51 protein-coding genes (2 of these 51 cut by a window edge) are annotated in these 57,107 nt (G+C 74.7%); 25 read left to right on the top strand and 26 right to left on the bottom strand.

The genetic code is table 11. The features are described 5' to 3' along the window. Positions 1-1,218, bottom strand: the 5' portion of a protein-coding gene (locus ABRQ22_RS03995) for a PAS domain-containing sensor histidine kinase (protein WP_253053699.1). The gene continues 264 nt to the left of window position 1, outside the view; only the first 1,218 of its 1,482 coding nucleotides appear in the window; its start codon is at positions 1,216-1,218; its stop codon lies off the left edge, out of view. A gap of 155 nt (positions 1,219-1,373) precedes the next feature. Between ABRQ22_RS03995 and ABRQ22_RS03990 the strand changes: the two genes are divergently transcribed. From ABRQ22_RS03990 to ABRQ22_RS03960, 7 genes are all read left to right on the top strand, one after another. Then, the gene (locus ABRQ22_RS03990; RefSeq protein WP_253053101.1) at positions 1,374-1,874 is read left to right on the top strand and encodes a DUF2505 domain-containing protein; all 501 of its coding nucleotides are present in this window, start codon (positions 1,374-1,376) and stop codon (positions 1,872-1,874) included. A gap of 262 nt (positions 1,875-2,136) precedes the next feature. Further along, entirely contained in the window at positions 2,137-3,471 is a 1,335-nt protein-coding gene (locus ABRQ22_RS03985; protein WP_353708663.1) for an ABC transporter substrate-binding protein, read from the top strand. A gap of 123 nt (positions 3,472-3,594) precedes the next feature. Continuing rightward, positions 3,595-4,719, top strand: a complete 1,125-nt coding sequence (locus ABRQ22_RS03980; protein ID WP_253053097.1) for a sugar ABC transporter permease — start codon at positions 3,595-3,597, stop codon at positions 4,717-4,719. Further along, positions 4,716-5,636: a carbohydrate ABC transporter permease gene (locus ABRQ22_RS03975; RefSeq protein WP_253053095.1), complete on the top strand. Its 921-nt coding sequence runs from the start codon at positions 4,716-4,718 to the stop codon at positions 5,634-5,636. The genes ABRQ22_RS03980 and ABRQ22_RS03975 overlap by 4 nt, the downstream gene beginning before the upstream one ends. Before the next feature lie 139 nt (positions 5,637-5,775). Beyond that, positions 5,776-7,311 (top strand): family 1 glycosylhydrolase, encoded by a 1,536-nt coding sequence (locus ABRQ22_RS03970; RefSeq protein ID WP_353708662.1) that lies wholly within the window; start codon positions 5,776-5,778, stop codon positions 7,309-7,311. Between the two features lie 55 nt (positions 7,312-7,366). Then, on the top strand, positions 7,367-8,383 hold the full coding sequence (locus ABRQ22_RS03965) for a LacI family DNA-binding transcriptional regulator (protein ID WP_353708661.1): 1,017 nt from the start codon (positions 7,367-7,369) through the stop codon (positions 8,381-8,383). 79 nt (positions 8,384-8,462) lie between these two features. Further along, positions 8,463-9,659, top strand: a complete 1,197-nt coding sequence (locus ABRQ22_RS03960) for a crosslink repair DNA glycosylase YcaQ family protein (RefSeq protein WP_353708660.1) — start codon at positions 8,463-8,465, stop codon at positions 9,657-9,659. Between the two features lie 23 nt (positions 9,660-9,682). Here ABRQ22_RS03960 and ABRQ22_RS03955 read toward each other — a convergent pair whose 3' ends face one another. Then, on the bottom strand, positions 9,683-13,318 hold the full coding sequence (locus tag ABRQ22_RS03955; RefSeq protein ID WP_353708659.1) for a bifunctional proline dehydrogenase/L-glutamate gamma-semialdehyde dehydrogenase: 3,636 nt from the start codon (positions 13,316-13,318) through the stop codon (positions 9,683-9,685). Positions 13,319-13,371: 53 nt separating this feature from the next. On the opposite strand from ABRQ22_RS03955, the gene ABRQ22_RS03950 reads away from it, so the two are divergent. The 3 genes from ABRQ22_RS03950 to ABRQ22_RS03940 all read left to right on the top strand — a co-directional run bounded on the left by ABRQ22_RS03950 (position 13,372) and on the right by ABRQ22_RS03940 (position 16,476). After that, positions 13,372-14,121, top strand: coding sequence for a helix-turn-helix domain-containing protein (locus ABRQ22_RS03950; protein ID WP_353708658.1), 750 nt, complete (start codon positions 13,372-13,374; stop codon positions 14,119-14,121). A 136-nt stretch (positions 14,122-14,257) separates the two neighbouring features. Continuing rightward, positions 14,258-15,061 carry an aldo/keto reductase gene (locus tag ABRQ22_RS03945; protein ID WP_353708657.1) on the top strand — a complete coding sequence of 268 codons (804 nt, stop codon included), beginning with the start codon at positions 14,258-14,260 and terminating at the stop codon, positions 15,059-15,061. 86 nt (positions 15,062-15,147) lie between these two features. After that, positions 15,148-16,476, top strand: coding sequence for a Glu/Leu/Phe/Val dehydrogenase (locus ABRQ22_RS03940; protein WP_353708656.1), 1,329 nt, complete (start codon positions 15,148-15,150; stop codon positions 16,474-16,476). A gap of 84 nt (positions 16,477-16,560) precedes the next feature. On the opposite strand, the gene ABRQ22_RS03935 is transcribed toward ABRQ22_RS03940, so the two are convergent. Next, a complete protein-coding gene (locus ABRQ22_RS03935) occupies positions 16,561-17,391 on the bottom strand; it encodes a tryptophan-rich sensory protein (protein ID WP_353708655.1) in 831 nt (276 codons plus the stop codon). Positions 17,392-17,529: 138 nt separating this feature from the next. Here ABRQ22_RS03935 and ABRQ22_RS03930 point away from each other — a divergent pair, with 138 nt between their 5' ends. Next, a complete protein-coding gene (locus ABRQ22_RS03930) occupies positions 17,530-19,407 on the top strand; it encodes a M48 family metalloprotease (RefSeq protein ID WP_353708654.1) in 1,878 nt (625 codons plus the stop codon). A 121-nt stretch (positions 19,408-19,528) separates the two neighbouring features. Here the strand turns inward: ABRQ22_RS03930 and hemQ are convergent, their stop codons facing one another. After that, positions 19,529-20,263, bottom strand: a complete 735-nt coding sequence (gene hemQ / locus ABRQ22_RS03925) for a hydrogen peroxide-dependent heme synthase (RefSeq protein WP_353708653.1) — start codon at positions 20,261-20,263, stop codon at positions 19,529-19,531. Between the two features lie 43 nt (positions 20,264-20,306). After that, the gene (locus ABRQ22_RS03920) at positions 20,307-21,536 is read right to left on the bottom strand and encodes a ferrochelatase (protein WP_353708652.1); all 1,230 of its coding nucleotides are present in this window, start codon (positions 21,534-21,536) and stop codon (positions 20,307-20,309) included. Positions 21,537-21,740: 204 nt separating this feature from the next. On the opposite strand from ABRQ22_RS03920, the gene ABRQ22_RS03915 reads away from it, so the two are divergent. After that, positions 21,741-22,898, top strand: coding sequence for a DUF2804 domain-containing protein (locus ABRQ22_RS03915; RefSeq protein WP_353708651.1), 1,158 nt, complete (start codon positions 21,741-21,743; stop codon positions 22,896-22,898). On the opposite strand, the gene ABRQ22_RS03910 is transcribed toward ABRQ22_RS03915, so the two are convergent. From ABRQ22_RS03910 to ABRQ22_RS03890, 5 genes are all read right to left on the bottom strand, one after another. Then, entirely contained in the window at positions 22,888-23,961 is a 1,074-nt protein-coding gene (locus ABRQ22_RS03910; protein ID WP_353708650.1) for a carbohydrate ABC transporter permease, read from the bottom strand. The genes ABRQ22_RS03915 and ABRQ22_RS03910 overlap by 11 nt on opposite strands. After that, positions 23,958-24,842: a sugar ABC transporter permease gene (locus ABRQ22_RS03905; protein WP_253053695.1), complete on the bottom strand. Its 885-nt coding sequence runs from the start codon at positions 24,840-24,842 to the stop codon at positions 23,958-23,960. The genes ABRQ22_RS03910 and ABRQ22_RS03905 overlap by 4 nt, the downstream gene beginning before the upstream one ends. 240 nt (positions 24,843-25,082) lie before the next feature. Then, the gene (locus tag ABRQ22_RS03900; RefSeq protein WP_253053072.1) at positions 25,083-26,483 is read right to left on the bottom strand and encodes an extracellular solute-binding protein; all 1,401 of its coding nucleotides are present in this window, start codon (positions 26,481-26,483) and stop codon (positions 25,083-25,085) included. Between the two features lie 123 nt (positions 26,484-26,606). After that, a complete protein-coding gene (locus ABRQ22_RS03895; protein WP_253053693.1) occupies positions 26,607-28,301 on the bottom strand; it encodes a glycoside hydrolase family 13 protein in 1,695 nt (564 codons plus the stop codon). Positions 28,302-28,792: 491 nt separating this feature from the next. Continuing rightward, positions 28,793-29,824: a LacI family DNA-binding transcriptional regulator gene (locus ABRQ22_RS03890; RefSeq protein WP_253053070.1), complete on the bottom strand. Its 1,032-nt coding sequence runs from the start codon at positions 29,822-29,824 to the stop codon at positions 28,793-28,795. A 268-nt stretch (positions 29,825-30,092) separates the two neighbouring features. Between ABRQ22_RS03890 and ABRQ22_RS03885 the strand changes: the two genes are divergently transcribed. Genes ABRQ22_RS03885 through ABRQ22_RS03870 form a run of 4 tightly spaced genes read left to right on the top strand, consistent with a single transcriptional unit; the run spans position 30,093 to position 35,525 of the window. Next, positions 30,093-31,925 (top strand): beta-N-acetylhexosaminidase, encoded by a 1,833-nt coding sequence (locus ABRQ22_RS03885; RefSeq protein WP_353708649.1) that lies wholly within the window; start codon positions 30,093-30,095, stop codon positions 31,923-31,925. Further along, the gene (locus ABRQ22_RS03880; RefSeq protein WP_353708648.1) at positions 31,922-33,634 is read left to right on the top strand and encodes an amidohydrolase family protein; all 1,713 of its coding nucleotides are present in this window, start codon (positions 31,922-31,924) and stop codon (positions 33,632-33,634) included. Before ABRQ22_RS03885 ends, ABRQ22_RS03880 begins: the two co-directional genes overlap by 4 nt. A gap of 53 nt (positions 33,635-33,687) precedes the next feature. Then, positions 33,688-35,061: an alanine racemase gene (locus ABRQ22_RS03875; RefSeq protein ID WP_353708647.1), complete on the top strand. Its 1,374-nt coding sequence runs from the start codon at positions 33,688-33,690 to the stop codon at positions 35,059-35,061. A gap of 56 nt (positions 35,062-35,117) precedes the next feature. Further along, on the top strand, positions 35,118-35,525 hold the full coding sequence (locus ABRQ22_RS03870) for a RidA family protein (protein ID WP_087469635.1): 408 nt from the start codon (positions 35,118-35,120) through the stop codon (positions 35,523-35,525). A 24-nt stretch (positions 35,526-35,549) separates the two neighbouring features. On the opposite strand, the gene ABRQ22_RS03865 is transcribed toward ABRQ22_RS03870, so the two are convergent. Beyond that, the gene (locus ABRQ22_RS03865) at positions 35,550-36,206 is read right to left on the bottom strand and encodes a manganese efflux pump MntP family protein (protein WP_353708646.1); all 657 of its coding nucleotides are present in this window, start codon (positions 36,204-36,206) and stop codon (positions 35,550-35,552) included. A gap of 211 nt (positions 36,207-36,417) precedes the next feature. Between ABRQ22_RS03865 and ABRQ22_RS03860 the strand changes: the two genes are divergently transcribed. Next, a complete protein-coding gene (locus tag ABRQ22_RS03860; RefSeq protein ID WP_353708645.1) occupies positions 36,418-37,629 on the top strand; it encodes an AAA family ATPase in 1,212 nt (403 codons plus the stop codon). A gap of 47 nt (positions 37,630-37,676) precedes the next feature. Here the strand turns inward: ABRQ22_RS03860 and ABRQ22_RS03855 are convergent, their stop codons facing one another. The 3 genes from ABRQ22_RS03855 to ABRQ22_RS03845 form a co-directional block, all read right to left on the bottom strand. Next, the gene (locus tag ABRQ22_RS03855) at positions 37,677-38,876 is read right to left on the bottom strand and encodes a glycerate kinase (RefSeq protein WP_353708644.1); all 1,200 of its coding nucleotides are present in this window, start codon (positions 38,874-38,876) and stop codon (positions 37,677-37,679) included. Between the two features lie 78 nt (positions 38,877-38,954). Next, the gene (locus tag ABRQ22_RS03850) at positions 38,955-39,500 is read right to left on the bottom strand and encodes a MarR family winged helix-turn-helix transcriptional regulator (protein WP_353708643.1); all 546 of its coding nucleotides are present in this window, start codon (positions 39,498-39,500) and stop codon (positions 38,955-38,957) included. Positions 39,501-39,560: 60 nt separating this feature from the next. Beyond that, a complete protein-coding gene (locus tag ABRQ22_RS03845) occupies positions 39,561-40,322 on the bottom strand; it encodes an isoprenyl transferase (protein ID WP_253053055.1) in 762 nt (253 codons plus the stop codon). 382 nt (positions 40,323-40,704) lie between these two features. Between ABRQ22_RS03845 and ABRQ22_RS03840 the strand changes: the two genes are divergently transcribed. Next, the gene (locus tag ABRQ22_RS03840) at positions 40,705-41,394 is read left to right on the top strand and encodes a hemolysin III family protein (protein ID WP_353709497.1); all 690 of its coding nucleotides are present in this window, start codon (positions 40,705-40,707) and stop codon (positions 41,392-41,394) included. Between the two features lie 13 nt (positions 41,395-41,407). Here the strand turns inward: ABRQ22_RS03840 and ABRQ22_RS03835 are convergent, their stop codons facing one another. The 3 genes from ABRQ22_RS03835 to mca are packed head-to-tail and all read right to left on the bottom strand — an operon-like array spanning position 41,408 to position 43,547. Continuing rightward, positions 41,408-42,214 (bottom strand): carbon-nitrogen hydrolase family protein, encoded by an 807-nt coding sequence (locus tag ABRQ22_RS03835; protein WP_253053053.1) that lies wholly within the window; start codon positions 42,212-42,214, stop codon positions 41,408-41,410. 2 nt (positions 42,215-42,216) lie between these two features. Then, entirely contained in the window at positions 42,217-42,609 is a 393-nt protein-coding gene (locus ABRQ22_RS03830; RefSeq protein ID WP_353708642.1) for a hypothetical protein, read from the bottom strand. Next, complete coding sequence (mca, locus tag ABRQ22_RS03825; protein WP_353708641.1) at positions 42,606-43,547, bottom strand: mycothiol conjugate amidase Mca; 942 nt, start codon at positions 43,545-43,547, stop codon at positions 42,606-42,608. Before mca ends, ABRQ22_RS03830 begins: the two co-directional genes overlap by 4 nt. A gap of 196 nt (positions 43,548-43,743) precedes the next feature. Here mca and ABRQ22_RS03820 point away from each other — a divergent pair, with 196 nt between their 5' ends. After that, the gene (locus ABRQ22_RS03820; protein ID WP_253053047.1) at positions 43,744-44,178 is read left to right on the top strand and encodes a DUF4307 domain-containing protein; all 435 of its coding nucleotides are present in this window, start codon (positions 43,744-43,746) and stop codon (positions 44,176-44,178) included. A gap of 299 nt (positions 44,179-44,477) precedes the next feature. Next, positions 44,478-44,960: a transcription elongation factor GreA gene (gene greA / locus ABRQ22_RS03815; protein ID WP_047232065.1), complete on the top strand. Its 483-nt coding sequence runs from the start codon at positions 44,478-44,480 to the stop codon at positions 44,958-44,960. 84 nt (positions 44,961-45,044) lie between these two features. Here greA and ilvA read toward each other — a convergent pair whose 3' ends face one another. The 3 genes from ilvA to ABRQ22_RS03800 form a co-directional block, all read right to left on the bottom strand. Then, complete coding sequence (gene ilvA, locus ABRQ22_RS03810) at positions 45,045-46,310, bottom strand: threonine ammonia-lyase (protein ID WP_353708640.1); 1,266 nt, start codon at positions 46,308-46,310, stop codon at positions 45,045-45,047. Continuing rightward, positions 46,307-47,602, bottom strand: coding sequence for an AI-2E family transporter (locus tag ABRQ22_RS03805; RefSeq protein ID WP_253053043.1), 1,296 nt, complete (start codon positions 47,600-47,602; stop codon positions 46,307-46,309). The genes ilvA and ABRQ22_RS03805 overlap by 4 nt, the downstream gene beginning before the upstream one ends. Before the next feature lie 124 nt (positions 47,603-47,726). Then, a complete protein-coding gene (locus tag ABRQ22_RS03800) occupies positions 47,727-48,968 on the bottom strand; it encodes a cystathionine gamma-synthase (RefSeq protein ID WP_353708639.1) in 1,242 nt (413 codons plus the stop codon). A gap of 197 nt (positions 48,969-49,165) precedes the next feature. On the opposite strand from ABRQ22_RS03800, the gene ABRQ22_RS03795 reads away from it, so the two are divergent. The 4 genes from ABRQ22_RS03795 (at position 49,166) to ABRQ22_RS03780 (ending at position 52,659) form a co-directional block, all read left to right on the top strand. Then, positions 49,166-49,960: an SDR family oxidoreductase gene (locus tag ABRQ22_RS03795; RefSeq protein ID WP_353708638.1), complete on the top strand. Its 795-nt coding sequence runs from the start codon at positions 49,166-49,168 to the stop codon at positions 49,958-49,960. 145 nt (positions 49,961-50,105) lie between these two features. Next, positions 50,106-50,786 carry a peptide-methionine (S)-S-oxide reductase MsrA gene (gene msrA, locus ABRQ22_RS03790; RefSeq protein ID WP_253053037.1) on the top strand — a complete coding sequence of 227 codons (681 nt, stop codon included), beginning with the start codon at positions 50,106-50,108 and terminating at the stop codon, positions 50,784-50,786. A 132-nt stretch (positions 50,787-50,918) separates the two neighbouring features. Then, a complete protein-coding gene (locus tag ABRQ22_RS03785; protein ID WP_353708637.1) occupies positions 50,919-51,755 on the top strand; it encodes an aldo/keto reductase in 837 nt (278 codons plus the stop codon). A gap of 76 nt (positions 51,756-51,831) precedes the next feature. Continuing rightward, positions 51,832-52,659, top strand: a complete 828-nt coding sequence (locus ABRQ22_RS03780) for a CPBP family intramembrane glutamic endopeptidase (RefSeq protein ID WP_253053689.1) — start codon at positions 51,832-51,834, stop codon at positions 52,657-52,659. 19 nt (positions 52,660-52,678) lie between these two features. On the opposite strand, the gene ABRQ22_RS03775 is transcribed toward ABRQ22_RS03780, so the two are convergent. From ABRQ22_RS03775 to ABRQ22_RS03760, 4 genes are all read right to left on the bottom strand, one after another. Beyond that, on the bottom strand, positions 52,679-53,530 hold the full coding sequence (locus ABRQ22_RS03775; RefSeq protein ID WP_353708636.1) for a phosphatase PAP2 family protein: 852 nt from the start codon (positions 53,528-53,530) through the stop codon (positions 52,679-52,681). A 164-nt stretch (positions 53,531-53,694) separates the two neighbouring features. Continuing rightward, positions 53,695-54,351, bottom strand: a complete 657-nt coding sequence (locus ABRQ22_RS03770; RefSeq protein WP_353708635.1) for an SRPBCC family protein — start codon at positions 54,349-54,351, stop codon at positions 53,695-53,697. After that, a complete protein-coding gene (locus ABRQ22_RS03765; RefSeq protein ID WP_253053027.1) occupies positions 54,348-54,734 on the bottom strand; it encodes a metalloregulator ArsR/SmtB family transcription factor in 387 nt (128 codons plus the stop codon). Before ABRQ22_RS03765 ends, ABRQ22_RS03770 begins: the two co-directional genes overlap by 4 nt. A gap of 103 nt (positions 54,735-54,837) precedes the next feature. Beyond that, a complete protein-coding gene (locus ABRQ22_RS03760) occupies positions 54,838-55,722 on the bottom strand; it encodes a LysR substrate-binding domain-containing protein (RefSeq protein ID WP_353708634.1) in 885 nt (294 codons plus the stop codon). Between the two features lie 54 nt (positions 55,723-55,776). On the opposite strand from ABRQ22_RS03760, the gene ABRQ22_RS03755 reads away from it, so the two are divergent. Continuing rightward, positions 55,777-56,157 (top strand): DUF5997 family protein, encoded by a 381-nt coding sequence (locus ABRQ22_RS03755; RefSeq protein WP_047232055.1) that lies wholly within the window; start codon positions 55,777-55,779, stop codon positions 56,155-56,157. Positions 56,158-56,161: 4 nt separating this feature from the next. On the opposite strand, the gene ABRQ22_RS03750 is transcribed toward ABRQ22_RS03755, so the two are convergent. Both ABRQ22_RS03750 and ABRQ22_RS03745 read right to left on the bottom strand, forming a co-directional pair. Then, on the bottom strand, positions 56,162-56,533 hold the full coding sequence (locus tag ABRQ22_RS03750) for a SelT/SelW/SelH family protein (RefSeq protein ID WP_253053025.1): 372 nt from the start codon (positions 56,531-56,533) through the stop codon (positions 56,162-56,164). A gap of 30 nt (positions 56,534-56,563) precedes the next feature. Then, on the bottom strand, positions 56,564-57,107 hold the final stretch of the coding sequence (locus ABRQ22_RS03745; RefSeq protein ID WP_253053023.1) for a DUF2252 domain-containing protein. The gene runs 851 nt beyond the window's last position; the window shows 544 of its 1,395 coding nt (coding positions 852-1,395); its start codon lies beyond the right edge, outside the window; it ends in the stop codon at positions 56,564-56,566.

Here is a 57,107-nt window from a genome sequence, read left to right as displayed (position 1 = left end):
CGCGAGCCCGTGCTCGACGGCGTTGGTGACGAGCTCGGTGAGGATGAGCGCGAGCGGCGTCGCGTCCTCCGCGGGCACGAGGCCGAAGCTCCCGGTCCGGACCGTGCGCACGCTCGTGTCCGCGGACGCGACGTCGGCGGCGAGGCGCAGGGCCCGGCCCACCATGTCGTCGAACTCGACCTCCTCGTCGAGCGTCTGCGACAGGCTCTCGTGCACGAGCGCGATCGTCGCGACGCGGCGCATGGCCTCCTCGAGCGCGGCACGGGCCTCGGGCACGTCCATGCGCCGGGCCTGCAGCCGCAGGAGCGCGGCGACCGTCTGGAGGTTGTTCTTCACGCGGTGGTGGATCTCGCGGATCGTCGCGTCCTTGGTGATGAGCTCGCGTTCCCGGCGGCGCAGCTCCGACACGTCGCGGCACAGCAGGACGGCGCCGATGCGCTGGCCCGACTCGGTGAGCGGCAGCGCGCGCAGCGACAGGGCGACGCGCTGCGCCTCGATCTCCGTGCGCCACGGCGCCCGGCCCATGACCACGAGCGGCAGCGACTCGTCGACGGGGGTCTGGTGCTCGATGAGGTCGGCCGTCACCTCGGCGAGCGACCGCCCGACGAGCGGGCCGATGACGCCCAGGCGGTGGAAGCAGCTCAGCGCGTTGGGGCTGGCGTAGAGGACCTCGCCCTCGGAGTTCAGCCGGATGAGGCCGTCGCCGACGCGGGGCGCGCCCCGGCGCGGGCCGGTCGCGGCGTTCGGGAAGGGGAACTCGCCGCGCGAGATCATCGCGACGAGATCGTCCGCGGCCTCGACGTAGTTGAGCTCGAGGCGGCTGGGCGTGCGCCCGCTGCCGAGGTTGGTCTGCCGCGCGACGACGGCGATCGCGCGACCGTCGTGCACGACCGGGATGGCCTCCTCGCGCACGGCGTACGCGCCGAACCAGCGCGGCTCGCGCGAGCGCTGCGAGCGCACCTCGGTGAGCGCGCGCTCGAGCTGCGGTCGCTGACCCTCCGGCGCGAACGAGCCGACGATGTCGTCGTAGTGGACGGTCGCGCCGGTCGACGGGCGGCACTGCGAGACCGCGACGAAGTTGCCGTCGGTCGTGGGCAGCCAGAGCACGAGGTCGGCGAACGCGAGGTCGGAGATCACCTGCCAGTCGCCCACGAGCAGGTGCAACCACTCGTTGTCCGCCGGGCTGAGGTCGGCGTGGCGGGAGATGAGGTCACTCATGGCAGACACGGACCCCAGCGTAGAGGGGTCGGACAGGTAGAGTCCCCTCAGCGCCCGCGCGCGCGGTCGCCCGAACCCGTCGACCGACCTGCGACCGACCCGTGGCCGACCCGCCCGGGCCGGCGGCAGGTCGACCCAGGGCCCGAGGAGGTCCCGTGCACCTGAGCGTCGAGCTCCGCTACCCCGCCGCCGTCCCCGTGGTCGGCGCGATGCTCGCCGACGAGGAGTTCGTGCGCTGGCGCGCCGCGCGCTCCGGCGGCGACGGGGCCCACGTCGAGCAGGTCGACGTCACCGGCAGCGCCGCCGAGGGCTTCACCGTGACGGTCCGTCGCACCCTGCCCACCGACCAGATCCCGGCCCACGTCCGGTCCTTCGTCGGCGGCCAGCTCGAGATCCGGCAGGCCGAGGCGTGGGAGCCGGAGCGCGACGGCGAGCGGTCGGGGACCGTGTCGCTCGAGATCACCGGCGCCCCGGTGCGGCTCACCGGCACGGTGAGCCTCGCCCCGGACGGCGAGGGAACCGTCGAGCGCTACGCGGGCGAGGTGAAGGCGTCGGTGCCGCTGTTCGGGGGCGCGATCGAGCAGGCCGCCGCGCAGGCCGTCCGGGCCGCCCTGGCGGCGGAGGAGGCCGCGGGCCGGGAGTGGCTCGCCCGCTGAGGGCGCTCGCGGACTCGCACGCGCCCGCGGAGCCGGTCTCGAACCGGTAACGATTTCCCCCGAACCCGACCGATCGGTAGGTCACGAGAACGCCCTGACCTGCGACGATGCGTGAGTGGGAGCGCGACCACACTGCGCCACGACCTTCCGGCGCTTGACACGGGTTCCGCGGGGAAAGCACGATCAGGCCGTTGTGTGGAAGCGCTACCACTTGGAGGTGGGAGCGCTGCCACGACCCCGCCCCACCGACAAGGGAGTCACCGTGCTGAGCAGCACCCGTACGACCCGCCGGCCCCGCAAGGCGATCACCGCCGTCGCAGGCCTCGCGGCCATCACCCTCGCCCTGACCGCGTGCTCGAGCGGCTCCGGCTCGAACGACGACGAGACGGGTTCCGGCGACGGCGAGAAGATCACCCTCACCGTGGCCACGTTCAACGACTTCGGCTACAGCGACGAGCTCCTCGCGGCGTACACGGAGGCGCACCCGAACGTCACCGTGAAGCAGACCAAGGCCGCCAAGTCCGAGGACGCGCGCACCAACCTCACCACCAAGCTCGCCGCCGGCGGCGAGGGCCTGGCGGACATCGAGGCCATCGAGGTCGACTGGCTCCCCGAGCTCATGCAGTACCCCGACCTCTTCACCGACCTCACCGACTCGTCACTCGACGGCCGCTGGGTGGACTGGAAGGTCCAGCAGGCGACGACGCCGGACGGCAAGCTCATCGGCTACGGGACCGACATCGGCCCGAGCGCGATCTGCTACCGCCAGGACCTCTTCGAGGCCGCCGGCCTGCCGACCGACCCCGCCGAGGTGGCGGAGCTCCTCGGTGGCGAGGACGCGACGTGGGACGACTACTTCGCCGCGGGCAAGACCTTCGTCGCGGCGAGCGACTCGGCCTGGTACGACTCCGCGATGTCCATCTCGCAGGCGATGGTCAACCAGATCGACAACGCGTACGAGGAGTCCGACGGCACGCCCAAGGACCTCGCCACGAACCAGCCGATCATCGACATCTACGACACGGTCCTCGAGCAGTCGACGACGAACGAGCTCTCCGCAGGCCTCGAGCAGTGGTCGGGCGACTGGGACGCCGCGTTCCAGAACGACGGCTTCGCGACGATGATCTGCCCCGCGTGGATGACCGGCCCGGTCGAGGAGCGCTCGGGTGGCGTCACCGGCTGGAACGTCGCCGACGTCTTCCCCGGAGGCGGCCTCAACTGGGGCGGCTCGTTCCTCACGGTCCCGGCCTCCGGCCCGAACGCCGAGGCTGCGAAGGAGCTCGCTGCCTGGCTGACCGACCCGGCGCAGCAGACGACGGCCTTCGAGAACGCGGGCACGTTCCCGTCGCAGATCGAGGCACAGGAGTCCGACGCCGTGCAGTCGTTCACGAACGACTTCTTCAACGACGCCCCGGTCGGCACGATCTTCGTGAACCGTGCGCTCGCGATCGACAGCGCGCCGTTCAAGGGCGCCAACTACTTCTCGATCCACACGACCGTCCAGGACGGCATCAAGCGCGTGGACGTCGAGAAGACCGACGACGCCGCGTCCTCGTGGCAGAAGACGCTCCAGTCCTTCCAGGACCTGGGCCTGTGACCTGACGGGGCCGGGGCGGCACCACGGTGCCGCCCCGGCCCCGCTCGCGTCCACCGCCGGGCGCCGCCGCCCCGGCGGCCGCCCGACCGCCACCCGCAGTCACCAGCAGCCCAGGAACCTCACATGGCCGTCCTCTCGCCCACCCAGCCCTCCCCGGGGCTCAGCGGGCCGACGCCGCGCACGCCGCGCCGCGTCGGCTTCTCCCAGCGCCTGAGCCGCTGGGACGTCAAGGTCTCGCCCTACCTCTACATCTCGCCCTTCTTCATCCTGTTCGCGATCACGGGTCTCTTCCCGCTCGTGTACACGGCCGTGGTGTCGGTCTACGACTGGAACCTGCTCGGCGGCCAGGGCGACTTCGTCGGCCTCCAGAACTACACGGACGTGCTCGCGCAGCCGACGTTCTGGAAGTCGCTGCGCAACACCGTCTCGATCTTCGTCCTGTCGTCCGTGCCGCAGGTGGTCGCCGCCATCGCGATCGCCGCGCTGCTCGACCAGAACCTCCGCGCCGCGACGTTCTGGCGCATGGGGGTCCTGCTCCCGTACGTCGTCGCCCCCGTCGCGGTCTCGATGATCTTCGGCCGCCTCTTCGCCGACCAGTACGGCCTCATCAACGAGCTCCTCGGGGTCGTCGGCATCGAGCCGATCCGCTGGCACGCGGACGCGCTCGCGAGCCATGTCGCCATCGCGTCGATGGTGAACTTCCGCTGGACCGGCTACAACGCGCTGATCTTCCTCGCCGCGATGCAGGCCGTGCCGCGCGAGCTCTACGAGGCCGCGATCATCGACGGCGCCGGTCGCGTGCGCCAGTTCTTCTCCGTGACCGTCCCGCAGATCCGCGCCACGATCATCTTCGTCGTCATCACGTCGACGATCGGCGGCCTGCAGATCTTCGACGAGCCGCGCATGTTCGACGCGCAGGGCCTCGGCGGCGCCGACCGCCAGTGGATGACGACCGTGCTCTACCTCTACGACGTCGCCTGGGGCAACCAGAAGAACTTCGGCCGCGCGGCCGCCGTCGCCTGGCTGCTGTTCCTCCTCATCATCCTCGTCGGGATCGTCAACTTCCTCGTCACCCGACGGATCGCGACGTCGAACGCCCAACCACGACCGCCGCGGTGGGTCCGTCGTCGCCGCGAGACCCAGAAGCGCCTGCGCGCCGAGCGCGCCATGTCGGCGCAGCGCTCGAGCACGGGTGACACGGATGCCGACACGACCGCCGCCAGCACGACCGACCGGAGGAAGCGATGAGCTCCGTCCCCGTCATCGCCCAGACCGCCGGGCCGGGTGCGGCCCGCGCGGCCGCCCGACGCCGCCGCGCCGGGAAGAACGTCGGCGGCACCCAGCGCCGCCCCCGGTGGGTCACGTACACGATCCTCGGGGTCGTCCTGCTCGTCTCGATCTTCCCGCTGTACTTCACGCTGATCCTGGGCTCCTCCACGCCGGAGGAGATCTCGCGCAGCGCGCTGCCCCAGCTCCTCCCGGACGCGAGCCTGTTCGACCGGTTCGCCGAGGTCATGAACTCGGACGCGATCAACTTCTGGAAGGCCGCCTGGAACTCGGTGGTCGTCGCGGTGCTCACGTCGCTGTCCGTCGTGCTCTTCTCGACGCTCGCTGGCTTCTCCTTCGCCAAGCTCCGGTTCCGCGGGCGGGGGCCGCTGCTCGTGTTCGTCATCGCGACGATGGCGGTCCCGACGCAGCTCGGCGTCATCCCGATGTACATCCTCATGTCGGACCTCGGCTGGATCGGCAAGCTCCAGGCCGTCATCGTGCCGGCGCTCGTCACCGCGTTCGGCGTCTTCTGGATGACGCAGTACCTGGGCGAGGCGCTGCCGTACGAGCTCATCGAGGCGGCCCGCGTCGACGGCGCGTCGATGTTCCGCACGTTCTGGTCGATCGCGCTCCCCGCGGCGCGACCCGCCGCCGCGATGCTCGGCCTGTTCACGTTCGTGCAGCAGTGGACGAACTTCTTCTGGCCCTCGATCGTGCTCAACCAGAACAACCCGACGCTGCCGCTGGTGGTGCGGTCCCTCCAGGCGAACTTCTTCGTCGACTACTCGCTCGTGATGGCGGGGATCTTCCTCGTGACCCTGCCACTGATCGTCATCTTCATCTTCACCGGCCGCCAGCTCGTGGCGGGCATCATGCAGGGCGCCGTCAAGGGCTGACGCCCGGCGCCACCGCGCGGCACCCGGTCGCGCGCCACCTCGGCGTGGCGCGCGACCGGCCGTGCGGCCGACCGTCGCGCGGGCAGCCCACCGGCCCTCCCGCGTGCCACTCCTCGACCTCTCGAAGGACAATCGACCCATGACCAGCTTCGTCCCGTCCGCGCCCCTCCTCCCGAACCCGGCGACCGCGACCGGGCGCGTCGAGATGCCCCCGGGCTTCCTCTGGGGCGCCGCGACCGCCGCGTTCCAGATCGAGGGCGCCGGGCACACGGACGGTCGGACGGACTCCGTGTGGGACGCGTTCGCCCGCGTCCCGGGCGCCGTCGTGAACGGCGACGACGGCATGGTCGCGTGCGACCACTACCACCGGTACCGCGAGGACGTCGCGCTCATGCGCGACCTCAACCTCGGCACCTACCGGTTCTCGACCTCGTGGGCCCGCGTGCGTCCCGACGGGGGCGCCGTCAACCCGGCCGGGCTGGCGTTCTACGACCACCTCGTGGACGAGCTGCTCGGCGCGGACATCCTGCCGTGGCTCACGCTCTACCACTGGGACCTGCCGCAGGCGCTCGAGGAGAAGGGCGGCTGGACGTCGCGCGACACGGCGTACCTCTTCGCCGAGTACGCGGTGACGATGCACGAGGCGCTGGGCGACCGCGTGGGCGTGTGGACGACGCTCAACGAGCCGTGGTGCTCGGCGTTCCTCGGGTACACCGCGGGCGTGCACGCGCCCGGTCGTCAGTCGCGCGAGGACGGCCTCGCCGCGGCGCACCACCTGCTGCTCGGCCACGGTCTCGCCGTCCAGGCGCTGCGCGAGCGCGCGCCCGAGGCGAACCTCGGCCTGACCCTGAACTTCACGGTCTCCGACCCGGTCGACCCGCAGGACCCGGCCGACGTCGACGCCGCGCGCCGCATCGACGGGCAGTTCAACCGGATCTTCCTCGACCCCGTCTTCCACGGCGAGTACCCCGCGGACGTCCTGGAGGACGTCGCGCCCTACGGGCTGCTCGACCACGTCAAGGACGGCGACCTCGAGATCATCTCGACCCCGATCGACACGCTCGGGGTCAACTACTACAACGGCGGCGCGGTCTCGGGGCACCCGCTGCCCGCGGCCGAGTCCGGCGGCGGGACGCGCCCCGAGGGCGTGCGCGACGAGCCCGCGGACGACGCGCCGGTCCGCGCGACGTCGTCCCCGTTCCCCGCCGCCGACGACGCGCACGACCGCTCGCGCGGGCTGCCCCGCACGGACATGGGCTGGGAGGTGCAGCCCGAGGGGCTGACGCGCCTGCTCACGCGCCTGCAGCGGGACTTCACCGGCCCGCGCGGCGTGGCGATGTACATCACGGAGAACGGCGCGGCCTACCCCGACCAGGTCGGAGAGGACGGCTCCGTGGACGACCAGGACCGGCTCGAGTTCATCGACGCGCACCTGCGCGCCACGCGCGACGCGATCGACGCCGGCGCGGACGTGCGCGGGTACTTCGCGTGGTCGCTCCTCGACAACTTCGAGTGGGCGCTCGGCTACACCAAGCGGTTCGGCATCGTCCGCGTCGACTACGAGACGCAGGAGCGCACGGTGAAGGCGAGCGGCGCGTGGTACGCGCAGGTCGCGCGCGACAACGCGGTGCCCGCGCGCGGCGCGTCCGCCGCGGACGCCACCGTCGGGGAGTGACGACACGGTGAGCGGGGCGGTGCGGTCGGCCGGGCGCGCGCGGGATACTGTCCTGATGAACAGCCTGCGCTCCGCGCCGACCCTGGACGAGGTGGCCCAGACGGCGGGCGTCTCGCGCTCGACCGCGTCGCGCGCGATCAACGGCGGCCTGCGCGTGTCGCCCGAGGCCCAGGCGGCGGTCGACGCCGCCGTCGCCCAGCTCGGCTACACGCCCAACCGCGCCGCCCGCTCCCTCGTGACGCGCCGCACCGACTCGATCGCCCTCGTGGTCCCCGAGCCGGACGAGCGCATCCTCACCGACCCGTTCCTCGCGGGCACGATGCGCGGCGTGAGCGCGGCGCTCGGCGGCACGGACCTGCAGCTCGTCCTGCTCTTCGCGCGGCCCGACGAGCAGCCGGGCCGCATCGTGCGGTACCTGAGCAGCGGGCACGTGGACGGCGCGATCGTCGCGTCGCACCACCGCGACGACGAGCTCGAGGAGGCGTTGCTCGCGGCCCGGCTGCCCGCCGTGTTCGTCGGGCGGCCGTTCCGCCCGACGCCCGACCTCCTCTACGTCGACGTCGACAACGTCGAGGGCGGCCGCCTCGCGGCGCGCCGGCTCGTCGAGGCGGGGCGCCGCCGCATCGCGACGATCGCGGGACCGCAGGACATGACCGCCGGCGTCGACCGGCTCACGGGCTGGCGCGAGGTGCTGCAGGGCGCCGGCCTGCCCGACGACGCGGTCGAGATCGGCGACTTCGCCGTCGCGGGCGGGGCCGCCGCGATGGAGCGCATCCTCGCCGCGCACCCCGACGTCGACGGGCTGTTCGTCGCCTCGGACCTCATGGCGGAGGGTGCGCTGCGCGTCCTCGCGGCGCACGGGCGCGACGTGCCGCGCGACGTGTCGGTCGTGGGGTTCGACAACCTCGCGACCGCGGCCTCGACGGTCCCGCCCCTCACCACGGTCCAGAACCCCATGGTCGAGATGGTGCGCGGTGCGACCGACCTCCTGCTCGACCTCGTCGGCGGGCGTGGGGGCGAGATCGCGTCGCAGGTCCTCGCTCCCGAGCTCGTCGAGCGCGACTCGGTCTGACGCGGTCGGGCGGCGGCGCGTGCGTCGGGTGCCGCGGCGGCCCGGCCGCCGGGTGGGTGGTCGCTCGTAGCCTGGGCCCGTGACCTCACGACCTGTCATGACGCTCCCCCGCGCCGACGTCCTCGCGGCACGCTGGCACGCCCAGCAGCTCGACCGGGCACCGGGCACGGCCGCCGCGCCCGACGAGGTCGCGGTGCTCGACCTGGGGGTGCAGGACACCGGGCCCGACGGCGCGGCCTGGGCCCTCGCGGTGCGCGGCGCCCCGGGCGTGCGGCCGGGCAGCCTGCCGCCGACCCTCGCTCTCGCCTGGACCCTGCGCGGCGCCCCGCACGTCTACCGTGGCGCCGACCTCGCCGACGTCGCGGTCGCCACCGCCCCGCTCTCGGAGGCCGACGCCGCCAAGCGGGTCTTCGACGCGAGCGCGCCGCTGCGCGCGGCGGGCGTCGCCGTGCTCGACGCGCTGCGCACCGAGGCGCGGTGGGAGCGCGAGCTGGTCGTCGAGCCCACCGTCAAGGGCGACCTGTCGACGCGGCTGACGCAGCACCTCCCGGAGCCGTACCTGCGCTGGTGCCGGTCGTGCGGCGCGACCCACAGCTACGAGCAGACGTTCCGGCTCGCCGCGCTCCAGGCCGGGCTCGAGCTCGAGCCCGGCACGTCGCCGCCGGTCCTGCGACGGGTCCCCGACCTCGAGCCGTCGCTGTACGGACGGCTCGGGGCCGAGGCGGTGCCGCGCCTCGACGTCGTGCGCGGGTACCTGCGCTTCTTCCCCGCCGCGAGCGTCCAGGACGTCGCCGGGTTCCTCGAGGCGCCGGTCAAGGACGTCCGGGCCCACTGGCCCGACGACGCGGTGCGCGTCGAGGTCGCCGACGCGGACCCGGGCGCGCGCCCGGTCGAGCGCTGGGTCCTGGCCGACGACGTCGAGCACCTCGCGGGCGCCACGGCGCGCGTCCGCGACGCCCAGCCCGGGGACGGCGCTCCCGTCGTCCGGCTCGTGGGGCCGTACGACCTGTACCTCCAGCTCCGCGACCGCCCGACGCTCGTCCCGGACGCGGCCCGCGCCAAGGACCTGTGGCGTGTCCTGGGCCGGCCGGGAGCCGTGCTCGCCGGCGGCGAGGTCGTCGGGACCTGGCGGCCCCGCGCGTCAGGGCGACGGCTCTCGGTCCTCACCGACCCCTGGGTCCCGTGGGACGCCGGGCTCACCGACGCCGTGGCCGAGCAGGCGGAGCGCCTGCGCGCGTTCCGCGACGCGGCCTCCGTCACCGTCTCGTCGGCGTAGACGGCACCCACGAGGTCGCGGGATCAGCGCTTCACGTGGCCGTAGCGGTGCGTGGTGCGGCTGACGGCCTGCTCGTGCAGGACCGTGAGCAGCTCGCGACGACCGCTCGCGACGACGGGGTGGTCCAGGACCGTGACCTCGCCGACGCGCTCGGCGGCGGCCTCGTGCAGCCCGGGTGCCGACCCGACGACGCGGACGCGACCCCGGACCGCGCCCGACGCGACGCGGCGCGCGAACTCCTCGTCGCTCACCGCGGCGTCGCCCGTGCTCGGCACGACGACCGCCGGCACGCCCGCCGTGCGGGCGGCGTGCAGGACCCGCTCGACCTCGACGGGGAGCGCGTCCGCTCCGGGGCGCACGGTGAGGACGTCGACCGGCCGGTAGCGGAAGACGTTCGACTCGGCGCGCAGGCCCGAGGCGTCGTGCGCCACGGAGAACTCCTGCTCCCACCACCGCGTGTCGTCGGCCTGCGCCCAGGTGAGCCACGCCTCGGGCGCGGCGTCGCGGGCGGGCGGTGCGGCGTCGGCGGGCGCGGCCCGCCCGGGCGCCGTGGTGCCCGACGACGTGCCCGCGCCCTCGTCCGCGGCCCCGCCCGTCGCGTCGGCCCAGCGGCCGAGCTGCGCGACGTAGTTCGGGCCGCCCGCCTTGGCGCCCGGTCCGACAGCCGACTGCTTCCAGCCGCCGAACGACTGCCGCTGCACGATCGCGCCGGTGATGTGCCGGTTGACGTAGGCGTTGCCCACCTGGACGGCGTCGAGCCAGCGCTCGACCTCGGCGTCGTCGAGGCTGTGGATGCCGCCCGTGAGACCGAACGGGACCGCGTTCTGCAGCGCGATCGCCTCGTCGAGGGTCGCGGCCGTCATGATCCCGAGGACCGGCCCGAAGTACTCGGTGAGGTGGAACGGCGAGCCGGGCGCGACACCCTCCTTGAGACCCGGCGTCCAGAGGCGGCCCTCCAGGTCGGGGCCGCCGTCCAGCAGCCGCGGCCGCACGAGCCAGGACTCCCCCGGCTCCAGCGTCGTCAGCGCGTGCAAGAGCTTGCCCGACGCGGGCTCGGTGAGCGGGCCCACGGTCGTCGCGACGTCGGTCGCCGGACCGACGGCGAGCGAGCGCACCGCGTCCACGAGCTGGCGCCGCACGCGGCGCCCCGTCTCGGTCCGCGGGTCGCCCGCCGAGCCGACGAGGATCGCGAGCGACGCGGCCGAGCACTTCTGCCCCGCGTGCCCGAACGCCGACCGCACGAGGTCCGCGACCGCGAGGTCGAGGTCCGCCGACGGCGTGACGACGAGCGCGTTCTTGCCCGACGTCTCGGCGAGGACCGGGCGCGACGGCTTCCACCGCGCGAAGAGCTGCGCGGTCTCGATCGAGCCCGTGAGCACGACGCGTGCGACGTCGTCGTGCGTGACGAGGCGCGTGCCGAGCTCGTCGTCGGGAACGCGGACGTACTGCACGACCTCGGTGACCGAGCCTGCGTCCAGCCCGGCGAAGTCCCCCGGCGCGGCTGCGACGGCGTCGCGCAGGCCCGCGTGGATTGCCTCGACGGCGACCTCGAGGCAGCGCGGCGTGGGCGGAGCGGGCTTGGCGAGCACCGCCGACCCGGCCGCGAGCGCCGCGAGCACCCCGCCGACGGGGATCGCGACGGGGAAGTTCCAGGGCGGGGTGACGAGCGTGACGCCGTCGGGCGTGAAGCGGGCGCCGGGCACGTGGTCCAGGTCCTCGGCGGACCGCGCGTAGTAGTTCGCGAAGTCGACGGCCTCGCTCACCTCGGGGTCGGCCTCGGCGACGGTCTTGCCGGGCTCGTGCACCATCGCGGCGACGAGGTCGGTGCGCGCCTCCTCCAGGCGCCGGGCGACGGCGCGCAGGGCGGCGGCGCGGGCCGCCGGGGCGACCTGCGACCACGCGGCGGTCGCGCGCACGGCGGTCGCGACGGCGTCGTCCACCTGGGCGGTCGTGGTGAGCTCGGGCGTGCGGACGGGGACGTACCCGGAGCCGGTCCCGGTGACGTGGCGGGCCCAGTCGCGCGAGGCGGCGACGGCGGGGTCGGTGTCGGGGGCGTTCGCGAAGCCGCCCCCGCCGAACCCGGGGTTGCGGGTGGGTTCGGCGCCGTCGTGGCCGGTAGTCCCGGGTTCGACGGGCTGGTGCGGACCGACGGCGGTCGGGGCGTCCGCACGCGGGCGGCGGCGCGGCGTCACGTCGGCCTCCGCGTAGTGGACCCCGTGGCGCACGGACGCGCGGAACGCGGCCTCCTGGCGCTCCATGGGGCTGCCCGCAGGCGACCCGTCGGGCGCGAACATGGCGTGGAGGAAGTTCTGCTCGGCGGCGTTCTCCTCGAGGCGGCGCACGAGGTAGGAGATCGCGACGTCGAAGTCCTCGTCGCGCACGACGGGCGTGTACAGCACGACGCGCCCACCATGCCCCGCGTGCGGGCCGGACTCGACGCGGTCGGCCGCGACCTCGTCGCGCACGGCGCGCGCCTCGCCGGGGGCCATGCCCTGGAGCATCTCGACGTCGAGCGCGTGGCTCACGCCGCGGGCGCGGCCGAGGAGCACGGCGAGCGCGACGTGGAACAGGTTGTGGCTCGCGACGCCGATCCGGACCGCGTCCGTGCGGGGCTCGCGCAGCGCGTGGTCGAGCAGGCGGACGTAGTTCGCGTCGACGTCGGGCTTGGTCGGGTACGGCGCCTGCGGCCAGCCGTGGAGCTCGGCCTCGACGGCCTCCATCGCGAGGTTCGCGCCCTTGACGAGGCGGACCTTGATCGGCGCGCCGCTGGCGGCGACGCGCTCGGTCGCGAACCGGGTGAGCCCGTCGAGCGCGCCGAGCGCGTCGGGCAGGTACGCCTGGAGCACGATCCCGGCCTCGAGGTCATGCAGGTCGTCGTGCGCGAGGATCTCGCGGAAGACCGCGGTCGTGAGCGCGAGGTCCTTGTACTCCTCCATGTCGAGGTTGAGGAAGACGCCGTGGTCGCGCGCCGCCCGGTACAGCGGCAGCAGCCGCTCGACGACACGCGCGCACGACCCGTCGAGGTCCCACGTGACGAGCTGCGACGCGACGGACGACACCTTGACCGACACGTAGTCGACGTCGGGGCGCCGCACGAGCGCGAGCGTGCGCTCGAGGCGCGCGTCCGCCTCGGCCTCGCCGAGCACGGCCTCGCCGAGGAGGTTGACGTTGAGCGCGTAGCCCTCCGCGCGGGTCCGGGCGAGGTGCGGGCCGAGGCCGCGGCCGGCGTCGGCCACGAGGTGGCCCACGAGCTGGCGCAGGCGCACCCGCGCGGCCGGGACGACGACGCGCGGCAGCACCGGCGCGACGCCCGCCCCGACGCGCAGGAGGGACCGGTCGACCGGCCCGAGGAACGACCCCGCGCTGCCCGCGAGCTCGCCGAGGCGGGCCAGCGCCCGCGCGGCGACGTGCACGTCCTGGGGGCGCGCGACGTCGTCGACGAACCGGACCGCGAGCTCGAGGCCCGCGGGGTCGGAGACGAGCGCACCGAGCCGCTCGGCGGTCCGGCGGGCGCGCGCGTCGCCCGCTCCCTCGCTCGCGGCGAGCCAGCGGCGGGCCAGCGCGACGGCCTCCTCGACGAGGTCGTCCGGGGAGGTGAGGGTCGTGTCGCCGACGGCTCCGGGGGTGGGGAGCGGCCGGGCAGGCGCGTCGTTGCTCATCCCTCCAGGGTGCCTCGGGTCGCGGTGACTCGTCTTGTACGATCCGGGGCGACATGGCACCCGTCCGCGACAAACCGTGGCCCGAGGGCGCGGCGCTGCTCCGAGCGCTCAGCCCCGCCATGGTCGCGCTCATGGACGAGCTGCCGGACACGATGTTCTGCGCCAAGGACGTCACGGGCCGGTACGTCGCGGTCAACCCGGTGTTCGTCGCGCGGACGAACGAGCGCTCGCGCCGCGCGGTGCTGGGCCGACGCGCGCGCGACCTGTTCGTCGCGCAGCTCGCCGAGCGCTACGAGCAGCAGGACGCCGAGGTGCTGCGCGGGCGCGCGCTGCGCGGCGAGCTCGAGCGCATCCGGCGGCTCGGCGGCACGTCGGGCTGGTTCCTCACGTCCAAGCTCCCCGTGCACGACGACGCCGGTCACCTCGTGGGGATCGTCTCGGTCTCGCACGACCTGCGCGCGGGCGCGGCGGACGACGCGACGATGGGCTCCCTCGCCGCGCTCGTCGCCGCGGTCGAGGCGGACCTCGGGGCGCGCTGGACGACGGCGCGGCTCGCCGAGGCGGCCGGGTGCACGCCCGCGGTGCTCGACCGGCGGGTGCGACGCGTCTACGGCGTGACGCCGCGCCAGCTCGTGCTGCGCACCCGGGTCGACCACGCGACGCGCCTGCTCGCGGGGACCACGGTCTCGATCGGTGAGGTCGCGGCCGAGAGCGGCTTCTACGACCAGCCGTCGTTCACCCGCACGTTCGCGCGCCTGGCAGGCGAGACCCCGGCCCAGTACCGCCGCCGCTCGCGTCGCTGACCGCCCGCGCCCTGCCGCCGAACCCTGGTTCTCTCCTCACCGTCTGCCAGTCCTGGGGAGAGATCCAGGGCTCGGCGAGGACCGGGTGGGGGTCGCGCGGTGGCGCGCGGCGGCGTCGGGCACGGAGACTGGCGGCATGACCTCCGCAGACTCCTCGCACGCCGTCCCGACCGTCGACCTGCCCGGCGGGGCGATGCCGCTGCTCGGGCTCGGGACGTGGCAGTCCGAGGGCGACGACGCGTACCGCGCCGTGCGCCACGCGCTCGACGTGGGCTACCGGCACGTCGACACCGCGACGGGCTACGGCAACGAGGCACAGGTCGGGCGCGCGCTCGCCGACTCGGCCGTGGACCGCGACGACGTGTTCGTCACGACCAAGCTCCCGCCGGACGCCGCGGGGCGCGAGCGCGAGACGCTCGAGGCGTCGCTGCGCGACCTCGGCACGGACCACGTGGACCTGTGGCTCATCCACTGGCCGCCGGCGGGCGAGGCGTCGCCATGGGTGTGGGAGCGGTTCGTCGAGCTGCGGAACGAGGGCAAGGCCCGATCGATCGGGGTGAGCAACTACTCGGTCGAGCAGGTCGACGTCGTCTCGGAGCAGGTCGGTGAGGCACCCGCCGTCGACCAGATCCCCTGGAGCCCCGCCGACTACGACCACCGCCTCGCGCACGAGCTCGCGCAGCGCGGCGTCGTGCTCGAGGGGTACAGCCCGTTCAAGCGCACCGACCTCGACGCGCCGGTCCTCGCGGAGGTGGCCGCGGCGCACGGCGTCACGCCCACGCAGGTCGTGCTGCGCTGGCACCTCGACCACGGGTTCGTCGTCATCCCCAAGTCGGTGACGCCGGAGCGCATCGAGGCGAACTTCCAGGTGACCGGGTTCAGGCTCACGGCGGACGAGCTCGCGGCGATCGACGCGCTGGGCCACCACCGGGGCGCGTGAGCGGCGAGCGCCCGCGCCGGGGGTAGCGTGACCCTCGGTGCCGCACACCCCCGCGGCACCGAGGAGAACCTCGAACCGGAGGAACCGTGACGACGACGTCCGTGCCGCCCACCCTCACGAGCGGCGAACCCACCCCGCACGACCCCACCCCCCGCACGACCCCGCAGCACGCCCTCGCGTCCGCCCTCGACACCGCGCACGCGCAGCTCGCCGGCGCGGTCGGGTTCCTCGGCTACGACGAGGGTCTGCACGAGATGCTCGCGACGCCGCGGCGCGAGGTGAACGTCGCCGTCCCGCTGCGGCGCGACGACGGCCGTACCGTCCTCTTCCACGGCTACCGCGTGCAGCACAACGTCTCGCGCGGCCCCGGCAAGGGCGGGCTGCGCTACTCCCCGAGCGTCGACATCGACGAGGTGCGCGCGCTCGCCATGTGGATGACGTGGAAGTGCGCCCTCGTCGACCTGCCGTACGGCGGGGCGAAGGGCGGCGTCGCGATCGACCCGCGCTGCTACTCCGAGGCCGAGCTCGAGCGCGTCACGCGCCGCTACACGTCGGAGATCATGCCGGTCATCGGCCCGGAGCGGGACATCATGGCGCCCGACATGGGCACGAGCGAGCAGACCATGGCCTGGGTCATGGACACCTACTCGGTGAACCAGGGCTACACGATCCCGGCCGTCGTGACCGGCAAGCCGATCACCGTGGGCGGGTCGCTCGGCCGCACGACGGCGACCAGCGCGGGCGTCGTGCACGTCACCGCCGCGGCGCTCGACGAGGCGGGCGTGCCGCTGTCCGACGTGACCGTCGCGATCCAGGGCTTCGGCAAGGTCGGGTCGCACGCCGCCGCGATCTTCGCGGCCCGCGGGGCGCGCGTCGTCGCGGTGTCCGACCAGTACGGGGGCGTGCACGACCCGGACGGGCTGGACGTGCGCGGGCTGCTCGAGCACGTCGCCGCGACCGGCAGCGTGGTGGGGTTCGACCGCGCCGACCCGGTCGACAACGACGCGCTGCTCGCGCTCGACGTCGACGTGCTCGTCCCGGCCGCGGTCGAGGGCGTGCTCGACGGTGACACCGCGCGCACCGTGCGCGCCCGGTGGGTCGTCGAGGGCGCGAACGGTCCGACGACCGCGGAGGGCGACCGCGTCCTCACCAAGAACGGCGTGACGGTCGTGCCGGACGTGCTCGCGAACGCGGGCGGCGTCGTCGTGTCCTACTTCGAGTGGGTGCAGGCCAACCAGGCGTACTGGTGGACCGCGGAGGAGATCGGCGAGAAGCTCGAGCACCGCATGCTCCACGCGTACGAGGAGGTCGCGACCCTCGCACGCCGCGAGGAGCTGAGCCTGCGGGACGCCGCGCTCGTCATCGGCGTCCAGCGTGTGGCGGAGGCGCACCAGATCCGCGGCCTCTACCCCTGACCCGCGACGCTCGGCCCCGCCGAGCACGGGCTCCGCGACCGTCCTGGGCTCGATCCGGTCGCGGATCCCGTGCTCGGCGGGTGATCAGGCGCGCGCCGGGCGGGTCGCCGCGACGACCGCGGCGACGAGCGCGACCGCGGACGCGCCGACGGCCGCCCAGGCCACGGCGGTGTCCACGAGCTCGCCCTGGAAGCGCCCGACGGCGATCCACGCGAGACCCCACGACATCGCGAGGCCGATGCCGAGGGCGACCGCGCGGCGCCCGGCGGCGAACGCCGCCCACGCGACCGACAGCGCCGCGGCGAGGACGACGAGCACGACGGACCAGCCCGTCGCGCCGAGGCCGAGCTCGCCGACGCCCGCGTCCGCGAGCGCCGCGGCGACGTTCGCGAGCGTCGCGACGCTCACCCAGCCGGTGTACAGGCCCGTCGTCCCGTCGAGCACGACGGCCTGCGCGGTCGACTCGGGCCGCCGGCGCACGAGCCGCACGACGACCACCGCGTCGACCGCGAGCAGCGCCGCGATGACGACGACGCTGAACGGGATCCACCCGGCCTGCACGACGCCGATCCACGCGGCGTTGAGGACCATGGAGACGAGGACCCACCACGCCGTCGCGCGCAGCCGCGGGCTGGTCGCGTGCCGCGGCAGCGCCTGGTAGACCGCGAACGCGAAGAGCCCGAGGTAGATCACGGACCAGATGCGGAACGCCGGGTTGTCGGGCGCCACGGGCGTCGCGGTCGAGGACAGCGCGCCTCCGGCGGTCTGCTCGACGGCCGTGCCGCCGAACGCGCCCGCGCCGTAGGCCGCGGCACCGGCGGCGACGAGCGAGCCGACGAGGACGACGACCTGACGGACGCGGTCGGAGGGCGCGGGCGCGGGGACGGCGCCCGCCGGGACGGCTGCGGTGGTCATGCTCCACCGTCGCATCGATCAGCATGCTGAGCATCCGGGGAGGGGCCGGCGGACGGAACTGGTGCCCCGGGCACACGGGCCACTATGCTCCGGCGCCAGACCGCCGCGCGGGTGCGGCGCATCGTGAGAGGCACGCCCATGACCACGACCCTGCGCGCCGCGCTGTCGGTCCTCCTCCTCGTCGGGTTCTACGTCCTCGCGCTCGGCGCCGTCGTCGGCCTCGGCGCGGCGACCGTGTGGGCGTTCTCGGAGCACGCGAGCGGTGGTGCCGCGAAGCTCGGGTTCTTCACGATCGTCGTCGCGGCAGGCCTCGTCGTCGCGCTCGTGCGCGTCGCCAGGGCGGAGAAGCAGGGGCCGGGCGGGGTGCCGCTCGCCGAGCGCGATGCGCCCGAGCTCTGGGCCGCCGTCCGCGAGCTCGCGCAGGTCGCGGACACGCGCACCCCCGACGAGATCCGGCTCGTCGCCGACGTCAACGCCGCCGTCAGCGAGGACACGCGCCTGCTCGGTCTCGTCGGCGGGACGCGCCGCCTGTACCTGGGCGTCCCGCTGCTGCAGGGCCTGACCGCCGCGCAGCTCCGCTCGGTCCTCGCGCACGAGCTCGGCCACTACTCCCGCTCGCACACGCGCCTCGGCCCGCTCGCCTACCGGGGCCGTGAGGCGATCATGGCGACGGTCGGGCAGCTCCAGGGGAACGTCGTCGGCTGGCTGCTCAAGCAGTACGCGAAGCTCTACGTCCTCGTGTCGGCAGCGGTCAGCCGCCGCCAGGAGCTCGAGGCCGACGAGCTGTCCGTGCGCGTCGCGGGCCGCGCGACCGCCCAGGCGGCGCTGCGCGAGGTCCCGGTGATCGACGCCGCGTGGGGCTTCTACACCAGCCAGTACGTCGGGCTCGGCTGGGAGCACGGCCTCGCCCCGACACCGGCGGGCGTCTTCGGCGGTTTCGACGAGCTCCTGCGCGGCCGGGCCGGCGACCTCGCCGAGCTCCGGTCCGACGACGCGCCCGCCGAGCAGTCCGCGTGGGACACGCACCCGTCGATCGCGCGGCGCGTCGCCGCGATGGACACCATGCCCGACGGCGGCACGGTCGCCACGGACGAGCGGCGCGCCACCGCCCTCGTCCCGGGCTTCCCGACGTGGGCCGAGCGCGTCGCGGTCGAGGAGGTCGCGTTCGGGACGCGCGCGCAGCTCCCGTGGGACGCCCTCGTCGCGGCGGCCATGCCGATCCACGACCAGCGCACCGCGGACACGCTCTACCGCGCGGTGGGTCGCGCGGCCGGTCGCCCGCAGGGTGACCTGGCGACCCTGCTCGACCTGCTGGGCACCGGCCGCCTCGACGCGATCGCGCGCGACCTCGTCCCCGGCGCCCCCGCCGAGGAGGCCCGGGACGCGATCACGGGGGCGATCTCCTCGGCCCTCGCGGCGGCGGCCGTCCGGTCCGGCGCGGCCCGGTGGCGCGCGTCGTGGACGGGACCGGCGACGCTCGAGACACCCGACGGCACCGTCCTGGACCTGGCGGAGGTCGCGCGCCTCGCGGCCGACCCCGCGACCACCGCGGAGGCCCGCGCCCGGCTCGACGCCCTCGGCATCGACGTCGCGGGCGCGGTCCAGCAGACCGCGCAGGCGACCGCGCACGGCGGCGACGTCGTCGGCGGACTCGCGAACGTCAAGGTGGACGGGACGTACCACGACGTCCTGGTGCTGGACGTAGGTCTGATCCTGGCGCCCTGCCCCAAGAAGACGGAGGGCGGCAAGGCACGCCTCGTGGAGCTCCTGCGCTCGGCGCCCGTCGCCGACCTCGCCGCGCGGTACCGGTACGTGCCGTACGAGCAGATCGCCGCGGCCGCGATCCGCAAGGTCACGCCCGCGCGCGTCGACCTCGCGCTGCACGACGGCACGACCCTCACGCTCCACGAGACGTGGTCGGGCGAGCGGCTCACCAAGGACAGCGACGAGGCGCTCGTCGCGCACGTCGCGCCGTACGTCCGCGAGGGCGAGCCGAACACCGTCCCCGCGGGCTGACCCAAAGGTTCGACCTGCGCCCCGCGGCCACGCCGAGAACGACACTACGCGCCGTCGAGCACGACATGAGGGTCGTCATCCACGGGATAACGACCCTCATGTCGTGCTCGGCGCCGTGGGGTCAGGACAAGGGCTGGCGGTCCGCCCACGCCGTGAGCGTCGTGCGCGGGCCCGTGAAGAACGGGACCTCCTCGCGCACGTGGCGGCGGGCCTCCGTGGCGCGCAGCTCGCGCATGAGGTCGACGATCCGGTGCAGCTCGTCGGCCTCGAACGCGAGGATCCACTCGTAGTCGCCGAGCGCGAACGACGCGACCGTGTTGGCGCGCACGTCCGGGTAGTCCTTCGCCGCGAGGCCGTGGTCGCGCAGCATGGTGCGGCGCTCGGCGTCGGGCAGGAGGTACCAGTCGTAGGAGCGCACGAACGGGTACACGCTGAGGTAGTCGCGCGGCGCCTCCCCCGCGAGGAACGCGGGCACGTGGCCGCGGTTGAACTCGGCCGGGCGGTGCAGCGCCGCGTTCGACCACACCGGCTCCAGGTGCGCCCCGAGGCCGCTCGCGCGCAGGCGCTGGTAGGCACCCTGGACGGACTCGATCGTCGGGCCGTGCCACCACACCATGAGGTCGGCGTCCGAGCGGAGGCCCGCGACGTCGTACCAGCCGCGCACGACGAGGTCGCCGTCCGTCGCGGACGGGTCGTCACCGCCGCCGACGGCGGTCAGCGCGTCGGCCACGAGGCCCGCCCGCTCGTCGGCGTCGGCGGGCAGGGGCGCCGCCGTCGCGAAGACGGACCACATCGCGTAGCGGATGGTGGTGTTGATCTGCTCGTGGTCCGCGGGGACGCGCGCGGCGTCGTTCATCGGGGTTCCTCCCTGGTCGGTGCGGGATCTTCGCCGCGGTGGCTCAGCTGTGGATGTCGGTGCTGCACAGCGCGGGGACGCCGCTCGGCTCGCCGTCGCGACGCAGGCAGCAGCCCGGCGCGCACACCGACCGGAACGCCGGGAGGTCGCCGACGGTGGCCTCCTCGACGTCCTCGCCGCGCGCGAGGGCCGCGCGCTCGACGAGCAGGTCGACCAGCCCGCGCACGAACGGCTCGCGCGTGCCGACGGTCCCGGCACGGACCGCGGTCATCCCGAGCCCGGTCGCCGTCTCCATCGCCTCGGTGTCGAGGTCGTACGCGACCTCCATGTGGTCCGACACGAAGCCGATCGGCGAGAGCACGACGTCGCGGACGCCGTCCTGCGCGAGGGCCTCCAGGTGGTCGTTGACGTCGGGCTCGAGCCACGGCTGGCTCGGCGGCCCCGAGCGCGAGCAGTACGCGAGGTCCCACGCGACGTCGTGTCCGAGGCGCGCCGACACCTCGGCGGCGATCACGCGCGCGAGGTCGAGGTGCTGCTCCGAGTACGTCGCGTGCGAGACGCGCGACGCGGCCTCCATCGTGTCCGGGATGGAGTGCGTGACGAACACGAGGCGCGCGGCGGCGCCGTCGCCGCCCTTGGCCGCGAGCGCCGCGTAGCCGTCGAGGACGGCGTCGACGTTCGCCTGCGCGAAGCCGGGGTGGTTGAAGTAGGAGCGCACCTTGTCGAACTGCACGCCCGTCGAGCCGTCGGGGCCGAGCTGGCCGCGCCCGTCGAGCACGACCGCGAGGTCCTCGCGGTACTGACGGCACCCGGAGTACGACGAGTACGCCGACGTCACGAGCGCGACCGCGTTCTTCGCGCCCAGCGCCTCGAGCTCGTCGATCGCGTCGGTGGTGTACGGCTCCCAGTTGCGGTTGCCCCACACGACCGGCAGGTCGACGCCGCGGCGCGCGAGCTCGGCCTCGAGCGCCGCCTTGAGCGCGAGGTTCTGCTCGTTGATCGGGCTCTTGCCGCCGAAGCCGTAGTAGTGCTCGCCGACCTCCTCGAGGCGCGAGTCCGGGATGCCCTTGCCCGCGGTGACGTTGCGCAGGAACGGCACGACGTCCTCGGGCTTGTTGGGCCCGCCGAACGAGTAGAGCAGCAGGGCGTCGTAGGGGCGCAGGTCGGGGGTGGGACCGGGGTCGACGTCGCTCGTGGGGGCGCTGGCGGACGCAGCGGGCGCGGCGGCCCGGCCCGTGTCGGCAGCGACGTCCTGGGGGGAGAACGGGGGCATGCTCCCGATCATGGCACCTGCTCCGACCCCCGCCCGCCCGGAAGCGGACCGGAGGGACGTGACATTGACGGGACAGAGTGTCACCTCGTCCGGTCACCTCGCCCGGCCCCCTAGACTCGGCCTCGCTCGCTCCTCGGGCCGGGCACCGGGCACCGTCGCCCGCCGCGCAGGACCGCCCGAGCCGGACCACGTGGAGGTGGAGCGGTGCCGCTCCCGGAGATCACCGAGCGCGTGCCGCTCACCCTGCCCGACGGCCTGCTCGACCGCCGCTCGATCGGCTGGGCGCGCCAGCCGCTCGTCAACACGTCCGGCGTCGCGCGGGACGGCCGCCGCCATGCGGGCCGGAACAAGCGCTGGGAGTACTGGGGCGTCGTCACCCCGACCCACGTCCTCGCGCTGACGGTGTCGTCCCTCGACTACGCGGCCGTGCACGAGGTGTGGGTGCTCGACCGGGAGTCGGGTCGCACGTGGGGCGCGGACGCGACCGTCGTGCCCGCGCGCGGCGTCGAGCTGCCCGGCTCGCTCGGCGACGGTCCCGCCCGCGCACGGGCGAAGAACCTCGCGATCGACCTCGACGAGGTCGACGGCGGGACGCGCCTGCGGGCGCGGACCCGCGACGTCTCGTTCGACGTCGTCGCCGAGCTGCCGCCCGGGCACGAGCGGCTCGCCGTCGTCGTGCCGTGGAGCGACTCGCGCTTCCAGTACACGGTCAAGGACGTCGCCCGCCCGGCGCACGGCACGCTGTGGGTCGACGGACGGACGGTCGACGTTCCCGCCGGGTCGTCGTGGGCCGTCCTCGACCACGGCCGCGGGCGCTGGCCCTACGACGTCCGGTGGAACTGGGGCGCGGGCTCGGGCGAGAGCCACGGGCGGGTCGTCGGGATCCAGGTGGGCGGACGGTGGACGGTCGGCACGGGCTCGACCGAGAACGCGATCTCCCTCGACGGGCGGATCCACCACCTCCCCGACGAGCTCGCGTGGGACTACGACCTCGCCGACCCGCACCGGCCGTGGCGGGTCACCGGCGGCGGGCTCGACGCGACGTTCGAGCCCTTCCACACGAAGGTCACGCGGACGCACCTCGGCGTCGTGTCGTCGTCGACCGACCAGTGCTTCGGCCACTGGTCCGGCACGTTCACGCCACCCGCCGCGGGGACCGACGGCGACGCCGCACCGGAGCCGGTGCGGTTCGACGGCCTCGTCGGCTGGGCCGAGGAGGTCCACAACCGCTGGTGGCAACCCGCCGTCGGGCCCCGCTCCCCCGACGACCCTGCTCTCGGTCGAGAACGACTTCGGTGTCGTTATCCCTCGGACGACGACACCGAAGTCGTGTTCGGCAGCGGGCCGAAGGTCAGCCCTTGACCGCTCCGCCCAGGCCGGCGCCCTGGAGGAACATGCGCTGGAAGACGAGGAACAGGCCCACCGGGATGAGCGTCGAGATCGCGAGGGCCGCGAGGAACACGCCGAGGTCGGTCGACGCCTCGATGGACGGCAGGCGCACGGACAGCGGCTGGATCGCCGGGTCCTTGAGGACCAGCAGCGGCCAGAGGAAGTCCTTCCACGCCGCGATGACCGCGAAGACCGAGACCACGCCGATGATCGGCTTGGACATCGGCAGCACGATCGACCAGAACAGCCGGTACGGCCCGGCGCCGTCCATGCGGGCGGCCTCGAACACCTCGCGCGGGAGGCTGTCGAAGAACCGCTGGACCAGCAGCACGTTGAACGCGCTCGCACCCGCCGGGAGCCACACGGCCCAGAAGCTGTTGATGAGCGACCGGCCCAGCAGTGGCGGGTCGAGGATCGTCAGGTACAGCGGGACGAGCAGCACGATCGCGGGGACGAACATGGTCGACAGGACGAGTGCCTGGACGACCTTCCCGTACTTCGGCCGCAGGACGGACAGCGCGTAGCCGCCCGTCGTCGCGACGAGGATCTGCGACGCCCACGACCCGACCGCGAGCCAGATCGTGTTGAGGAAGTACCGGCTGACCTGGACGTCGTTCCACGCCTTGTCGAGGTTGTCCCACGCGATGCCGTTCGGGAAGATCGCCATCGGGGTGCGCAGGATGTCCTGGGTCGGCGTGACGGCGTACTTGGCGAGCAGCAGCATCGGGCCGAGCCCGGCGACCACGAGGATCACGAGCAGCAGCACGTGCGTGCTGCCCATCCCCCACCGGATCGACGGGCGGCGCCAGTCCGCCTCGGAGAGCGCGCCACGGTCCTCGACGCCGTCGAGCGCCTTGCGACGGCGGGCGCGCACCCTGCGGCGCTCGGACTCGCGCCGGGAGCGGCTCGCCTCGGCGGCGCGTCGGGCCGTGCCCGTGCCGTCCGTCGGGACCGCCGGCGTGCTGTCGGCCGTCGCCGCGGAGTCCTGCGAGACGACGCCGATCTCGCTCGGGTTGTCGGTGGGCGAGAGAGTCATGACGTGCTCCAGGACCGGGTGAGCCGGAAGTAGAGGATCGAGAAGACCGCGAGGACGGCCGCGAGCATGATCGACAGCGCGGTCGCCGCCCCGTAGTCGCCGCCGAGGCTGTTCTGGAAGGCGTAGCGGTAGATGAGCAGCAGGATCGTCAGGGTCGCGTTGTTCGGCCCGCCGCCCGTGAACAGGTAGGGCTCGAGGAACACCTGCGCGGTCCCGATGACCTGGAGGATCAGCGTGATGAACAGGACGCCGCGCAGGGCCGGGAGCGTGACGTGCCAGATCTTGCGCCACAGCCCCGCGCCGTCCACCTCGGAGGCGTCGTAGAGCTCGGGCGGCACGCTCGTCAGGGCGGCGAGGTAGATGATGATCGTCCCTCCCGCGCCGGCCCACGTGGCGGCGAGCACGAGCGACGGCATGGCCGTCGAGGCGTCCTGGAGCCACGGGTACGGGCCGAGGCCGACCCAGCCGAGGATCGTGTTGAACACGCCCGTCGGGCTGCCGTTGTAGAAGAACTTCCACAGCAGCACGGCGACGACCGGCGGCACGACGACCGGCAGGTAGGCGAGCGCGGAGTACAGCCCGCGCGCCCGGCGGACCTCGCGCATGAGGACGGCCGCGATCAGCGGGATCGGGTACCCGAACAGGAGCGCGAGGAACGCGAAGTACAGCGTGTTCTTCACGGCCTTCCACAGGAGCGGGTCGTTCAGCACCTGCCGGAAGTTGTCGAGCCCGACGAACGTCGGGTCGCTCACGAGGTTCGTCTCCTGGAAGCTCATGATCACCGCGCGCACGATGGGGAACCACGAGAAGACGCCGAAGATCAGGATGAGCGGCAGCAGGAAGACGAGGTTGCTCAGGCCGCCGCCACGGAACCACGTCACGGGGCTGCGGCGTCGGCCGTCGCGGTCGGCCCGCGCGTGGGAGGCGGGTCCCCGTCGCGGCGGGGCGGTGGTGGCGGTCACGGGCGAACGTCCTTCGGTGCGGTGGGGAGGTGCCCGACGACGCGAGGTGCGTCGCGCCGTCGGGCACCGGCGGGGTTCGGGTCGGCCGGCAGGGGGCGCTGCCGGCCGACCCGGGTCTGCGGGTCGCGCAGCCCGTACGGACCGCGCGACCGCGGGGCGTCAGCCCTGGTCGAGCAGGGCCTGCGCCTCGGTGTTCGCCTGCTCCAGCAGCGCGTCCACGTCGGCGTTCTCGTCCGTCAGGACGGCCTGGACGACCGGGTCGAGCAGCGCGTAGATCTCCTGCGTCTTCTGCGACGGCTCACCGACGAGCGGCAGGTCGAACATCGTGTCCGTGTAGCTCGTCATCTGGTCGAGCGGGACGTTGATGTAGTCCTTGATCCACTCCTGGTTCTGCTCGTACTGCTCCTGGGAGAACATCGGCAGGACCGGGGTGCCCACGGGCTGGTCGTTCGCGACGAGCGTCTCGGCGTCGGCGACCGCGCGCTTCTCGTCGACGAGCTTGGCGAGGTAGAAGAAGTCGATCCACTTGATGGCGGCCTCCTTCTTGGACTCGTCCACGTTGGCCGGCATCGCGGCGAGCGTGCCGCCCGTGAGGACGCCCGCGTCGTCGCCCTCGAGCGGGAGCGCCGCGAGGCCGTAGGTGGCGGGGTCGACCGCGTTCGTCTGGACGAGCGACGTGAAGACGTCGGAGCCCGACGTGTACATCGCGACCTGGCCGGCGGCGAACGCCTGGTTCATGGTGCCCCAGTCGAGGAGGAAGTTGCTCCCGAGGGAGTTGTCCTCCCAGCGCATGGCCTTGAGCCACTCGAGCGCTTCCTTGGTGCCGTCGTTGGTGAGCGTGGAGGTGGCGGTCCCGTCCTCCGCGACCTCCTGCGTGCGGCCGCCGCGCGCGAACGTGTTGACCGTGAGCTGCCAGCCGCCCGTGTTGTTCTGCGACATCTGCATGTAGCCCGCGACGCCGGGGTTGGCGTCCGCGATCTTCTTCGCGTCCTCGCGGACCTCGTCCCACGTGGTCGGCGGCTGGTCGGGGTCGAGCCCGGCCGACTCGAAGAGCGCGCGGTTGTAGTGCAGGCCGACGCCGTAGACGTTCTTCGCGGGGATCGCGTAGACGTGGCCGTCGGCGCCCGTCCCGGCCTCGATGATCGCCGGGTTGAACTTGTCGGCGTAGGGCAGGGTGCGGAACTGCTCGTCGAGGTCGGCGAGCTGGCCGTTCTCGACGAGCGTCTTCGCGTCGGTGAACGGGATCTCGAAGACGTCGGGCAGCGTGCCGCCGGCGAGCTGGGGGGCGAACGTCGTCGCCTTCCACTCGTACTCCTCCGGCACGATGTCGATGTCCGGGTTCGCGGCCTCGAACTCCTCGACCTGCGCGTTGAAGGCGTCGATCGCCTCCTGCTCGGAGCCCGGGAGGAGGGAGACCACCTTGAGGGTGACCTTCCCGTCGCCGTCCGAGCCGCTGCTCTCGTCGTCGCTGCCCGAGCCGCCGCTCGAGCACGCGGCGAGCGTGCTGATCGCGAGCGCCCCCGCGAGGGTGAAGGCGATCGCCTGACGTGTGGACTTCATCGTCACTCCTGTGTTCCGGTGGTGCTGGTTGGGTGTGCTGGGTGGGTGCTGGGTGTCCGGGCCGACCGGCTCGCGGCCCGGGGACTGGTGGCGGTCAGGCCGCGTGCCGGCCCGTGCGCGGTGTCATGCGCGCAGCCAGACCGCGGTGTCGGGGGCGAGGCGCGTCGGTGGCTCCGACACGTCCGCCCCGTGCGAGGTGCCGCTGTGGAGGAGGACCTCGGCGTCCGCGGGCAGCGGCACGTCCTCGGCCCCGAGGTTGACGACGCACGTGACCGCGCGGTCGTCGTCGCCGCGGGTGTCCTCGCGGACGAACGCGAGCACGTCGTCGCCGAGCGCGACCCCTCCCAGGGAGTCGAGCCAGCGGAACGCCTCGCCGTGCAGCGCGGGCTCGGCGCGCCGCGTCGCGAGGACGCGGCGGTAGAGCGCGAGCATCGACGTCTCGTCGTCGGCCTGCGCCTCGACCGAGAGCTCCCCCCAGCCCGCGGGCTGGGGCAGCCAGGGCCGCGCGCCGCCGTCGGGCCCGAACCCGTTGCTCGTGCCGCCACGCGTCCACGGGAGCGGGACGCGGCAGCCGTCGCGGCCGGGGTCGACGCCGTCGGAGCGGAAGTGCATGGGGTCCTGGATCGCGTCGAGCGGCAGGTCCTCGACCTCGGGAAGCCCCAGCTCGTCGCCCTGGTAGAGGTAGAGCGAGCCGGGCAGCGCGGCGGAGAGCAGCGCGGCGGCGCGGGCCCGACGGCGCCCGGTCTCCAGGTCCGTCGGCGTGCCGAAGCGCTTGGTCGCGAACGCGAACGAGCTGTCCTCGCGGCCGTACCGCGTCACCGGGCGCGTGACGTCGTGGTTCGAGAGCACCCACGTCGCGGGCGCCGCGACCGGGGCGTGCGCGTCGAGCGTCGTCTGCACGGACTCGCGCAGCGCCTTCGCGTCCCACGGGCGCGCCATGAAGTCGAAGTTGAACGCCGTGTGCATCTCGTCCGGGCGCAGGTACTGGGCGAACCGGGCACGGTCCGCGAGCCACACCTCGCCCACGAGCACGCGGGGCTCCTCGTAGGAGTCCGCGACGGCGCGCCAGCCGCGGTAGATGTCGTGGAGCTCGTCGCGGTCGACGTGCGGGTGCTCGCCCGGGCCGGGGTGGGCCGGGACCTCGGGCAGCGCCGGGTCCTTGACGAGCTGGGCCGCCGAGTCGATGCGGATGCCCGCGGCGCCGCGGTCGAACCAGAACCGCAGGATGTCCTCGTGCTCGCGGCGCACGTCGGGGTGGTTCCAGTTGAGGTCCGGCTGCTCGGGAGCGAACACGTGCAGGTACCACTCGCCGGGCGTGCCGTCGGGGTTCGTCGTGCGCGTCCACGTGCTGCCCTGGAACTCCGAGACCCAGCGCGTCGGGATCTGGGACCCGTCCTCGCCCTTGCCCGGGTGGAACCAGAAGCGCTCGCGCTCGGGCGACCCGGGGCCGGCGGCGAGGGCGGCCTTGAACCACTCGTGCTCGGACGAGACGTGGTTGGGGACGACGTCGATGATCGTGCGGATGCCGAGCTCGCGCGCCTCCGCGATGAGCTGCTCCGCCTCGGCGAGCGATCCGAACTGGGGGTCGATCGCGCGGTAGTCCGCGACGTCGTAGCCGCCGTCGGCGAGCGGCGACACGTACCAGGGGGTGAACCAGATCGCGTCGACGCCGAGGTCGCGCAGGTAGGTGAGGTGCTGGCGAACGCCCGCGAGGTCGCCCGTGCCGTCGCCGTTCCCGTCCGCGAAGCTGCGCACGTACACCTGGTAGATCACGGCGCTGCGCCACCAGTCGGGCGACGCCGCCCCCGGCTCCCGCACCGCCTGCGCGAGGGTCGCGTCGGGGGTGGGTTCGCCGTCGGCGACTCGGGGGTGATCGTTGCTCACCGCGTCCTCTTCCGTGAGTTCGTGGGCTGCACGTCCGTGGGTCCGTGCCTCGCCTGCTGCTGCGCACTGCGTCCGTTCCGACCGGGTGGGTCCCCGGGACGGCCGTCGTGCACCGGGTGCCCGACCGCGCCGTCGTGGACGACTGTAACTAGACGACAGGATGCGCGCAAGAATCCGACAGCACCGTTATCGAAACGCTATCTCTCGACGTCGAGAGACCTACGCCCGCTTGCGAAGCCCTCCTCGCGGGAGCCCGCCCGCGCCGACGACGCGTCCCGCCGGCGCCGAACCCGGGCTCTCTCCCCACGCACGAGCACGGGTCAGGAGAGATCCCGGGTTCGACGTCGACGCGAGGGCACGACGACGAGGGCCCCGGGCCGGCGCGCGAGCGGCCGGGCCGAGGCCCTGGAGGGGTGGGGTGCAGGCTAGGAGGAGGTGGCCTCGCGGCCGGCGGCGTGCGCGGCGGCGGTCGAGCCGCGCACGACGAGCTCGGGCTCGAACAGGAGCTCGTCGCGCGAGACGTCGGCGCCGGCGATCATGCTCGCGAGCAGGTCGACGGCGGCCCGGCCCATCGGCTCGATGGGCTGGCGGACCGTCGTCAGCGCCGGGTCGGTGGAGTTCATGAGGTTCGAGTCGTCGTAGCCGACGACGGAGACGTCGCTCGGCACGTCGAGACCGGCACGCCGCACCGCGCGGACGGCGCCCAGGGCGAGCGGGTCGCTCGCGCAGACGATCGCCGTCGCGCCGGCCTCGAGCAGCCGGTTCGCCGCGGCCTGCCCGCTCTCGAGCGAGTACTGGCTGTGCACGACGAGCGCCGGGTCGAGCACGTGGCCCTGCCGCTCGGCGAACGCCTGCGCCGCGGCGAGCTTGCGCTCGGACGGCACGTGGTCCGCCGGCCCGAGCAGCAGGCCGACCTTCTCGTGGCCGAGCGAGAGCACGTGGCCGAGCGCCTGGTTCATCGCGACGAGGTCGTCGCACGAGACGCGGGGGAAGTCGAGGTCCTCGATCGAGGCGTTCATGAGCACCACCGGCAGGCCGAGCTTCTCGAGGCGGCGGAAGTGCGCGTGGTCGGCCAGGCGCTCGGCGTAGAAGCCGCCCGCGAAGATCACGCCCGACACGTGCTGCCCCAGGAGCAGGTCGATGTACTCGGCCTCCGTCACGCCGCCCGCGGTCCGCGTGCACAGCACCGGCGTGAAGCCCTGCTGCGCGAGCGCGCCGCCGATGACCTCGGCGAACGCCGGGAAGATCGGGTTGACGAGCTCGGGGAGCACGAGCCCCACGAGGCGCCCGCGCTCGCCGCGCAGCTTGGTCGGCCGCTCGTAGCCGAGCACGTCGAGCGCGGTGAGCACCGCGTCGCGCGTCGCCTGCGACACGCCGGGCTTCCCGTTGAGCACGCGGCTCACCGTGGCCTCGCTGACACCGACCTTGGTGGCGACCTCCGCCAGACGTCTCGACATGCCGTCGACTATACGCGCCATTGCAAGCCGCTTGCGTGATTCCGGCCCACCCGAACGCACGCTTGCGTCAAGACGGTTCGCGCGGCTCCGCGCCGCCCCCCGCCTCTGCCGAACACGACATGACGGTCGTTCTGGCGCTCATACCGACCGCCATGTCGTGCTCGGCGCGGGGTCGGGGCGTGGTCGGGGCCGGACGGGGGTGGGGGCGGCGCGGGTGGGGGAGTGGGGGGGGTGGGGAGTCGGCGGGGGTTGCGGCTAGGCTCGTTCGGTGTCCTTTCAAAAGGTGCCCGCGCCACGCCCCGAGCCCATCACGGACCCCTTCGGGATCCTCCCTGCTCCGGTGGCGCTGACGCCCGGCGCAGGGACGACGGCGATCCTCGACGGGACGCGGGTCGTCGCGGACCCGGCGCTGCGCGCCGCCGCCCGCTGGTGGCGCCGGACGACCGAGGACGCCTTCGGCCTCGATCTCGTGCCGGCCGGTCCCTCGACCCCTCTCCCCGTCGGGCCCCCGACCCCGCTCCCGGTCGACCGCACGGCACCAGCGCCCTCCGACGCCCCTCCCGTGGTGAGGTTCGGGCTCGACGGCGACCTGCCGCCGTCGGGCTACCGCCTCACGGTCGACGCCGCCGGGGTCCGCGTCGACGCCGGCGACCTCGACGGCGCCCACGCCGCCGCGCAGACGCTCCGCCAGCTCGCCGGCCCGGGCGCGTTCCGCCGCGCCCCGGCCGACGCCGCCGCCACGCCGACGCTCGCCCTCCCGCACGTCACGATCACCGACCACCCCCGGTTCGCCTGGCGCGGCGTGCTGCTCGACGTCGCGCGCCACTTCCTGCCCAAGGCCGACGTCCTGCGGTTCGTCGACCTCGCCGCCGCGCACCGGCTCAACGTGCTGCAGCTCCACCTCACCGACGACCAGGGCTGGCGCATGGAGATCGCGCGCTACCCCCGGCTCACCGAGGTCGGGGCGTGGCGCAGCGAGTCGGGCGTCGGCACGTGGCGCGCCGGCGTCTTCGACGGCCGCCCGCACGGCGGCTTCTACACGCAGGACGACCTGCGCGAGATCGTCGCGTACGCGCGCGAGCGCGGCGTGACCGTCGTGCCGGAGATCGACGCCCCGGGTCACGTCGAGGCCGCCGTGGCGGCGTACCCGGAGCTCGGCACGCGCAAGCAGCCGCACGAGGTCCGCACCACGTGGGGGGTGAGCACAGAGGTGCTCGACCCGTCCGAGGAGTCGCTGACGTTCTTCCGGCACGTGCTCGACGAGGTGCTCGAGGTGTTCGACGCCCCGTTCGTCGCGATCGGCGGCGACGAGGTGCCGACGACGCTGTGGCGCGAGAACCCCACGATCGTGGCGCGCGCCGAGGCGCTCGGCCTCGACGACGTCGGCGGGCTGCACGGCTGGTTCCTCGCACGGCTCGCGGAGCACGTCGCGTCGCGCGGGCGCCGCGCGGTCGTGTGGGACGAGGCGTTCGGCCCCGCGCTCCCGCGCGACGTGGTCGTGACGTCGTGGCGCGGCTGGGCGGTCGGGGCGGACGCGCTCGCCGCGGGCCACGACGTCGTCATGGCCCCGGAGCAGGTCGTCTACCTCGACCACCGCGGCGGCGACACCCCCGACGAGCCGGTGCCCGTCGGCTTCCTCACGACCCTCGACGACGTGTACGCGTTCGAGCCGCTGCCGTCGGAGCTCGCCGGCTCGCGAGCGGACTCGGAGCCCCACGGGAGCGGCGACCGGCCGGGCGTCCTGCTCGGCGGCCAGGCCGAGCTCTGGTCCGAGCACCTCGACTCCGCCCGCCGGGTCGACTACGCCGCGTTCCCGCGCCTCGCGGCGTTCGCGGAGGTCATGTGGTCACCCGAGGCCGACCGGTCCCCCGGCTCGCCCGCGTCGCGCGCGTTCCGCGAGCGACTGGTGACGCATCACCTGCCACGCCTCGACGCGGCCGGCGTGGAGTACCGCCCGCTCGACGGGCCGCACCCGTGGCAGACTCGCCCGGGCGTCGCAGGCTGGCCGCGCGACCGCGCGGCCGAGCTCGCCGCGGGCGGCCTGCGCGGTGTGGGCGGCTGGGTCGAGGGCCGCGACGAGGACGAGGGAGGCCCCGCGTGAGCGCGCTCGTGGTCCGTGGCGCCCGGCTCGTCGGACCCGACGGCGGGGCCTCCTCCCCCGTGGACGTGACGGTCCGTGGGGGCCGGGTCGAGAGCGTCGGCCCTGCGGCCGGGGCGCGGGCGTTGCCCGAGGACGTGGCGATCGTCGATGCGGGCGGGCGGCTGGTGCTGCCGGGGTTCGTGGACGCGCACGTGCACGGCGAGGCCGCGGTCCTGGACGAGGACGTGCAGCTCGCGATGCTGCGTCAGGGCGTGACGAGCGTCGTGGTCGGGCAGGACGGGGTGTCCTACGCGCCCTCGCCCGCCCCGGGCCAGGCCCGCGGCCCGGGCGAGGCACGCGGCCCGGGCCAGGCACGCGGCCCGGGCGCCGAGACGGCGTCGGGCCTGCACGACGCCGCGGCCTGGGCGAGCGGGTACTTCGCCGCGATCAACGGCACCCACCCCACCTTCCGCGGCGGGTCCGTCGCCGACCTCCTCGCGACCTACGACCGCACGACCCGGGTCAACGTCGGCTACCTCGCCCCGCACGGCACGATCCGCTACGCGGTCCTGGGCCCCGCGGCCCGCCCCGCGACGCCCGCCGAGACCGACCGCATGCGCGCCCTGCTCACCACCGCGCTCGACGACGGCGCCCTCGGGATGTCGACCGGCCTGGAGTACGTCCCGGCCACGTACGCCGACGAGACCGAGCTCGTCGCCCTCACCAGCATCCTCGCCGCCCGCGGCCTCCCCCACGTGTCGCACATGCGCGGCTACGAAGACAAAGCCGGGCCCGCGTTCGCCGAGCTCGTGCGCCTCGCGCGCGCGACGGGCGTCGCGACCCACGTCTCGCACTACCACGGCCCCGCCGCCGAGCTGCTCGGGTACGTCGAGGACGCCCACGCCCAGGGCCTGGACGTCACCTTCGACTCCTACCCCTACCTGCGCGGCTGCTCCATCCTGTCCATGGTGTCCCTACCCACCTGGCTGCCCGTCGCCGACGTCGACGCGACCGTGACCGCCCTGACCGACCCCGCCGTCCTGGACCGCCTGCACCGCGAGCACTTCCCCACCCTGACCGACCTGTGGCCCCGCATCACCATGGCCGCGGTCCCCACCGGCACCGCCGCCGGAGCCCCCGACGCCCGACCCGCCGAGGACCTGACCTGGACCGAGGGCATGACCCTGCCCGACGTCGCCGCCCACCTGGGCCTGACCCCCGCCCAGACCGCGGTGCACCTGCTCGTCGCGACCCGCCTGCGCGCCTCGTGCGTGTTCGCCCAACCCCCGACCAACTCACCCGACTCCGTGCGTGCCCTGCTACGCCACCGCGCGCACGTCGGCGGGTCCGACGCGATCTACGCGCCCGTCGCAGGCGGCGGCCGACCCCACCCGCGCGGGTGGGGCGCGTTCGCGCGCTTCCTCGCCGAGCACGTGCGTACGCTCGGGGACTGGACCTGGCACGACGCCGTCACGCACCTGTCCACGCGGCCCGCCGCACGGTTCGCCCTCGCCGGGCGCGGCACGGTGGTGCCCGGCGCGGTCGCAGACCTCGCGCTCGTCGACCCCGACCAGGTCCGCGACGAAGCGACGTACGAGGACCCGCGCCGCCCGGCGTCCGGCGTGGACGACGTGCTCGTGGCGGGCGTGCCCGTCCTGCGCGACGGCAGGCTCACTACCGCCCTGCCGGGCCGGCCGCTGCGTCCGGGCACCGGCGTGCGGTCGGCGTGACCCGCCTGCCCGCCCCGTCCAGCACGAGAGCCCCACTCCCCGAGGAGGATCACATGACCGGCACGACGGACGACGCCGCGCGTCCCGCACCCGACCGACCCTGGGCGGGCGACGTCGTCGGGCCCCGGACCAAGGGGTTGCGGCTCGACGCCCGGGCGACCGTCGCGGACGTGCTCGCGGGCTCGCCGCGCGTCACGGACGGCGCGTTCTCCTGGCCGCTGCTCACGCTCGACGACGCGACGCTCGATCACAACGTCGGCGTCGTCGCGCGCGTGTGCGCGGAGCGCGGCGTCGAGCACGCGCCGCACGTGAAGACGACGATGTCGCGCGCGCTCTACGCGCGCCAGGCCACGGCGGGCGCGTGGGGGGCGACGGTCGCGACGCCGTCGCAGCTGCGCACCGTGCGGGACTGGGGCGTGCCGCGCGTGCTGCTCGCGAACGAGCTGCTCGACCCGCGCGAGATCGCCTGGCTGCGCGACGACCTGACCGGTGTGGTCGACGGCTCCCCCGACGAGGTGTGGCTGTGCGTGGACTCGCCGCACGGCGTCGACCTCCTCGCGCGCGGGCTCGCCGACGCTCCGGCCGCCGTCCGGGCGCGCGTCGGCGTGCTCGTCGAGCTCGGCGTCCCGGGCGGGCGCACGGGCGTGCGCAGCACCGCGGCCGCGCTCGACCTCGCGCGCGCGGTGCGGGCGTCGGGTCTGAGGCTGCTGGGCGTCACCGGGTACGAGGGCTCGGTCGCGGGCGGCACGACCGACGACGAGCTCGCCGCCGTCGCCGCGTGGTGCGACGGGCTGCGCGACCTCGGCGCGACGTTCGTGCGCGAGGGCCTCGCGGGCGTCGACGAGCCGCTCGTCCTGTCGGCGGGCGGCAGCTCGTTCCTCGACGTCGTGCTCGCCGAGCTGCCCGGGCCGGTCGTCGGCGCCGACGGCCGCGAGGTCGAGGTCCGCGTCGTCGTCCGCTCGGGTGCGTACGTCACGCACGACCACGGCTTCTACTCGCGCACCGACCCGTGGAGCCGCATCCCCGGCGCAGAGCCGCTCCGGAGCGCCGCGACGGTCTGGGGCCAGGTGCTGTCCGTCCCGGAGCCGGGTCTCGCGATCTGCGGCATCGGGCGCCGCGACGTGTCGTTCGACATCGACCTGCCCGTCGCGCTGTGGCTGCGCACGCAGTCCGACGACGGCTGGCTGCCCGCGCGCGAGCTCGCCGGGACGCGCGTCACCGCGCTCAACGACCAGCACCTCTACCTCGCGCTCGACGCCGGCGAGGCCGGGGCCAGCCACGTGACCGGCCCCGCGACCGCCCAGGTCCGCCCGGGCGACGTCGTCGGGTTCGGCATCTCCCACCCGTGCACGACGTTCGACCGCTGGCGCGTGGCGGCGGTCGTGCGCGGCGACGAGGTCGTCGACCTCGCGACCGTCGACCTCTGACCATCGCCCGAGACCACGCTCACCCCCCGCGACCCCCGAACGACCGAGAGGACACCATGACCAGCGAGAAGACCGCGATCTCGACCCCCGACGCCCCGGCGCCCGCCCACACGTTCCACCAGGGCGTGCGCAAGGGCCCGTTCGTCCAGGTCTCCGGCCAGGGCCCCGTCGACCCCGCGACGAACGAGTACCTGTACCCCGGTGACGTCGCCGCGCAGACCACGCGCACGCTCGAGAACGTGCGCGCGATCGTCGAGGCCTCCGGCGCGACGTTCGACGACGTCGTCATGCTGCGCGTCTACCTCACGAAGCGCGAGGACTTCCCGATCATGAACGACGCCTACGGCGCGTTCGTCGCGCAGCACACCACGAAGGGCGTGCTCCCCAGCCGCACCACGGTCTTCACGGGCCTGCCGCGCGAGGAGATGCTCGTCGAGATCGACGCCTTCGCGATCACGGACTGATCCCCGCCCCGCGCTGTGGGCGGGTCAGAGGAGGTGTGCGAGCAGGATGCGCACGCCCAGCAGGACGAGCACGGCGCCGCCCGCGACCGTCGCCCAGCGGCCCAGGCGCTCGCCCGCACGGGCGCCGATCCGCACCCCGAGGGCGGACAGCACGAGCGTCACGGCGCCCACCAGGACGACCGCGGGCAGGATCGGCACGCCGAGCACCGCGAACGTGACGCCGGACGCCGCGGCGTCGATCGACGTCGCGATCGCCAGCGGGAGCAGCACCCGGTAGGCCACGCGGGGGCGGGTGACGGGTAGCGCGAGCGTCGCGACGGCGGCCGGCTCGCCGGGCGTCCCGGCTTCCCCGCCGGCGGCCCGCTCGTCCGCAGGCCCCTCCACGTGCTCGACGGCGTGCTCGGCCTCGTCCTGGAGGCCCTCCTTGACCATGTGCGCGCCCACGAACGCGAGCATCCCGAGGGCGATCCACGGCGCGACGCCGGAGACCGCGTCGGCGAACCACGTGGACAGCGCCCAGCCGGCGAGCGGCATGAGCGCCTGGAAGAGGCCGAAGAGGACCGCGACGCGCGCGGTCTCGCACCACGTCGGGCGGCGCATCCGGGTGCCCTGCGCGAGCGCCACGGCGAACGCGTCCGCCGCGAGCGCGACCGCGACGACCGCGAGCTCGAGAATTCCCACGAGAAAGCAGCCTAGAAAGCGCCCGAGGAATGCGTCCAGGTGCGTCGTGGTGACGCTGGTCTCGGCATTTCCGGACGTGGATTCCGGCATTCCCGGACGCGCATTCCCGCATTCCTGGATGCGGGTGCCCGCAACCTCGGGTACGGGCGTCCGCGGCGCCCGGCCACGCCCGCGTGGGAGGCCACGCGTAGCGTGCGCGGCGGAGGTGACGATGCTCGCGACGATCGCCGTGGAGGGGTACCGCTCCCTGCGCAGCCTCGTGCTGCCGCTCGACCGGCTGACGGTCGTGACCGGGGCCAACGGGACCGGGAAGTCGAGCCTGTACCGCGCGCTCCGCCTGCTCGCGGAGTGCGCGCTCGGGGGCGCGGTGGGGGCGGTCGCGCGCGAGGGCGGGCTGCGCTCGACGCTGTGGGCCGGGCCGGAGCAGGGCGGCAGCCGCGCGCTGCGTGACGGTGGCCCGGTGCAGGGCACGCGGCGGACCGCGCCCGTCGCGCTGCGGCTGGGGTTCGCGGGCGGCGCACTGGGCGACCTCGGCTACGCCGTCGACCTGGGGCTCCCGCAGCACCCCGGGTCGGCGTTCGGGCTCGACCCCGAGATCAAGGTCGAGACGGTCTGGTCCGGTCCCTCCCCGCGTCCCGCGACGCTCCAGGTCGAGCGGCGCGGGCCCGCGGTCCGCGTGCGGGACGACGCCGGACGCTGGGTCTCCACCCCCGCCCGGCTCCGGTCGTTCGACAGCGTGCTCACCGAGCTCGTCGACCCGGTGGGCGCGCCGGAGGTCGTCGCGGTGCGGGAAACGCTGCGCTCGTGGCGGTTCTACGACCAGCTCCGCACCGACGCCGGCGCCCCGGCGCGCGCGCCGCAGGTCGGCACCCGCACGCCGGTCCTCGCGCACGACGGCGCGGACCTCGCCGCCGCGCTCGAGACCGTCCGCGACCTCGGCCGCGGCGACGAGCTCGACGCCGCCGTGTCCCGCGCGTTCCCCGGGAGCCGGCTCGCGGTGCACGCCGACGACGGACGGTTCGAGATCGCCCTCCACCAGCACGGGCTGCTGCGGCCCCTCACGGGCGCCGAGCTGAGCGACGGCACGCTGCGGTACCTGTTCCTCGTCGCCGCGCTGCTCTCGCCGCGCCCGCCCGAGCTCCTCGTGCTCAACGAGCCCGAGACGAGCCTGCACCCGGACCTGCTGCCCGCGCTCGGCACGCTCGCGCACGCCGCGGCCCGGGAGACGCAGGTCGTCGTGGTGACCCACGCGACGCCGCTCGTCGAGGCGCTGCGGGACGCGACGGCGTCGGGCACGGCCGACCTGCCGGGCTCCGACGAGCTCCTCGAGGTCGAGCTCGTCCGCTCACCGTTCGGCGAGACGACGGTCGCCGGGCGCGAGGGCCTGCTCGACCAGCCGCCGTGGACCTGGCCCCGGCGGTGACGCCGGCGGCGCGGACCTCGGGCTCGAGCCCCGCCCCGGGGCGGCGGTCAGCGCCGCGAGGCGACGTGGAGGCTCGTGACCGTCGCGGCGAGGTCGGTCAGCCGGGAGGCCGTCCGGTCGAGCAGCTCGTCGAGCTCGATGGGGCCGGGGGCGATGCTGAACGCCGCGGCGATGCCGGCGTCGCGCGCCTGGTGCGCCGGTAGCAGCACGCGCCCCGCGAGGACGACGACCGGCGGACGGTGCGGTGCCTCGGCGGCGAGCGCGCCCATCGCGTCGGCGACCTTGCCGTTGACCGACTGCGAGTCGAACGACCCCTCGCCCGTGACGACCAGGTCCGCACGGCGGATCGCGTCCGGCAGCCCGACGGCCTCGGCGACGAGGCGCGCGCCGGGCTCGAGCTCCGCGCCGAGGACGCCGACCATCGCCGCGGGCACGCCGCCCGCCGCGCCCGCCCCCGCGAGCTCGGACACGTCGAACCCGGCCTCCTCGACCAGCACCCCTGCCCAGCGGCGTAGCGCGTCGTCCAGGAACGCGACGTCGGCCTCCTGGGCGCCCTTCTGCGGGCCGAACACGTGCGCCGCGCCGCGCTCGCCGTGCAGCGGGTTGGTCACGTCGACCGCGAGGCGCCAGCGCACGTCGCGGGCGCGCGGGTGCAGCCCGGACAGGTCGAGGCGCGCGACCCGCGCGAGCCCCTCGCCGCCGTCGGGCACCTGGTCCCCGGCGGCGTCCAGGAGCCGCGCGCCGAGGCCGGTGAGGATGCCCGCGCCGCCGTCGGTCGACGCCGACCCGCCGAGGCACACGATCACCTCGTCCACGCCCGCGTCGAGCACGGCCGCGGCCGCCGCGCCGGTGCCGAGCGTGTGCGCGTGCAGGGGCTGCAGCGCGACGTCGCTCACCTGCGGCAGGCCGCTCGCCTCCGCGAGCTCCACGACGCCCAGCCGCCCGTCGGCGGAGACCCCGTACCGCGCGGTGCGCGGACGCCCGATCGCGTCGACGGTCGCGACCTCGCGCGCCGGTACGCCCCACACGGCGAGGAGCGCGTCGAGGGTGCCCTCGCCGCCGTCGGCCATGGGCAGCTCGACGACCTCGGCGTCGGGGACGACGCCGCGCACCCCGGCGGCGACGGCGTGCGCGACGTCCGCGGCGCTCAGGCTGCCCTTGAACGAGTCGGGCGCGACGACGACGCGCAGCGGGCCGTCGGGGCGCTTCGGGGAAGCGGTCTGGATGGTGCTCGGCGTTGAGGACACGCTTCGCATCCTAGGCAGCGCGGGACCTCCCGGTCCGCCCGGGAACGGACGGACCGGACGTGTTCCCCGCCACAGCGCTCACGGACGCCGCCCGTCCGCCGGTGGCTCGGGGACGGCCTCGCGCACCACGTCGGGGATCGTCCGCTGGGCCGCGCGCAACCGCTCGAGGAGCTCGCCGAGGGTCGCGAGATCGTCGTCGTCGAGCGCCCCGCCCACGTAGGTCGCGATGGCCCGCGCGTGCGCGCGCCCGGTCGCCCGCTGGAGGTCCCGGCCCGCCCGCGTGAGCCGGACGAGCGTGCCGCGCGCGTCGTCGGGCGCGGACGTCCGCTCGACGAGGCCGCGCGTCGCGAGCCGGTCGACCATGCGGCTCAGCGACGGCTGGCTGAGCAGGATGTAGACGTTGAGGTCGCGCAGGCGCATCCCCTCGTCCGGGCCCTTGGTGAGCGAGAAGAGCACGTCGTACTCGCGCAGGGTGAGGCCGTCCCAGACCGGGTCGGCCTGCAGCCGGCGCATGACGGTGACCTGCGCCCGGAAGAGCGACTCCCAGGTCTCCACGGCGAGCCGCGGGCTCCCGTGACCAGGCGCCGTGACGGGCTCGTCCTCGCGCCGGCCCTGCTCGACCATGACACCCCCGGACGGCTCGATCGATGCGTTCGCATCGACCTTACCGGGTCGGGGGCGGGCTCAGCGGCCGAGGCGACGCTCGCGCTGGGAGTAGGCGCGCAGCGCGCGCAGGTAGTCGACGCGCCGGAAGTCCGGCCAGTACGCCTCGCAGAAGTAGAACTCGGAGTGGGCGCTCTGCCACAGCAGGAAGCCGCCGAGGCGCTGCTCGCCCGACGTACGGATGACGAGCTCCGGGTCCGGCTGGCCCTTGGTGTACAGGTGCTCCTCGATGTGCTCGACGTCGAGGTTCTCCGCGAGGTCCTGGAGCCGCGCGCCCGCGGCCGCCTGCTCGCGGAGATAGGAGCGCACCGCGTCGGCGATCTCGTGCCGCCCGCCGTAGCCGATCGCCACGTTCACCTGGAGCCCGTCGACCGAGGCCGTGCGCTGCTGCGCCTCGCGCAGCGCGCCGGCGAGGCGCTCGGGGAGCAGGTCGAGGCGGCCCATGACCCGCAAGCGCCAGCGGCCCGAGTCGGCGAGGTCGCGCACCGCGTCCTCGATGATGTCGAGCAGCGCGGAGAGCTCCTCCTGGGAGCGCGAGAGGTTGTCGGTCGAGAGCATCCACAGCGTGACGACCTCGACGCCCTGGTCCTCGCTCCAGCCGAGGAACTCCGCGATCTTGTCGGCACCGCGACGGTGCCCGGTCGCCGTCGACTCGCCGAACGAGCGCGCCCAGCGCCGGTTGCCGTCGAGGATGACGCCCACGTGGCGGGGCACGCTCTCGTGCGAGAGGGTCGCGGCGAGGCGACGCTCGTAGAGTCCGTAGACGGGGCGGGGCAGGCGCACGACGGTTCCTCGACGGTGGAAGGACGGGTGTCGCCCGGCGGGCTGGTCCCTGGTCGGGACGCGCGGGCCGAACCCGCACACGCTACCGCTCCGGAGCGTCCGGACGGCAGGGCGCCCGCGACCGCGCACGGCCCTGCCCAGGATCTTCACACCCGCGGCGCGACGAGGGCTCGCGAACCTACGCTCGCGTAACTTACGATGGCGTAGGTTCGACGGACGACGCCGCGTGCGCGTCCGCCCGACCCACCCGACCACCGGCAGACCACCGCCCGACCCGGCCCGACCCCGAGGAGACGCCGTGGACCGACCGCACGACAGCGACCCCACCCCGAGCGCGCCCGCCACCGACACCGGACGCGCGCGCCTGCCGGGTGCCGACCCCGTGAAGGACGTCCGCGAGAGCGTGGGCGACGCGGTCGAGAAGGTCGCCGAGGCGGTCAAGCCGCGCCTGCGGGGCTGGATCCACGCGGGGACGTTCCCCGTCGTGCTCGTCGCGAGCATCGTCCTCGTCGTCGTCGCCCCGCCCGTCGCGGGCAAGGTGTCGTGCGCGATCTTCGGGCTCAGCGCGTGCCTCCTCTTCGGCACGAGCGCCGTCTACCACCGCGGTACGTGGTCGCCACGCGTCGCCGGGGTGCTCCGCCGCGCCGACCACTCGAACATCTTCCTCATCATCGCGGGCACCTACACACCCCTCGCGGTGCTCCTGCTCCCCCAGCGGACCGCGACGATCCTGCTCGCGATCGTCTGGGGCGGCGCCGTCCTCGGCCTCCTCGCCCGGATCCTGTGGCTCGACGCCCCGCGCTGGGTCTACGTGCCGATCTACGTCGCCCTCGGCTGGGTCGCCGTCGGCTACATGCCGCAGTTCTGGACCACGACGAACGGGCCGGCGATCGTCTGGCTCGTCGCCGCGGGCGGCCTCGCCTACACGCTCGGCGCCGTCGTCTACGGCATCAAGAAGCCGAACCCCAGCCCCCGCTGGTTCGGCTTCCACGAGATCTTCCACGTGCTCACCGTCGTCGGCTTCACGTGCCACTACATCGCGATCATGCTGGCGGCGGTCGCGGCCCGCTGAGCGCGCCGCGAGCTCAGTCCCGAGGGACGACGGCGTACCGGCGGTTGGCGAGCGACGGGTTGCGCTCGCGCACGCTCGCCAGGGCCGCGGGGTCGAGGTCGGCGCTGCGCAGCTCGGCGCGCTCGCCGAGCTCCAGGCCGACCTGGCCGTCCGGGCCGACGAGGAGCGAGCGGCCGGTCACGCCCCTGCCCGCCTGCCCGACCGCGAGCACGACGGCGGTGTTCTCGATCGCCCGCGCCCGCGCGAGGGTGCGCCACTGGTCCGCCTTGAGGTCGCCCGCCGCCCACGCCGCGGGCACGACGAGCACGTCCGCGCCGGCGTCGACGAGCCGCCGCGCGCTCTCGGGGAACCGCAGGTCGTAGCACGTCATGACGCCGAACGTCAGGTCACCGAGGCGCACGACCAGCGGCGGCGCCGCCGGGTCGCCGGCGTCGAGCCGGTCGGACTCGCGGTGCCCGAACGCGTCGTAGAGGTGCACCTTGCGGTACGTGCCCACGAGCTCGCCCGACGCGTCCACCGCGACGACGACGTTCACCGCGCGTCCCGCGGCGCCGCCCGGCACGAGGGTCCCCGCGATCGCGGCGACCCCGTGCTCGCGCGCGAGCCGGCGCAGGGTGGTCACGAACGGCCCGTCGAGCGGCTCGGCGTGCTCGACGCCCGTGCCCCGGGGGTCGAAGCCCGCCGCGTACTCGGGCAGCACGAGCAGGTCCGCGTGCACGCGCCCCGCCTCCCGGAACGCGGCACCGACCGTCACGAGGTTCGCCGCATGGTCGGCGGAGACCTCGATCTGGCCGATCGTGACGCGCGCCCCGGCGGCCACGGTCAGCCCTGCCGGGCGGGACCGCCGCCGGGCGCACCGTCGGGAGCGCCGCCGTCGGACGTCGTCCCGTCCGGGCTCTCGGCTCCGGGAGCCGCGCCGTCGGCGCCCGTCTCCAGCGGACCGTCCGCGCCGATGCCCTGCACCTCGGCGTTGTGCCGCATGCGCCGGAGCTGGCGGGACAGGGCGAAGAAGAGGCCCACGGTCGCGAGCGCCACCGCGAAGATCGCGAGGAAGCCGACGAGGCCCGGCGACACGTCGTTCGGGTCGAGGTCCTTGCGCAGCGGGTCGTCGGAAGGGCTCGGCGTCGCGGTCTCGGCGACGACGTCGGCCGCCCAGCCCGGACCGCCCGCGACGGTCGGCGCGAGAGAGTCCACGAGGGACGTCGTCGTGGTCACGAGGCCGCCTCCTCGCTCGCGACGAGCTCACGGACGCCCGCGAACAGGTCGTCCTCGGGGAGCTGCGTGGGGACGCGCGACTCGGCGAGCTCGAACTCCTCGAACGGCCACACGTCGACCTCGAGGTCGCGCGGGATCGCGAAGAAGAAGCCCTCGGGGTCGATCTGCGACGCGTGCGCGATGAGCGCCGCGTCGCGCTGCGCGTAGTAGCGCGCGACGTGGACGCGCGTCGTGACCTCGCGCTCCGGGATCTCCCGCGCGGACCGCGACTCGACCCAGTCGCCGAACGGTGACTCCAGGCCCGCGCCCTGCATCGCCTCGTGCAGCGTGCGGATGCGGTTCATCGAGAAGTCGTGGTTGTAGTAGAGCTTGAGCGGCGCCCAGGGCGCCGCCCCGCCCTCGCGCCGGTAGCGCTCGGGGTCGCCCGCGGCGTGGAACGCCTCGAACGCGACGCGGTGGCACATGACGTGGTCGGGGTGGGGGTAGCCGCCCGACGGGTCGTACGTCGTGACGACGTGCGGACGGAACTCGCGCACGAGCTCGACCAGCGGCGCGGCGGCCTCCTCGAGCGGCACCAGGCCGAACGACCCCTCGGGCAGCGGGGGCAGGGGGTCCCCCTCGGGCAGCCCCGAGTCGACGAACCCCAGCCACTGCTGCCGGACGCCGAGCGCGCGCGCCGCGGCGGCCATCTCGACGCGGCGCAGGGCGCGCATGCCCTCGATGTCGTCGGGCCCCTCGCCGAAGCTCGGGTTGAGGATGTCGCCGCGCTCACCGCCCGTGCACGTCGCGACGAGCACGTCGACGCCCTCGGCCGCGTAGCGGGCGGCCGTCGCGGCGCCCTTGCTCGACTCGTCGTCGGGGTGGGCGTGCACGGCCAGGAGACGGAGCGTCTCCGGCTGCTCGCGGTGGGTGGTCGATCCGGCCGCGGGTTCGGCCACTGGTCCTCCCGGGTGCGTCGTACGTCTCCTCGCACGCCCGGACCTGTCGTGGGTGCACGACGAGCGCCCGGGCTCTGCGAAGATGGGTCGAGGACATGATCCCCCACCGCGCCCACACCTGACGAACCGCCGGGAACCACCGGCGCGACGCCGGGCCCGCGACCGGGCGCGGCGGCACCGACCACGGGACCGCACCATGACGAACGAGACCACCGCCCCGCAGCCGAGCCCGGGCGCACCCCTGCGACCGCCGGCGGGCCGCTACGGACCCGAGCCGACCGAGCGACGTCGGCGCCTGGCCGTCGTCGGCATCGTCCTCGTCGCGATCGTCGGGCTCGCGATCACGCTCGTCATCGGGCTGCGGTACGCGAACGAGCCGGTGCGGTTCAAGGACTTCGGGTACACGGTCGTGAGCCCGGAGCGCGTCGACGTGACGTTCGAGGTCTACATGGACCCGGGGACGACGGCGACGTGCACGCTCGACGCCCTCGCGGAGAGCTTCGCCCAGGTCGGGACCGTCGACGTGACGGTCGGGCCGGTCGAGGTCGCCGAGTCCCGGTACACGGTGAGCGTCGCGACCTCCGAGCTCGCCACGACGGGCATCGTCCAGTCCTGCCGCGTCGCGCCGTGAGGCCCCCCGGTCCGCGCGCCGGCTGACCTGCGACGTCGCTGTCGGTGCCCGGTGCTTTGCTATCCTGAGGGATTCCCGCACCCGACCGTGTGGAGCCCGAGACTGCGTGCCGGTGACAAGCACGCCGTCCGCCGGGCGCCCCGGTTCCCGGCGGGAGACCAGTCCTACGCGCTGCCACCCGGCCAGCGTCACCGACCCGGGCAGGCAGGCGCACCGCGAACGCACGCGCCCCGGCTGCCCGTACCCGCACGGCCGTGCGACCGACCCGGCCGTCGACCATGGAAAGGAAGGAGCGAACCGTGACCGACACCACCGTCACCTGGCTGACCCAGGAGGCGTACGACAGGCTGCAGGCCGAGCTCGCCCACCTGTCCGGCGAGGGCCGTACCGAGATCGCGGAGCGCATCGCCGCCGCGCGCGACGAGGGCGACCTCAAGGAGAACGGCGGCTACCACGCCGCGCGTGAGGAGCAGGCCAAGAACGAGGCCCGCATCCGCGAGCTCACCGAGAAGCTGCGCAACGTGCAGGTCGGGACCCCGCCGGACGACGGCATGGTCGAGGCCGGCATGGTCGTCACCGCGGTCGTCGCGGGCGACGAGATGACGTTCCTCCTCGGCTCGCGCGAGATCGCCGGCACGACCGACCTCGACGTGTACTCGCCGACGTCGCCGCTCGGTGCCGCGATCGACGGCAAGACCGTCGGCGACGAGACGAGCTACACCGCGCCCAACGGCAACGAGATCGCCGTGAAGATCGTCGCCGCGAAGCCCTTCGAGGGCTGACGCGCCACCGGCGGCCACGCCGCCGGCGAGTCGTGAGAAGTGGCCCCTCCGAGACGTCTCGGAGGGGCCACTTCTCGCGTCTCGTCAGAGGCCGGGCGAGCCGCCGTCGCTGCGCTCGACGCGGTAGCCCTCGGAGCGCAGGTGCGCGACGAGCTCGTCGCAGTGCTCCGGGCCCTTGGTCTCGACCTGCATGCGCACCCAGGCCTCGCCGATCGCGAGGCCGACGTCGGTGCGGTCGTGGTCGATGTGCATGATGTTGCCGCGCGTGGTCGCGATGACCTCGAGCAGGCGCGCGAGGGCGCCGGGGCGGTCGTCGAGCAGCACCTGGAGCTGGATGTACCGGCCGGCCGCCGCGAGGCCGTGCCGCACGACCCGCAGCAGCACGAGCGGGTCGATGTTCCCCCCGGACAGCACGACGACGACGGGCCCCTCGACCGGGTCCGCCGCGCCCGCGTCGACCGCGGCCGTCCCCGAGAGGAGCGCCGCAACGCCGGTAGCCCCCGCGGGCTCGACGAGCAGCTTCGCGCGCTCGGCGACCATGAGCAGCGACCGGGAGATCTCCTCCTCGGTCACCGTGCGGACCTCGACGCCGTGCTGGGCCAGGATCCCGAACGGCACGTGCCCGGGCGTCCCGACCGCGATGCCGTCGGCCATCGTCGCGGCGAGCCGCGCCGTCGTCGGCGTCCCGGCGACCAGCGAGCCCGGGTAGGCGGCGGCGCGCTCCGCCTGCACCCCGATCACGCGCACGTGCGGCGCCGTCTGCGCGAACGCCGCGGCGAGGCCCGCGACGAGCCCCCCGCCGCCGAGCGGCGCGATCACGGTCCGGACGTCGGGCACCTGCTCGAGGATCTCCAGCGCGATCGTCGCCTGGCCGGCCACGACGTCGGGGTGGTCGAACGGGTGGATGAACACGGCGCCCGTCCGGTCGGCCTCGGCACGCGCGGCGGCGAGCGTCTCGTCCACGTCCGCGCCGACGAGCCGGACCTCGGCGCCGTACTGGCGCGTCGCCGCGACCTTGGGCAGCGCGGCGTCGACCGGCATGTACACGACGGCCCGGATGCCGAGCAGGCCCGCGGCGAACGCGACGCCCTGCGCGTGGTTGCCCGCGCTCGCCGCGACGACGCCGCGGGTCTTCTCCTCGGCGCTCAGGCGCGCCATGCGCACGTACGCGCCGCGCACCTTGAACGACCCGGCGCGCTGCAGGTTCTCGCACTTGAGCAGCACGCGGACGCCGGCGGCCTCGCTGATCGCGCGCGTCGTCTGGACCGGGGTGCGGTACGCGACGCCGTCGAGCAGGCGGGCCGCGTCGCGGACGTCGTCGAGCGTGACCGGGACCGGCCCGGAGGTCACCGCACCTCCCCGGGAGCGTCCTCCACGGGTCCGGCGTCCTGCGGCCCGACGACGGCGGAGTCCTCGCCGGCGCCCTCGCGGGTCCGACGGCGCGCGGCCACGTCCTCGAGGTCGGCCTCCGCGCGCGCGATGACCGGCGGCTGCGGGCTCCCGCGCACCACGACGCGGTCGTCCGTGCCGAGCTCGGGGAACTTGTCGTGCCCGTGAAGGTACAGCACCACGGTGTTGAGGACCGCCGCGATCGGGACCGCGAACAGCGCGCCCACGATCCCCGCGGCGAAGCTGCCCGCCGCGACGACGAGCAGCACGGCGACCGGGTGCAGCGAGACGGCGTGGCCCATGAGGAACGGCTGGAGGATGTGGCCCTCGATCTGCTGCACGAGCAGCACGATGCCGAGCATCACGAGCGCCTGCACCCAGCCCTGCGCGACGAGCACCACGAGCACCGCGATCGACCCGGTGACGATCGCACCGACGATCGGGATGAAGGACCCGACGAACACGAGGATGCCCAGCGGCAGCGCGAGGGACGGGACGAAGAACGCCGCACCGATCCCGATGCCGACCGCGTCGACCGCCGCGACGAGGATCTGCGTGCGCGTGTACGCGGCGAGCGTGACGATGCCGCGGCGGCCCGCCTGGTGGACGTCGTCGCGCGCGCGCAGGGGCAGCAGCCCCACGACCCACGACCAGATCGTGCGCCCGTCGAGGAGGAAGAAGAACGTGCAGAACAGCGCGATGAGGGCGCCGGCGACCACGTGGCCGATCGTCGTGGCCGCGCCGAGCGCGCCGGAGACGATCGAGTCCTGGTTCTCCGAGACCGCGGTCCCGGCCTGGTCGAGCCAGTGCGAGATCGTCGTCGAGTCGAGGCCGAGCGGGCCGTCCGCGAGCCACTCGGTGAACTGCTCGAACCCCTCGACCGCCTGGTCGCGCAGGTCCTGGAAGCCGCTGACGATCTGCTGCCCCGCGATGGCCACGAGCCCCGCGACGACGACGATGAGCGCGATGAGCGCCGCGCCGGACGCGAGCCCGCGCGACATGCGCAGGTGACGGCGGAAGAACCGCTGGACGGGCGTGAGCAGCACCGTGAGCAGGAGCGCCACCGCGATGGGGACGACGATCACCTTGAGCTGCGTGACGAGCCACAGGCCCGCCGCGATCGTCAGGCCGATGAGCAGCAGCCGCCACGACCAGGCGGCGGCCGATCGCACCGAGTCGGGCACCGCCGCCGCGCCGGGGCGCCCGGGGGGAAGCGGGTCGGGGGTCCTGTGCTGGTCCGTCTGCGCGCTCACAGCGCCACCCTAGGTGAGCGCCCCTCCGCTCGCGGCGCCGAAGACCCGCGACGCGCCCGGTGTGCGCAGGATCTCCCCACCGCGCCCGGTGCGCGCGGGATCTCCCGGCCGGGTCGGCCCCGGCCTACCCGAGCGCCCGGGTGAGGTCCGCGACGAGGTCCTCGACGTCCTCGATGCCCACGGAGAGGCGGACGAGGTCGTCCGGGACCTCGAGCGCCGTCCCGGCGACGGAGCCGTGGGTCATGCGGCCCGGGTGCTCGATGAGCGACTCGACGCCGCCCAGCGACTCCGCGAGCGTGAAGACCTGGGTCCGCGCGCACACGTCGAGCGCCTTCGCCTCGCTGCCGAGGCGGAACGACACCATGCCGCCGAACCCGCGCATCTGGCGCGCCGCGAGCTCGTGCCCGGGGTGCGACGCGAGGCCGGGGTAGATCACCTCGGTGACCGCGGGGTGGGCGGCGAGGAAGTCGGCGACGGCGGCGGCGTTCGCCTGGTGGCGGTCCATGCGCACCGCGAGGGTCTTGAGGCCGCGCAGCGTGAGCCACGCGTCGAACGGCCCGGCGACGGCGCCGGACGCGTTCTGGTGGAAGCCGACCGCCCCGGCGACGTCGCTCCCGCCCGCGGGCGACGCGAGCCCGCCGGGGAGCTGGGCACCCGTCGCGACGACGAGCGCTCCCCCGACGACGTCGCTGTGGCCCCCGACGTACTTGGTCGTCGAGTGCACGACGACGTCCGCGCCGAGCGCGAGCGGCTGCTGCAGGTAGGGGGTCGCGAAGGTGTTGTCGACGACGAGCAGCGCCCCGGCGTCGTGCGCGACGCCCGCGAGCGCCGCGATGTCGGACACCCCGAGCAGCGGGTTCGTCGGGGTCTCGACCCACACGACGCGCGTCTCGGGGCGCACCGCGGCCCGGACCGCCTCGACGTCCGTGAGGTCGACGGGCGTGTGCTCCACGCCCCACGGCCCGAACACCCGGGCGATGAGCCGGTACGTGCCGCCGTACGCGTCGTCGGGCACGATCACGTGGTCCCCGGGGCGCACGACGGCGCGCAGCAGCGTGTCCTCCGCGGCCAGGCCGGACGCGAACGCGAACCCGCGCGCGGCGGGCGACCCGTCCGCCGTCGGGCCGAGGCCGCCGGACTCCGCGGCCGCGAGCGCCTCCTCCAGGGCGGTGCGCGTGGGGTTCGCGGAGCGCGAGTACTCGTAGCCGCCGCGCAGCCCGCCGACGCCGTCCTGCTTGTACGTCGAGACCTGGTGGATCGGCGGCACGACGGCGCCGGTGGTCGCGTCCGGGTCCTGCCCCGCGTGGATCGCCCGCGTGGAGAAGCCGGTGGTGGTCCAGTCGGGGTGCTCGCTCGAGGTGCTCACGGACCCACCCTACGGCGCCGCCCTGCGCCGAGCAGGTGGTCGTGGTCCGTCCCGCTGCCCGGACGAACCGGGACCGCCTGCTCGGCCTGCCGAGAGCGCCTGCTCGGCCCGCCGGGAGCGCCGCGGTGGCGACCGGCGTCGTCGCGCGGGACGGTGGGTGGGGCGGCGCGCGTCGCCCGGGCGCGGAGGGAGCACGCATGGAGATCGACCTCGGCGGGCGCAGGGCGCTCGTCACCGGCTCGGCGCAGGGCATCGGCCTCGCGATCGCGCGCGCCCTCGCGGAGTGCGGGGCGGCCGTCGTCGTCAACGGACGCTCGGAGGAGACCTCGTCCCGCGCGGCCGACGACGTGCGCACGCACGTCCCGGGCGCGGACGTGCTCGGCGTCGCGGCCGACCTCGCGACCGACGAGGGCACGGCCGCGGTGCTCGACGCCGTGCCGCACGTCGACGTCCTGGTGAACAACCTCGGGATCTTCTCGAGCGAGGACCCGCTCGCGATCGACGACGCGACGTGGCGCCGCTACTTCGAGGTGAACGTCCTCGCGGGCGTGCGGCTCACGCGCACCTACCTGCCCGGGATGATCGAGCGCGGGTGGGGCCGCGTGCAGTTCGTGGGCAGCGACTCGGCGGTCGTGATCCCGGCCGAGATGATCCACTACGGCGTGAGCAAGACGGCGCTGCTCGGCGTCTCGCGCGGGTTCGCCAAGGCGGCGGCCGGCACGGGCGTCACGGTGAACAGCGTGCTCGCCGGCCCCACGCACACGGGCGGGGTCGAGGCGTTCGCGCGCGAGCTCGTCGGCGACGACCTGCCCTGGGACGAGGCGCAGCGCGTGTTCATGCGCGAGCACCGCCCGCAGTCGCTGCTCCAGCGCCTCATCGAGCCGGAGGAGATCGCGCACCTGGTCGCCTACCTCGCGTCGCCGCTGGCGTCGGCGACGACCGGCGCGGCGGTGCGCGTCGACGGCGGCTACATCGACTCGATCGTCCCGTGAGAGGCTCGTGCGGTGCGCCCGCCCGGCTCGCGACGGGCCGGCGTCGGCCCGGAACACCCGCCGCCCCCACGGCGTTCTACCCCGTGCCAGGACGATGCGTCGTGGGCCAGCGCCCCGGTCGTCCGGGTCCTTCAGGAGGTAAGCGATGAACTCGATCTTCGACGCGATCTTCGGCTCGTCCGGCAAGACGACGATGGTCGCCCCCGAGGACGCGCTGCCCGGGCGCCAGTCGCCCGTGCTGCAGGCACCGCGTCCCCACACCGTGCTCGGCACCTCGATCACCGGCCCGTGGCCGGAGGGCACGCGCGTGCTCTACCTGGCGATGGGCTGCTTCTGGGGCGCCGAGGAGATCTTCTGGCAGGTCCCGGGGGTGGTGAGCACCGCCGTCGGCTACATGGGCGGCACGACGCCGAACCCGACCTACGAGGAGGCGTGCACCGCGCGCACGGGCCACACCGAGACGGCGCTCGTCGCGTACGACCCGACGAAGGTCTCCGAGGAGGAGCTCCTCAAGATCTTCTGGGAGCGCCACGACCCGACGCAGGGCTACCGCCAGGGCAACGACGTCGGCACCCAGTACCGGTCCGCCGTGTACTGGACGACGCCGGAGCAGGAGCAGGCGGTCCGCGACACCGCGGCGCGCTACTCCGCGGTGCTCGAGGCCAAGGGCTACGACCCGGTGACGACCGAGATGCGCCCCGCGGCCGAGGCCGGCCCGTTCTACTACGCCGAGGACTACCACCAGCAGTACTTGAGCCCCGCCAAGAACCCGAACGGCTACCGCTGCCACGCGACCACGGGCGTCCCGTTCCCGAGCGCCGCGTAGCGCCCGCCGAGAGGTGAGTCGTGGCCCCTGATCCCCCGTGGATCGGGGCCACTTCTCGCTTCTCGCCCGAGGGCCCCGGCGCCCGGTCCCGTCGGGGTGCGTGCCGCGCCCGGCCCGACGCAGGATGGGCCCATGACGATCCCCACCCTCAGCGCCCCGGACGGCACGACGATCCCCGCGATCGGCTTCGGCACCTACAGGCTGGGCGGCGAGGAGGGTGCGGACTCGATCGCCCGCGCGATCGACGCGGGCTACCGGCTGATCGACTCGGCGTTCAGCTACGAGAACGAGGGCGCGGTCGGCGCCGCGGTGCGACGCGCGGACGTCCCGCGCGACGACGTGCTCGTCACGTCCAAGCTCCCCGGCCGCCACCAGGCCCACGACGACGCCGTCCGCACCGTCGAGGAGTCGCTGTTCCGGACCGGTCTCGACCGGATCGACCTGTACCTGATCCACTGGCCGAACCCGCGCGTCGGGAAGTACGTCGAGGCGTACGAGGCGCTGGTCGAGTGCCGCGAGCGCGGGCTGGTCCGCCACGTCGGGGTGTCGAACTTCCTGCCCGAGCACCTCGACGCGGTGATCGCCGCGACGGGCGTGACCCCGCTCGTGAACCAGGTCGAGCTGCACCCGTACTTCCCGCAGGCAGCGCAGCGGGCCGCCGACGCCGAGCGCGGGGTCGTCACCGAGGCGTGGAGCCCGATCGGTCGTGCGAACGACCTCCTGCGCGACCCCGTCGTCACGGCGGTGGCCGCCGCGCACGGGGTCTCGCCCGTCCAGGCGATCCTGCGCTGGCACGTGCAGCTCGGCGTCGTGCCGCTGCCCAAGGCGTCGTCGCCCGAGCGCCAGCGCGAGAACCTCGACGTCTTCTCGTTCGAGCTGACGACCCACGAGATGAACGCCCTCACGGGCCTCGCCCGGCCCGACGGGCGCACGAACGACCAGGACCCGGCGGTGTACGAGGAACTCTGACTCCCGCGGCGCGGCACGTGCCCCGCGCCGCCGGTCGTGGCACCGTGTGCGGGTGACGTCCCCCGCCCTCGCCCCGGTGCCCGACGCCGCCCGACCGCCCTGGGCGGTCGGCTCGCCGCTGCGGCTGCTCGCCGCGGTGCTGGTCTCCGGCTCCGCGGTGCTGCTGTTCGCGGTGCACGTGCGCCCGCTCGGGTACGTGCCGCTCGTGCTCGGCGTGGCGCTCGGGCTCGCCGTGGACCGCCGCCTCGGGCGTGACCTCGCGCTGGTCGGCACCGGCATGGCGATCATCTCGACGATCTCGCTCGAGGCCGACCTGTCGGACGCGGGGATGGTGCGCTTCGCCGTCGTGCTGTCCCTCGCCGTGCTCGTCCCGTGGGCGCTCTCGCGGTTCGCGTTCCGCGAGGACGTCGTCCGGTTCCCCGTCGCCACCGGGCGGCGCTGGACCCGGGGGCAGATCGTCTACCTCGTCGTGGTCGTCGTCGCGGGGTACCTGATCCTGCCGTTCTACTTCATCGGCTCGGGCGCGTACCTCAACTGGCCGGAGATCACGGGCGGGCAGGAGATCGCCCGGCTGTTCGTCGGTGTCAACGCGGTGGGGATCTGGGACGAGCTGTTCTTCGTGTGCGTCGTGTTCGCGCTGTACCGCGAGCACTTCGGCCTGTGGACGGCGAACCTGCTCCAGGCGGCCGTCTTCGTGTCGTTCCTGTGGGAGCTCGGGTACCGCGAGTGGGGTCCGCTCCTCACCGTCCCGTTCGCCCTGGTCCAGGGCTGGATCTTCTCCTGGAGCAAGTCGCTCACCTACGTGGTGGCCGTCCACCTGCTCTTCGACGTCGTGGTGTTCGCCGTGCTCGTGCACGCCCACCACCCGGAGCTGTTCGACGTGTTCGTCACCGCGCCACGCTGACGGTGCCGCCCGAGCCGGTTCAGGACGGTCGCGCCAGCAGGACCCGACGGACCCCGTCCACGCGGCACGCCGCGGTGACCGCGACCGTCGCCGGGCCGGCGAGGACCGTCACCGTCGCGACGACGACGGCGACCCCGACGGCCGCGCCCGCGACGACGTCGTGCGGGAAGTGCACCCCCTGGGCGACCCGCGCGGACGCGACGGCGACGGCGAGCGCCACGGGGAGCACGACCCACAGCGCGACGTCGCGCAGCGGCGACCGGTAGGCGTGCCGGGCGGGCACCGCTCCCGGGACGCGCACGGCAGGCGCACCCGCGAGGACGACCGCCGTCGCGAGGGCGAACGCGATGGCGGTGTGGTTGCTGGGGAACGACCAGTCCCCCGCCGCCGGGCAGTGCGCGACCTCCACGAGCTCCCAGCACCCTCGCGGCTGGCGGACGAGCGACTTCACGGCCTCGCTCGCGGCGTAGGCGACGACGGCGCCCGCTCCGGCGACGAGCGTCGTCCCGACGGCGGACGCCCCCGCACGGCGCGACCGCCACGCGACGACCGCGCACAGGCCGAGGAGGACGAGGACCCCGCCCTCCGCGACGAGCTCGGACCCCGGGAGATCGGCGGTCCGGGCCGTGATCGCGAGGTAGAGCGCCTCGCTCGGCCCGCGCAGGAGCCGTGCGACCAGCACCACGAGCGCTGCTCCGACCAGCCACGACACCGCGACGAGGACCTGACCGGCGGCCCGGTTCGACGCGTCCGCGGACGGCTCCGGCAGCGGGCGCGACGCCGTTCCCGGCACCGTGCCGGACGTGGTGCCGAGGGGTGCGGCGGGGCGGTCGAGCAGGGTCGAGGTACGGGACGAATCGGGCGGGGTCATCGCACGAGGGTAAGCCGGGTGAACGGCAGGTGAACATCCGCCCCGCGGGGGATGTCCGCCGTCGACCCTCCCCCCAGGGCCGGACACTCGCGCGACGACGCCGAGACACGATCGCACGGGCGTGAGGCACGATCACGACCGGCCCCGCGCGCGTGCGACCCGGTTCAGCTCGGCTCGGGGGCGTCGTCGGCGGGGACGTAGAAGGCCGTCGTGGCGGCGACGCGCGCCGCGACCTCGTCCGCGCCCAGCCCGTCCGCGGCCGCGAGCGCCGCGCCCCACGCCTCGCTGCTCGCGGTGTTGAACACCCGCAGCTCGGGGCTCGCGAGGACCTCCTCGGGGTCGAGCGGCCCGGCCCCGTCGAGGTGCAGCGCGAGGCCCAGGAGCGCGCCGTCCCAGCCGACGCCGACGGCCCCCGGTCCGTACACGCCCCACGTCTCCGGCGGCACGACGGCGGTGTGCTCGAGCGTGAGGGTCGTGCCGCCGTCGGGCGCGGGCGCGAGGCGGAGCTCGACGACCGACGAGTCCTCCGGCGTCGGCGGGCCCATGACCCAGGTGAGCCGGAGGAGGGTCGGCGCGTCGCACGCGCGGATCTCGCCGCCCGCGTTGCCCTCGACCTGGTACGTGCCGCCGACGCGGAAGTCGCCCGTGACGGGCAGGAACCAGCGCGGGATGCGCTCGGGGTCGGTGACGGCGTCCCACACGTCCTCGACGTCGGCCGGGTAGGTCCGCTCGATCGTGAGGACGCGGGCCTCGCCCGCAGGGAGCGTCCCCGTCCCGACGGAGCGCCGCGCGGCCTCGAGCTCGGCGATGAAGTCCTTCATGCTGTCCTCCTGGTGGTGTCGGTCGGGCGTCCGGCGTCCTCGTCGGCGGCCGCGGCGCGGCGCCGCTCGCGGGCACCGCGAGCGAGCTCGGTGCCGAGCGCGTCGAGCCGCTGCTCCCAGAACCGGCGCAGGCCCGCGGCCCAGTCCTCGACCTCGTCGAGCGCCGCGGGGTCGAGCGCGTAGAGGCGCCGGGTCCCCTCGGGCCGCACGGTCGCGAAGCCGCTCGTGCGCAGCACCTTGAGGTGCTGGGACACGGCGGGCTGGCTGATCCCGAACTCCTCGCCCACGAGCGCGGCGAGCTCCCCCGCCGGTCGCTCGCCGCGGGCGAGGTGCTCGAGGATCCGCCGCCGGACCGGGTCGCCGAGGACGTCGAACGCTTCCATGAGACCCATGTTTCACCTGGTGCTTATATAAGTCAAGGCCGATCTAAGCGTCCAGGAACGTCAGCGCGCTCCCGGCGCCCGGCCGGCGAGCCCGGTGCGGACCTCACCGGCGCTTTCCGCCGCGTCCCCGGGCGTCGCGCCCCTTCTGGCCGCCGCCGCGACCCGGCTTCCCCCCGCCGGAACGCCCGCGCGCCGACGCGCCGCGCCCTCCCCCGCGACCGACCTGTCCACGGGTTCCACCGCGGCCCGCGCCACGGGGAGCCTCCGGCTCCGCGGCGGCCGCCTCGGCACGACGGCCGCGCGAGCTGTTGACCGTGCGGCCTCGCACGATGCCGACCATCTCCTCGACCAGCTCGTCGTCCCGGTCCGCGACCCACGCGAGCGCGACCGGGGCGGTCGGCGCGTCGTCGAGGCGCCGGTACGTCACGTCCTTGCGGTGGTGCAGGCGCGCGAGCGACTGCGGCACGACCGCCACCCCCACGTTCGCCGCGACGAGCACGACGGCGTCGCCCGTCGTCGCCGGACGCTCGACGGCCGGCGTGCCCGGGGGCTCCGGGGCGTCGTCCGCGGCGCCGGGCTCGCCCGCCCACGGCACGACGTCGTCGAGCGGTCGCAGCAGCACGTCGTCGGCGAGGTCGGCGAGGGCGACGGGCTCGTCGGGCTCGATCGCGGCGAGCAGGTGGTCGCGCGAGACGAGCACGACCGGCGCCTCGTCGTAGAGCCGGATCGCGCTGAGGACGTCGCGGTCGACCGGCAGACGGAGGATCGCGGCGTCCGCCTCGTCGTCGCGCAGCGCGCGCTCGGCATCGCGCGCCTTGACGGCGACGAGGTCGAGCGGCACGTCGGCGAGGCGCTCGCGCCACGTGCGCACCCACTTCGCCGGCGTCGCGCCCGGCACGTACGCGAGGCGGAACCGCCGCACCGCACCGCCGTCGCCGGGGGTCGCGCCGTTCGTCACCTCGGGGGCCGTGCCCGCGTCGTCGTCCACCCGACCAGCCTAGGCGCGCCGCCGATGCCCGACCGGCCGACTACCCTGGAGCCCATGACCCCCAAGCAGTCCGCGCAGACCATGAAGCCCGCCACCGCGGCGAAGAAGCTCGGGGTGTACCTGCCCGCCACGCCGCCGGAGTTCCAGGAGGGCACGATCACGCGGGCCCAGCTCGAGGAGCTCGAGAAGAACCCGCCGGAGTGGCTCGCCGACCTGCGCCGCAACGGCCCCCACCCTCGCCCCGTCGTCGCGGGTCGCCTGGGCGTCTCCATCTCCGGCCTCACGCGCGGCGGCCTCACGGAGCCGCTGACGACGGAGGAGATCGACGCCCTGCGCCAGGACCCGCCGGCGTGGCTCGCGACCGAGCGCGAGGTGCAGAAGAAGGTCCGCGCCGAGGAGGAGCGGCTCGCCGCCGCCCGCGCCAAGAAGGGCTGAGCCCTCAGCCCTCGCCGGACCCTGACCGGGCGGCGGCCCGGTCCGTGTGGCCGAGCGCGAGGTCCGGCGCGACGGCGTCCCGCACGCGCCGCTTGAGGTCCGGGATCTCGGGGAACCCGCCGTCGGCCTTGCGGTCCCAGAGGAGCACGGGTCCGTCGCCGGCGTCGAGCGTGACGCGGAAGACGCCGTCCGTCCCCGGCACCAGGGCGACCTCGCCGAGCCGCGTGCGGAAGGTCTGCAGCAGCTCCTGAGCGACCCACGCGGCCCGCAGGAGCCACCGGCACTGCGTGCAGTACTCCACCGCGACGCGTGCGGTCCCGCGCGGCGGGTCGGCGGTGGGAGCCTCGGGTCCGGGGAGCCCGGCGTCGTCCGTCATGGCGCCCAGCCTACGGTCGCGCGGCCCGCCTCAGGCGTCCCGCTCGGCGGGCAGGCGGCCGCTCGCGACGGCGGCCTCGAGCGCGGCGTAGTCGCTCTCGACGACGTCCGCGTACGCGCGCGACCAGCGCGCGATGGCGTCGTCGAACGCGTCGGAGCGGCCGAGGTACCCGGAGGCCACCCGCGTGCCGGGCGACTGGCTGTGCGCACGGGCGAGCACGCGCCCGCACAGCTCGCCGTACCGCACGAACTGGTTGGCAGAGAGCCGGTCGAGCTCGACCGACCCCTTCATGTCGCGGAACTGCCGCCAGAAGAAGTCGACGCGCGGGCGGCCCGTGCGCGCGGGCGCCTCGACCGTGATCCAGCCCAGGAACGGGTCCGACTGCGCCTGGAGGATCCGCTGGGCGGCCACGACCCGGCGGCCCTGGGCGGGCACCTTCCCGGCCGGCACCAGGCCCGACGGCAGCGCGTCGACCATCCCCCCGTAGGTCGCGAGGACGGAGGTCGTCGCCTCCTTCACCTGGAGGACGAGCGGCTCGCCCGCCGGCCCCTCGAGCAGCACGATGTAGCAGCGG

It is taken from the genome of Cellulosimicrobium sp. ES-005, assembly GCF_040448685.1.
In the GTDB taxonomy this organism is placed as follows: domain Bacteria; phylum Actinomycetota; class Actinomycetes; order Actinomycetales; family Cellulomonadaceae; genus Cellulosimicrobium; species Cellulosimicrobium cellulans_G.
This window is presented reverse-complemented; position numbering and strand designations above follow the sequence as displayed.

What these genes read in the sequence shown, in the direction of transcription:
- ABRQ22_RS03935 (WP_353708655.1), bottom strand. Translation starts at nt 17,391, where the DNA reads ATGACCACCGCAGCCGTCCCGGCGGGCGCCGTCCCCGCGCCCGCGCCC.
- ABRQ22_RS03795 (WP_353708638.1), top strand. Translation starts at nt 49,166, where the DNA reads ATGGAGATCGACCTCGGCGGGCGCAGGGCGCTCGTCACCGGCTCGGCG.
- ABRQ22_RS03770 (WP_353708635.1), bottom strand. Translation starts at nt 54,351, where the DNA reads ATGAAGGACTTCATCGCCGAGCTCGAGGCCGCGCGGCGCTCCGTCGGG.
- ABRQ22_RS03755 (WP_047232055.1), top strand. Translation starts at nt 55,777, where the DNA reads ATGACCCCCAAGCAGTCCGCGCAGACCATGAAGCCCGCCACCGCGGCG.
- ABRQ22_RS03750 (WP_253053025.1), bottom strand. Translation starts at nt 56,533, where the DNA reads ATGACGGACGACGCCGGGCTCCCCGGACCCGAGGCTCCCACCGCCGAC.
- ABRQ22_RS03875 (WP_353708647.1), top strand. Translation starts at nt 33,688, where the DNA reads ATGACCGGCACGACGGACGACGCCGCGCGTCCCGCACCCGACCGACCC.
- ABRQ22_RS03890 (WP_253053070.1), bottom strand. Translation starts at nt 29,824, where the DNA reads ATGTCGAGACGTCTGGCGGAGGTCGCCACCAAGGTCGGTGTCAGCGAG.
- ABRQ22_RS03765 (WP_253053027.1), bottom strand. Translation starts at nt 54,734, where the DNA reads ATGGAAGCGTTCGACGTCCTCGGCGACCCGGTCCGGCGGCGGATCCTC.
- ABRQ22_RS03870 (WP_087469635.1), top strand. Translation starts at nt 35,118, where the DNA reads ATGACCAGCGAGAAGACCGCGATCTCGACCCCCGACGCCCCGGCGCCC.
- ABRQ22_RS03930 (WP_353708654.1), top strand. Translation starts at nt 17,530, where the DNA reads ATGACCACGACCCTGCGCGCCGCGCTGTCGGTCCTCCTCCTCGTCGGG.
- ABRQ22_RS03965 (WP_353708661.1), top strand. Translation starts at nt 7,367, where the DNA reads ATGAACAGCCTGCGCTCCGCGCCGACCCTGGACGAGGTGGCCCAGACG.
- ABRQ22_RS03950 (WP_353708658.1), top strand. Translation starts at nt 13,372, where the DNA reads ATGGCACCCGTCCGCGACAAACCGTGGCCCGAGGGCGCGGCGCTGCTC.
- ABRQ22_RS03785 (WP_353708637.1), top strand. Translation starts at nt 50,919, where the DNA reads ATGACGATCCCCACCCTCAGCGCCCCGGACGGCACGACGATCCCCGCG.
- ABRQ22_RS03945 (WP_353708657.1), top strand. Translation starts at nt 14,258, where the DNA reads ATGACCTCCGCAGACTCCTCGCACGCCGTCCCGACCGTCGACCTGCCC.
- ABRQ22_RS03970 (WP_353708662.1), top strand. Translation starts at nt 5,776, where the DNA reads ATGACCAGCTTCGTCCCGTCCGCGCCCCTCCTCCCGAACCCGGCGACC.
- ABRQ22_RS03820 (WP_253053047.1), top strand. Translation starts at nt 43,744, where the DNA reads ATGACGAACGAGACCACCGCCCCGCAGCCGAGCCCGGGCGCACCCCTG.
- ABRQ22_RS03975 (WP_253053095.1), top strand. Translation starts at nt 4,716, where the DNA reads ATGAGCTCCGTCCCCGTCATCGCCCAGACCGCCGGGCCGGGTGCGGCC.
- ABRQ22_RS03900 (WP_253053072.1), bottom strand. Translation starts at nt 26,483, where the DNA reads ATGAAGTCCACACGTCAGGCGATCGCCTTCACCCTCGCGGGGGCGCTC.
- ABRQ22_RS03860 (WP_353708645.1), top strand. Translation starts at nt 36,418, where the DNA reads ATGCTCGCGACGATCGCCGTGGAGGGGTACCGCTCCCTGCGCAGCCTC.
- ABRQ22_RS03910 (WP_353708650.1), bottom strand. Translation starts at nt 23,961, where the DNA reads ATGACTCTCTCGCCCACCGACAACCCGAGCGAGATCGGCGTCGTCTCG.
- ABRQ22_RS03920 (WP_353708652.1), bottom strand. Translation starts at nt 21,536, where the DNA reads ATGCCCCCGTTCTCCCCCCAGGACGTCGCTGCCGACACGGGCCGGGCC.
- ABRQ22_RS03955 (WP_353708659.1), bottom strand. Translation starts at nt 13,318, where the DNA reads ATGAGCAACGACGCGCCTGCCCGGCCGCTCCCCACCCCCGGAGCCGTC.
- ABRQ22_RS03850 (WP_353708643.1), bottom strand. Translation starts at nt 39,500, where the DNA reads ATGGTCGAGCAGGGCCGGCGCGAGGACGAGCCCGTCACGGCGCCTGGT.
- ABRQ22_RS03775 (WP_353708636.1), bottom strand. Translation starts at nt 53,530, where the DNA reads ATGACCCCGCCCGATTCGTCCCGTACCTCGACCCTGCTCGACCGCCCC.
- ABRQ22_RS03980 (WP_253053097.1), top strand. Translation starts at nt 3,595, where the DNA reads ATGGCCGTCCTCTCGCCCACCCAGCCCTCCCCGGGGCTCAGCGGGCCG.
- hemQ (WP_353708653.1), bottom strand. Translation starts at nt 20,263, where the DNA reads ATGAACGACGCCGCGCGCGTCCCCGCGGACCACGAGCAGATCAACACC.
- msrA (WP_253053037.1), top strand. Translation starts at nt 50,106, where the DNA reads ATGAACTCGATCTTCGACGCGATCTTCGGCTCGTCCGGCAAGACGACG.